Below are 57,671 nucleotides of genomic sequence, written 5' to 3'. Positions count from 1 at the left end.
GGCGATTGAATGTTAGGATTTTGGCTGCACCCGGTGTTTTTTTGCGATAGACAGGATCGCCGACTAAGGGAAAGCCAAGGGACTCTAAATGAACCCGAATCTGATGGGTGCGTCCGGTCTCCAGTCGACACTCCAGCAGCGCAACAGTGGACTCCCCAACCAAACCTTTGGCTAGGCGTCTAAATAAAGTAGCTGCGGGCTTACCTTGGGGGCTGCCAGCTGCCATTTTCAATCGATCCCGTTGATCACGGCCAACCGCTGCCAGGACCTTTCCTTGGCTTGGGGGATCTCCCCAAACGCAAGCAAGATAGCGGCGCCCTACCGTTCGCTCTTGCAGTTGGCGGACTAAAGAGGTTTGTGCCTGTGAGGTGCGGGCCACCACCATTAATCCCGAGGTATCTTTATCTAGGCGATGAACAATTCCTGCCCTAGGAAGCAACTTCAGCTCTGGATAGCGAAATAAGAGTCCATTTAGTAGCGTCCCCGACCAATTTCCAGCCGCCGGATGCACCACGAGGCCCGGTGGCTTATTCACCACAATGATGGCGTCATCCTCATAAACCACCTCTAAGGCAATATCTTCTGGGCTAAAGGCAAATTGCTCAGGCATTTCTTGCGGAAATACCTTAATACTCTCGCCACCATGGAGCAAGTAACGGGCTTTGGTGACTTTTCCATCAACCATCACACCCCCCGCCTCAACCCAAGCCTTAAGGCGATTGCGCGAATAATCCGGCAAAGACTGTGCCAGCACCTTATCCAAGCGCTCACCAGCCATCTCTAAAGGGATATCTAGGGAGATGAAATCCTCATCATCGATATAATCAATGGGATTCGAATCAGGAGTTTGCGGCAATGCCACGCTTAGAGAGCCTTTCAGTTATGTCCGACGTAATATCAGACGCCAGTTTAAGGCTTGCTGGGAATTCTTCCCCACAAAAAAAGAGCTCACATGTATACAGCGCTCCTTTCGCCCTGATTTTTGCCCTGATCCTTGCATTAATGTTGTTAGGTGGATGCGCAGGTAGTGATGGCAGCAAAGATGACACCGACATTTGGTCTGAGGCAAAACTCTATTCGGAGGCCACTGACAAACTCAACGATGCCGACTTTGCTAAATGCGGAAAATACTTTGAGAAATTAGAGGCACGCTTTCCATTTGGTCCTTACTCACAACAAGCCCAAATTAATGCAGCCTATTGCTATTGGAAAGCACAAGAGCAAACTCAGGCACTCGTTGCGATTGATCGCTTTATTAAATTACACCAAGGCAGCCCAAACTTAGATTACGCATACTATTTAAAAGGTCTTATTACTTTTAACGATGATCTGGGATGGTTGGGCAAATTTACTGGACAGGATCTAAGTGAGCGTGACCCTAAAGCCGCTAAGGAAGCGTTTGAATCCTTCAAAGTAGTTGTTGAGCGTTTCCCAAATAGTAAATACGCTCCCGATGCTTTGGACCGGATGCGTTACATCGTTAACTCCCTTGCAGAGGCGGACGTTTTGGTAGCGCGTTTTTACTATCAACGTGGCGCCTACCTAGCTGCAGCCAACCGGGCTCAGCTAGTGATACGAGATTATGACCGCGCACCTGCCGTTGAAGAAGCGCTTTACATTCTGACGAAGTCGTATGAAAAGCTTGGCATGATTCAGTTGAGCAACGATTCTGCCCGTGTCTTTAAACTTAATTTCCCGGATAGCCAGATGATGGAGACTGGTCAACGCGTTAAAAAAGAGCGTAGATGGTGGCAGTTCTGGAATAAATAATTTTTAATACACTTATTTCAAATTATTTCTTGATGCATAAAAAAATCCTCCGCACTGGAGGATTTTTTATTAGACAGAATTGCTTGATTTGGTTATTTGTTTATTTGTTTATTGGCTTTTATTTAATCTCAACCGGCACTCTAGGTGCGACAGCGCAAAGCAACTCATATCCAATCGTATCGCTCATTCGTGCAACCTCATCGACGGGAACTTTATCGCCCCAGAGTTGTACTAGGCTTCCGATCTTGGCATTAGGCGCCTGACGTAAATCAATCGCCAGCATATCCATTGAAACTCGACCTACTAGAGAGCAAATGACGCCATCACTACCGGTGGATACCCAAACTGGAGTGCCATCTTTTGCATGACGTGGATATCCGTCAGCATAGCCACAAGCAACAATACCAATACGCATTGCATCAGGCGCCTCATAACGACCGCCGTAGCCAATGCGATCCCCTTTTTGTAGTTCCTGAATATCAATAATTTCACTGTGAAGGTGCATGACTGCTTGTAGATTGGCATGCTCTATATCGGCGTACAGTCCTGTTGGCGAGGCGCCATAGAGCATGATTCCGGGTCGCACCCAGTCACCCAAAGCATTGCGATGCCACAAAATAGCGGCAGAGTTCGCTAAGGAGGTTGAGCCTGCTAGGCCCGCAATCGTTTCATTAAATAGCTCTTGTTGAGCGCCAACCGAAGGCAATCGATCGACTTGATCGGCATTCGCAAAATGGGTCATGTGATGCATGTGGTATCCAGCAGCATGCAAGCGATGAAATGCGGTTCGGTAGGCTTTAGGTTTGAAACCCAAACGATTCATGCCGGTATTCATCTTTAGAAAAACATTAAAAGGTTTATGGTCTTTATGTTTGAAACGTTCAAGCCACTCGACTTGAGCATCGCAATGGACCACCAAGTCACACGCCAACTCTTGTGCGCGGCTCAACTCGTTTTCATGGAAAAACCCCTCCAAAAGCAGGATTCGCCCTTCCCAGCCGTGATCGCGTAGCCAGGCTGCGTCCTGTATGTCCAATAAGGCAAAGCCATCGGTAGAGGCCAAACCCTTCAGAGCAGCATCAAAGCAATGACCATAAGCACGGGCTTTAATGACAGACCAAATCTTGGACTCTGGCGCCAATTCACGAACTCGGTTTAAATTATGCTGAAAGGCAGCAGAATGAATAGACGCCAAAATTGGTCTATTAATCAGGCTGTTAGCAGATTCACCCATATTCACCCCTCCTTTCATGTTTTAATTGTATTAATGACTAGATTGTACGAATGAACCGTAGCTTTTACATCATTATGGCGGCGCAATTTTTTTCGTCGCTTGCTGATAATGCTCTCCTGATAGCAGCTATTGCCCTCTTGGCCCAGCTTCACGCGCCGGCCTGGATGACGCCTTTGCTCAAATTGTTCTTTGTATTGTCCTATGTTCTCTTGGCAGCCTTTGTTGGAGCGTTTGCAGACTCCCGCCCCAAGGGTAATGTCATGTTCATTACCAATACCATTAAGTTTGTAGGGTGTGTGGCCATGTTATTTGGCAGTCACCCATTAATGTCTTATGCCATTGTTGGTCTTGGCGCTGCAGCTTACTCACCAGCGAAGTACGGCATTCTGACCGAATTACTACCCCCTGAAAAATTAGTTGCCGCCAATGGTTGGATTGAGGGTCTCACGGTTGGGTCCATCATTCTGGGAACCGTTTTAGGTGGCGTCCTCATTAGCAGCACCGTATCTCAAAGTCTTTTGGCTTGGGATATACCTACATTTGAGACTGGTATTGATACCCCAGCTGAATCAGCCATCTTAATCATCATGATGATTTATGTAGTTGCGGCTCTGATTAACCTCAAGATTCCAGATACTGGCGCTCGCTACGTTTCTCAAAAAACCAATCCAATAGAGTTGGTTAAAGACTTTGCTATTTGCTTTAAGACCCTTTGGGATGATCGCCTTGGTCAAATCTCTTTAGCGGTCACCACCTTATTCTGGGGTGCCGGCGCTACCCTGCAATTTATTGTGATTAAGTGGGCGCAAGTTGCGCTGCACATGAATTTATCTCAGGGTGCAATTCTGCAAGCGATATCCGCCGTTGGAGTAGCCGGCGGTGCAGTTTATGCCGCCTGGAGAATTCCGTTGCGTAAGTCTTTAAACGTTCTGCCGTATGGCATCGCCATGGGTCTGGTTGTCTGTGTCATGGCTGTCTACAACTCAGATCTACTACCGAATACAAGTATTTTTTCTATCGGTAAACTGCAGGTTACTCTGAACTTATTGCCTGCTTATATATTGCTGATTTTGGTAGGCTGGTTGGCCGGTTACTTTGTAGTACCTATGAATGCCTTGTTGCAACATCGAGGTCACGTTCTGATGTCGGCAGGCCACTCTATCGCCGTTCAGAACTTTAACGAAAACATTTCAGTGTTGATGATGTTGATGATCTACTCACTACTGATCTGGTTAGATGTGCCCGTTCAAATTGTCATCATTGGTTTTGGTGTGGCTGTAAGTCTCATCATGTGGCTTGTCATTAAGCGGCACGCCAGAAATCAAGCGGAATATGACTCTATGCATTTGATTGGCGAACATAAGCACTAAGCTTACTCACCACTAAGTCATGACTTAGTTATGACTTCACCTTCAGCTATTTTGCAGTACCGACCTAGCAAGCAGTAAATCTTGCCATAGCAATGACTTCTCTTTTGCACTGGTGAGGGCTTGGTTTAACTCAAATGAAGCAATCACCGGAATCTCTTCTTCGTTACCAGTATTTAAGGCCAGCACAGTCTCGCGGAGCTGAGGTAATGGATCTCTCTCTCCGGTAATTTTCTGGGCAACCGTACCGCCAAAGGCTAACGCCACTACTGGTGTGTCTGGGCTTGATAACTGAGATAGCTTGTCAGTGGAGCTCTTCCAGATCCATTCATTCTTAGCCAATCCCAAAACACGAATGATGCTCTGAAACAGAACTTTTGCCTCACCCTGAGGTTCGTTACCGAAAAACCACCAAACGCCATAGGAAGCTCGCTGCGTTGATTCATTCTCTGCTACGGAGTCTTGGGTGTTATTAGCAACTGAAGATGCTACAAAAGGCTGCACAGCATCGCGGGAGGTCCACTCCGTGATGCCCATTTCCTTTAAAAAGACTGAATGATTATTGGTCATGACTCTAGCTTAATCGATTTGGCCATCACCAGTGCATCCTCACGAGAACAGGTCTCTGGGCTTGCTGGATAGTAATTCTTGCGAACGCCAATCTGTTCGTACCCAAGTTTTTGATAAAGCGCTAATGCTGCGGTATTGGTGGGCCGCACTTCCAATATGATGCGCGGCATTTTCTGTTGAACAGCAACCCCTTCGATGGCAGCCATCATTCTTTGCCCAAGACCAAGCTTGCGCAAATGAGGTGAAACCGTAATGTTCAGAAGATGTAATTCATCTACAGCGGGAAATAAAATGCAATACGCCCATAGAACAGCTGGATCTAAATAAGACCCCTTCACAACTTGATCCACTTGTGGGCGGATGCAATAGGCCCAATGCCCGGCAGCTAAAGAATCTGAAAAGTTTCCCTTGGTCCAAGGATGAATATGTGAGACTGATTCAATTCTCAACACCTCATCAAGGTCTGCAGCTTGCATTGCCAAGAATGAGAGTTCAGCCTCACCGCCGACCGACGAATGATTTGACATTACTTAAACGCCTCTTCACGTTCAGCGGTAGTCAAGGCCACCTTATTACGCACATACAAAGGCTCAAGCTGTCGAACATCTTGCTGCTTTCCTTCTGCAAGCATTTGTTTAGCGCAGGCCAAAATACCCAAGGAGGAAATCGCAATCTCTGAATCTAGAGCGCCTTTAAATTGAGGCAAGCGCTTACTGTAGGCATTAATAGCGCTTCCAGCCAGGAACTCAATGCCCTGAAGGTCAATATCTTCCGGCTTTGTAAGGCGAATATCGCCAATGCGCTTTGGCAATTGGTTGGATTGATATTCATATTTAGCCCAATAAACCTCCTCCATGCGCGCATCAATTGCAATGATGAATGCTTTTGGATTTATATCTTTAAATGCATGAGTAGTAATTAATTGAGCTGATATTGCATCAAGGCTAGTTACGGCGATCACTGGTAGATTGTTTGATATTGCCAATCCTTGAACTGCTGCCACCCCCAATCTCACACCCGTAAATGCACCAGGGCCGATACCGACTGCGATAGCATCCAAATCTTTTAATTCAATATTTGCTTTACGCAAAAGCGCTTCAATCCAAGGCAATAGGAGTTGGCTAGCGCCAGCCGAGACGGCCTCATGCCTATGCTCTGCAACTTGTTCGCCTAAAGATAAAGCCACCGAACACCAGGCTGCGGAGGTGTCGATGGCTAATAAATTTGCCAATTTAAGCCTTACTTGGTTATTTACTTACTGAGTTAGTAACATGCCTAAATTATGAACTTAAACCCGCAATCACCTCTGGAGGGGCCTGAACCAGCTCAATGAGGACCCCTTCACCACTGATCGGAAACTCGTCATTTCCTTTAGGGTGAACAAAAGTGATGTCATAACCAGCAGCACCCTTACGAATGCCGCCCGGAGCAAAGCGCAGACCGTTTGCAGAGAGCCATTCAACCGCCTTAGGCAGGTCATCAACCCATAAACCAATGTGATTTAAGGGTGTCTGATGGACTGCTGGCTTCTTTTCAATATCAAATGGCTGCATAAGGTCAACTTCAATCTCATGCGCACCAGAACCAATTGCGCAGATATCCTCATCCACGTTTTCACGTTCTGAGACAAAAGTGCTTTTGTATTCAAAGCCCAGCATATCAACCCACAACTTCTTAAGCCGATCTTTGCTTTCGCCGCCAATAGCGATTTGCTGAATGCCTAAAATTTTGAATGGTTTAGCGCTCATAATTATCAATCCTTTGGTTCAGCAGGGCTACTCGAAGCGAATAATCAATTGATCAACCGCCAAGCTATCACCCTCTTTAGCGCAGATCTCGGCAACCACACCATCTTGCATTGCAGATAACGTGTTTTCCATTTTCATCGCCTCAATCGAAGCCAATTTTTGACCAGCAGTCACCGCTTCACCCACTTTGACGGCAATCTTAGTTAATAGACCAGGCATTGGAGACATGACTAATTTAGAAGTATCTGGCGGCAACTTCACCGGCATCCGGCGCTGAAGCTCTGCACCCAATGGGCTCAGCACCATACACTCATAATGAACACCATCTAGGATTAAGCCGTATCTCACGCCTCGGCGCTCTACTTGCGCCGTGATCTTATGGGTACCGTTAATGGTGGCGCGCAGACAAATTTGACCTGGTCGCCAATCGCTCACGATGTCGTAACGACTTACACCATCCGCTTCATCAATGTAGACAGAGTAAATGCCATCCTTGAGTTCTACACGAATAGGTACTTCATATGGGTCATCCATCGAGCCAGTTTTTTTACCGGTAACCACTACAAACTTCTTGCCAATAATCATTTCGTGGCCAGCTAATTGACCATCAATCATTTGAATGTGTTGCAGATAGCGATAGCGCATAAATGCGGCTAATGCTGCCAAACGCTTAGGATCAGCCGGTTGCACAGAATCCTTTTTAAAGCCCTCTGGATACTCTTCAGCAATGAAGCCAGTTGTAAAGTCTCCATTTACAAAACGTGGATGCTGCAATAAGGCCGCTTGAAATGGGATATTTGAATGAATTCCGCGAATCACGAAATCATTCAAGGCTGCACGCATCTTTTCAATGGCTTCCGTACGATCTTTGCCATGCACAATCAGTTTGGCAATCATCGAGTCGTAGTACATTGGGATCTCACCACCCTCATACACGCCGGTATCAACACGCACTCCATTTAGTGATTCAGGTGGGCGGTATTTAACTAGGCGACCGGTTGAAGGCAGGAAGTTACGGAATGGATCATCCGCATTAATACGGCACTCCATAGACCATCCATCCAACTTCACATCTTCTTGCTTAAATGACAGTTTCTCACCGGCAGCAACACGAATCATCTGCTCTACCAAGTCCAGACCAGTAATGCTCTCGGTTACTGGGTGCTCAACTTGTAAGCGGGTATTCATCTCAAGGAAATAGAAAGACTTATCCTTGCCAACAACAAACTCAACCGTACCAGCAGATTGATAGTTCACAGCTTTAGCTAATGCAACAGCTTGCTCACCCATCGCCTTACGAGTTGCGGGATCAATAAATGGTGATGGCGCTTCTTCGATTACTTTTTGATGACGACGCTGAATTGAGCAATCACGTTCATTGAGGTAAACCACGTTGCCGTGAGAGTCGCCCAAAACCTGGATCTCAATATGGCGCGGGCCTTCAACAAACTTCTCAATAAAGATACGATCATCACCAAAGCTATTCATCGCCTCAGTTTTGCAAGCAGCAAAACCTTCGGCAGCTTCTTTGTCATTAAAAGCAACGCGCAAACCTTTACCGCCACCGCCTGCTGAAGCTTTGATCATGACTGGATAGCCAATACCCTGGGCAATCTTGACTGCCTCTTCAGTAGTATCAATTGCCTCGTTGTAGCCAGGAATAGTATTGACCTTAGCTTCAAGGGCAAGCTTCTTAGAGGCAATCTTGTCACCCATAGCGGCGATAGATTGGTGCTTAGGGCCAATAAAGACAATGCCTTCTTCTTCGCAACGCTTAGCAAACTGCTCGTTCTCAGATAAGAAACCATATCCTGGATGAACCGCTTCTGCACCAGTATCTTTACAGGCTTGAATGATCTTTTCCATTAGCAAATAGGATTCACGCGACGGTGCCGGCCCAATGCAAACAGCCTCATCAGCAAGTTGCACGTGACGTGCCTCTTTATCCGCCTCAGAGTAAACAGCCACAGTCTTGATGCCCATCTTCTTGGCAGTAGACATTACACGGCAAGCAATCTCACCGCGGTTAGCAATCAAAATTTTCTTAAACATTTTCGTAGTCATGATTTGTTTGCGCCTTTACAGAGGAATATTGCCGTGTTTACGCGCAGGATTCTTTAAGTCTTTATCTTTGAGCATTGCCAATGAACGGGCAATTCGCTTCCGGGTTTCATGCGGAAGAATGACATCATCAATATAGCCACGACGACCCGCTACAAATGGGTTCGCAAACTTAGCCTTGTATTCGGCTTCACGTGCAGCAATCTTTGCTGGATCTGATTTCTCTTCACGGAAGATAATTTCTACGGCGCCCTTAGGACCCATTACTGCAATTTCAGCCGAAGGCCATGCAAAGTTCACATCGCCGCGCAAATGCTTGGAGGCCATCACGTCATAGGCGCCACCATAAGCTTTACGAGTAATCAATGTCACTTTAGGCACAGTGCAATCTGCGTATGCGTAAAGTAACTTAGCGCCATGCTTAATGATGCCGCCGTATTCTTGAGCAGTACCTGGCATAAATCCAGGAACATCAACCAAAGTCACTACAGGAATATTGAAGGCGTCACAAAAGCGCACGAAGCGCGCAGCTTTGATAGATGCCTTGATATCTAAACAGCCCGCCAAGATCAAGGGCTGATTGGCAACAATACCAATGGAGCGGCCTTCAATGCGTGCGAAGCCAATTACAATGTTTTTTGCATAGTCAGGCTGTAATTCAAAGAACTCGCCATCATCCACAATCTTTTCAATCAACTCTTTCATATCGTAAGGTTGATTTGGATTGGATGGCACTAATGTATCTAATGAGAAATCTGGCTCTTCAGTACGGTTGGCGCCTTTAATCAAAGGTGGCTTCTCGCGGTTGGAGAGTGGTAAGTAGTTGAAGAAACGACGCAGCATCATGATGGCATCAACATCGTTATCAAATGCTAAGTCACAAACACCTGATACCGTTGAATGCGTTACCGCACCACCTAACTCTTCGGCCGTCACATCTTCATGGGTCACAGTCTTCACGACTTCAGGACCGGTCACGAACATGTATGAGCTATCTTTCACCATGAAAATGAAATCAGTTAAGGCTGGTGAGTAAACCGCACCACCGGCGGAAGGCCCCATGATCAAGGAGATTTGGGGGATCACGCCAGAGGCAGTCACGTTGCGCTGGAAAATTTCTGCATAGCCACCAAGAGAGGCAACGCCTTCTTGAATACGTGCACCACCAGAGTCATTTAAGCCAATCACAGGAGCGCCTACTTTGAGCGCTTGATCCATGATTTTGCAAATCTTCTCAGCATGCGCTTCAGATAAGGATCCACCCAAAACAGTGAAGTCTTGTGAGAACACAAATACTAAGCGGCCATTAATCATTCCATAACCAGTAACAACGCCATCACCAGGAACTGTTTGGTCACCCATACCAAAGTCATGGCAACGGTGCTCAACAAACATATCCCATTCTTCGAAGGTGCCAGCATCTAGCAAGAGCTCAATACGCTCGCGGGCTGTTAGCTTGCCCTTTGCATGCTGCGCTTGAATACGCTTTTGTCCGCCACCCAATCGGGCAAGCTCACGCTTGGCTTCCAGTTGCTGAATGATGTCCTTCATTTCCTACTCCTTAGAAAAATTCATGCCCCATGGCTTCCAGTAGTCGTCTTGCGGCAACTGAAGCGGCCATAGTTCCTTGGTTTACTTGTGCTACTAAGTTTGGTAGAAGCGCTTGTACGGCTTCATTGCTACGAAAGGCGTTTTTTAATCCCGCATCGATGCGATCCCACATCCATGAGCCCGCTTGATCTTTACGGCGAGCATCGAACTTCCCATTGGCTTTTTGAAGCTTTGCAAAGTGAGAAACCTTATCCCACATCTCCGGAACGCCCTTGCCCTCTAAAGCACTCAATGTCATGACTTGTGGGTGCCATAGTTCTTTGATGTGCGAGGCATGATCAGGGTTACCCTGAAAACCCAATAGACGCAATGAACTCGTAATGAATAATTGAGCTCGCATAGCGGCATCGGGATCTATATCGGCTTTATTAATCACAATTAAATCGGCTATTTCCATTACGCCTTTTTTAATTGCCTGCAGATCATCGCCCGCATTTGGCAGTTGTAATAACAGGAACATATCTGTCATGCCAGCAACAGCGATTTCACTCTGACCTACGCCGACCGTCTCAACAATAATGATGTCAAAGCCAGCAGCCTCTGCAACCAACATGGCTTCACGCGTCTTCTCTGCTACGCCGCCGAGCGTACAAGATGATGGACTAGGACGAATAAAGGCATTCTCCAGCACAGATAAGCGCTCCATGCGAGTCTTGTCACCCAAAATGGAACCACCAGATATGCTTGAAGAGGGATCAATTGCCAATACAGCAACTCGATGACCCTTCTCAATTAAGTACAGACCAAGGGTTTCAATCAAAGTAGACTTGCCGACGCCAGGGACCCCAGAAATACCTAGACGAAATGATTTTCCCGTCTTGGGAAGCAAGGAATTAAGCACGTCATCTGCACGATGACGGTGGTCAAGTCGAGTTGATTCGAGCAAAGTAATAATCTTTGCCAGTGCGCGACGCTGTTTAAGCGACGGCGCACCAGTGAGATCATTCACTAGAGCTTGATCAGCAGCTTGGAGCATGCCTATGTTCCGAATTAAGCAGGTTTAACAGACTTACGGATTTGCTCAAGCACATCCTTAGCCGAAGCTGGGATTGGGGTGCCTGGACCGTAAATTCCTTTTACACCAGCCTCATAGAGGAACTCGTAGTCTTGTCTTGGAATCACACCACCAACGAAGACGATGATGTCATCTGAGCCCTGCTTCTTTAATTCAGCAATGATGGCTGGTACCAAGGTTTTGTGTCCGGCGGCCAAAGTAGATACGCCCAATGCATGTACGTCATTCTCAATGGCTTGACGGGCACACTCTTCAGGGGTTTGGAACAAAGGTCCAATATCCACATCAAAACCTAAGTCGGCATAGGCTGTGGCGACCACTTTTGCACCACGGTCATGTCCATCTTGGCCTAACTTAGCAATCATTACGCGTGGGCGACGACCAAAGTCTTTTGCAAAGTCGGCAATTTCTGTTTGGAGTTTTGCCCAGCCTTCGGCTGAGTCATAGGCAGCTGCATACACACCGGTCACCTTTTGAGTATCGGCGCGATGGCGCCCGTAAACTTTTTCTAATGCATCGGAAACTTCACCAACAGTTGCACGCAAACGAATTGCGTTTACTGACAACTCCAAGAGATTTCCAGAGTTATCTTCTGCAGCCTTAGTTAAAGCCTCCAATGCGGCTTCTACTTTTTTGGAATCGCGCTTCGCTTTAATGTCCTTAAGACGCGCAACCTGTCCTTCGCGAACCTTATCGTTATCGATCATCAAGACATCAACGAGATCTTCTTTGCCGAGCTTGTATTTATTAACGCCCACAATCACGTCAGAGCCCGAGTCAATCTTGGCTTGCTTCTCAGCGGCTGCAGCTTCAATCTTAAGCTTGGCCCAACCACTTTCAACCGCCTTAGTCATACCACCCATCGCCTCAACTTCTTGAATGATTTCCCAAGCTTTATCGGCCATCTCTTGAGTCAGGTTCTCCATCATGTAAGAACCGGCCCATGGATCGATCACACTAGGGATATGGGTTTCCTCTTGGAGGATCAATTGTGTATTGCGGGCAATGCGGCTGGAGAACTCAGATGGCAGTGCAATCGCCTCATCCAAAGAATTGGTGTGCAATGACTGTGTGCCACCAAATACCGCAGCCATTGCCTCAACTGTGGTTCTCACAACGTTGTTATAGGGATCTTGCTCTGTTAAAGACCAGCCGGATGTTTGGCAGTGTGTGCGCAACATCAACGACTTCGGATTTTTTGGCTCAAAAGACTTCATAATGCGCCACCACAACAAACGGGCAGCGCGCAACTTAGCCACTTCCAGGTAGAAGTTCATGCCAATTGCAAAGAAAAAAGATAAGCGACCCGCGAAACCATCGACATCCAAGCCTTTAGCAAGCGCTGTTCTAACGTATTCTCTGCCATCAGCTAAAGTGAAGGCCAATTCCAATACTTGATTGGCACCAGCTTCTTGCATGTGATAACCCGAGATGGAAATCGAGTTGAACTTTGGCATGTGCTTGGCGGTGTACTCAATAATGTCACCAATGATGCGCATGGATGGCTCTGGCGGGTAAATATAAGTATTACGCACCATGAACTCTTTCAGAATGTCATTCTGAATTGTTCCGGATAATTGCTCTTGCTTTACGCCCTGCTCCTCACCAGCAACGATATAGCCAGCTAGCACGGGCAATACCGCACCGTTCATCGTCATTGAAACAGATACCTTGTCCAATGGAATGCCATCAAACAAGATCTTCATGTCTTCTACAGAATCAATGGCAACCCCAGCTTTACCAACGTCACCGGTAACACGTGGATGGTCGGAGTCGTAACCACGATGTGTGGCTAAGTCAAAAGCAACGGATACGCCTTGTCCACCCGCATCAAGTGCCTTGCGATAAAAGGCATTCGATTCTTCGGCAGTAGAAAAGCCTGCGTATTGACGAATAGTCCAGGGTCGTACCGAGTACATTGTTGCTTGCGGTCCCCGAACAAAAGGCTCAAATCCCGGTAATGTATTTGTGTAGTTCAAACCCTCAACATCTTCTGATGTGTACAGCGCCTTTAAATGAATTCCATCTGGTGTTTTCCATCCTAAGGAATCAACATCACCATTAGGCGCTGATTTCTGGGCTGATTTTTTCCAAGCCTCGAGATTAGACTCTGGAAATGATGGCCATGAATTGGTTTCTTTAGAACTCACAAAAACTCCCGGTTAATTTTTGCTGCATTGCATTGAAATATCCTTACATTCTGCTTGACTATTTGTTATTTGTCTAGCTATCATGTATTCATAATTATGAATACAAAACTGAATAACAGACCCCTGTATGAAGACGTTGCTGATCGTCTGCGCGAGCAGATATTTAGCAAGCAATTAGCGCCTGGAAGCTGGCTAGATGAGCAATCATTAGCTGAGCAGTTTGGCATTAGCCGAACCCCTATGCGAGAAGCCATCAAGGTTTTAGCATCTGAAGGCCTTGTCACCATGAAGATGCGCCGTGGCGCCTACGTCACCGAGGTAGCCAGGAAGGATTTAGAGCAGATCTTCACAATTCTTTCCCTTTTAGAAGGTCAGGCAGCAAAAGAAACAGCTGTTAAAGCTACTGAAGCCGAACTAAACATGTTGGATCACCTCCACCATAGGCTAGAAAAGGCCGCTGCCGATCGAGATATCGAGCAGTTTTTTGAAGTAAATGGCAAATTTCATGAATTAATACAAGAAATTGCAGGAAATCGCTGGATGAACGGTGTGATCGCAGACTTGCGCAAAGTGCTCAAACTACATCGCAGAGAGTCCTTAACAAGCACCGGAAGATTGCAAAACTCTCTAGTTGAGCATCGAGAAATACTGAGAGCGCTCTTGAAACGGGATGAGCAGGCATCCGAATTGGCTATGCGAAAACATCTAGCCCAAGGGCTTGAAGCGCTTCGCTAAATAATAAAATATCTATAAAAAATAAAGGCTTAGAAGATTATTCTAAGCCTTTTGTGTAAGCAGCTAAGTTAGATTTACTTTTTAACGACTAAGTTACCTGGTAGTGAAGCAACGTAGGCTGCAATATCTTGCAAATCAGCGTCTGTAAAGTTTTGAACCTGTGAACCCATGATAGCGTTGTTGCGTCCAAACTGAGGATTGCCGTTGCCTACTTTATAAGCCTTGAGTGCGTAGTAAACGTAATCAGCATATTGACCGGCCAACTTTGGATAAACAGGCAAGATTGGAGCATTGAGCGCTGCACCGTGACAAGAAGCGCAATTAGCCTTCTCTACCAATGCCTGCCCTTTATCAACGCTAGCAGCATTAGCTACGCTTACTAAACCGATGCTTGAGAGCAAAACTGCTGTAATTAGTGCGAATTTCATAAAAGTATCTCTATGTATCTTTATCAATGAATCACTTCAATGGGTTGTTAGGTGAGCTGGCAGTTTGGGCAGCATAGTATTCGCCAATATCAGCCATATCTTGGTCAGACAAGCTGGCGGCAATAGAGCGCATCGTTGGATGCTTTCTTTCGCCCTTTTTGTAGGCCGCCAATGCGCTAGCAATGTAAGCGCCATTTTGACCGCCCAACATAGGCACCTTGTAAACCAAGGGGTAATCAGCACGGTAATCAGGGATTGAGTGGCAACCAACACAAAGCCAAACCTTGGCATTACCAGCAGCAGCATTACCTTTTACTTCATCAGCCTGAGCAACAGAACCAGCAAAAGCTAAAGTTGCGGCTACGGCCAAATGAGGAAGAATTGAGAGTTTTTTCATAGAAATCATTATTAATGAGTTTGATTTAGATCAATTGGCAAGAGTATAGCGGACAGACGCCCTTCCCGCCATTCCAGAGCCCAAAATCAGCAGAAATACTGAAAAATTTAGCCCATTTACCTATACTGGAACGCTTAACCATGCACTTTTAGGCTAGATGATGAGCAAACCCAGTACCTCACCCCAAAACCGCTTTGACGGGAGTCAAAGTTATGTCGCCACGGACGATCTCAAACTGGCCGTTAATGCCGCCATTGCATTACAGCGCCCTCTCTTAATTAAGGGCGAACCAGGAACTGGCAAGACCATGCTTGCCGAAGAGGTAGCGGCAGCGCTCAATATGCCGCTACTGCAGTGGCACATCAAATCCACTACAAAAGCCCAGCAAGGTCTCTATGAGTATGACGCCGTCAGCCGCTTGCGCGACTCACAATTGGGCGATGAAAAAGTAAAAGATATTCGCAACTACATTGTCAAAGGGGTTCTTTGGCAAGCTTTTGAAGCAGATGAGCCAACGGTATTGCTGATTGATGAGATCGATAAAGCCGATATTGAGTTTCCGAATGACTTATTGCGCGAAATTGATCGCATGGAATTTTATGTCTATGAAACTCGCGAACTCATTAAGGCAAAACATCGCCCACTGGTCATCATTACCTCAAATAATGAAAAGGAATTGCCGGATGCTTTCTTGCGTCGCTGCTTCTTTCATTACATTACTTTCCCAGATGCTAAAACCATGCAAAGCATTGTGGATGTGCACCACCCCAATATCAAACGGGATCTATTAGATGCTGCCCTCAAGGCCTTCTATCAAATACGCTCTTTACCTGGGCTAAAAAAGAAGCCCTCCACCTCCGAGTTAATTGACTGGCTCAAGCTTTTACTGGCCGAAGACATTCCACCAGAAGCACTTCATAGCAGCGATGAAAAGATCGTCGTTCCTCCACTACATGGCGCTTTACTCAAAAATGAACAAGATATTCATTTGTTTGAAAGACTTGTCATGATGAATCGTAACCATCGCTAATACATAGCAAGTAAAAGTTTTTATGTTGATTCAATTCTTCCTTAATCTGAAAGAGGCTAAAGTGCCTGTTTCGATGCGAGAGTTTTTAACTCTTTTGGAGGCGTTGAAGTCAGGCGTCATTAGCCCATCCATCGATGAGTTTTATCAACTCTCGCGCATGACTTTAGTGAAAGATGAGCAACACTTTGATCGCTTTGATCAAGTCTTTGGGGCTTACTTCAATGGGGTCGAGCAAATTATTGCCCTTTCACCAGACATTCCACTTGACTGGCTTGAGAAAAAACTTCAACGGGTTCTGACTGATGAAGAGAAAGCGGCGCTCAAAAAGCTGGGTGGACCAGACGCCTTAAAGAAACGCCTTGAGGAACTATTAAAAGAGCAAAAGGAATGGCATGGCGGCGGTAATAAGTGGATTGGCGCTGGCGGTTCCTCACCTTTCGGCCATAGCGGCTATCACCCAGAAGGCATCCGTATTGGCGGTGAAAGTGCTGGCAATAGAACTGCCATCAAGGTATGGGAAGCTCGTGAATTTAAAGACTATGACAGCGATTTAGCCTTAGGTACTCGTAATATCAAAGTGGCATTACGTCGTCTGCGTCGCTTTGCTCGTGAAGGATCTACCCTAGAGCTCGATTTGGACAAAACCATCCATTCAACTGCAGCTAATGCCGGCATGTTGGATATTCAAATGCGCCCTGAGCGCCATAATCAAGTCAAAGTGTTGCTACTTATGGATGTCGGTGGTTCGATGGATGATCATATTCAGCGTATTGCTGAACTGTTCTCTGCTGCGAAGGCTGAATTTAAGCATCTTGAGCATTACTATTTTCATAACTGCGTTTATGAAAATCTATGGCAAAGCAATCGCCGCAGGCGTGATCAAGCCACACCAACGCAAGACATTATTAATAAATATGGCCCCGACTATAAGTTGATCTTCGTTGGTGATGCGACCATGTCTCCCTATGAAATTCTGAGTCCCAATGGTTCGGTTGAATACAACAACAAGGAGGCGGGTGCTGTTTGGATTAATCGACTCATTGATCACTTTCCGCACTTTGCTTGGCTCAATCCAGAACCTGAATCTATTTGGCAATATCGTCAATCGATCGATATTATGCAAAATCTCATGAGAGATCGCATGTACCCTGTTACCTTAAATGGACTCGAAAGTGCTATGCGCCAACTTTCCAAGTAAGATTCTCATATCTTTTTTTGACTTCATTTCTTAATAAAATCTAACTACATATCCAACATGACTACAAACATTAGCGAACGCCTCAAGACCCTTGGAATTGATTTGCCACCCCCAGGACCGCCTGCTGCAGCCTATGTCATGGCCGCTACAACCGGCAATACTGTTTTTCTCTCCGGTCATATTGCCAAACGCGATGGCAAACCTTGGGTTGGAAAGCTAGGTAAGGATATGGATACTGAAACTGGCAAAGCAGCTGCTCGCTCGATTGCAATTGATTTGCTCTCTACACTACAAAATCATTTGGGCTCTTTAGACAAAGTTAAACGCATCGTTAAGGTAATGGGTCTAGTGAACTCCACTGACAACTACACAGAGCAGCACCTGGTAGTGAATGGCTGCTCAGAATTACTCTTTGAAGTATTCGGTGATGCTGGTAAACATGCGCGTAGTGCTTTTGGTGTTGCGCAGATTCCGCTTGGCGCTTGCGTTGAAATTGAATTAATCGCTGAGATTTAATTCATCATCATTGGGTTAAATAAGATCAAGTCCTAGTTTTTGGATGTCGGCTTCTGTGTCGACATCCATGAGGTAGGCTTGATTATTGGTATCAAATAATTGGATTACCTCTGGGTGTTGATCCATATAAGGCCTACAGACCATTGCGGGGATTGCTAAGATGCTCTTAATCACCCCTCTAGAAAATAAGACCGGATTGCCGCGTTGACCGTCGACCATCGGCAGGATGATTTCTTGATTTGCGCCTCTTTCAGTAAATTGCTCTAGCAATGTCCTGATCTCGAGATTAGCAATATTGGGTTGATCACATAAAGCAATTAGTAACACGTCATAGTCAGACTTAAGCGACTCCAAGCCAAGTCGAACAGAAGATGATTGACCTAAGTCTGGATTGGGATTTTTTACAGTAGTGATTGGACTGCGAGTGCCCTGCTTAATGGAGTTGATCTCCGATTCTATTTTGTCGGAGTAAAAGCCAGTGACAACCAAGGTCTCAATAGGCTTAAAACTCTGCACTGAATTGATAAAACGTTTTAATAAGCTGCCCCCATCCTTTTTCAACAAAGCTTTAGGGTAGCCGCCCAAGCGACTGCCCTCGCCAGCAGCCAATATCATGATGGCTAGTTGCAAATTGGAGCTTTTGGTAGATGCGCTAGAAATAGTCATTAGAGTGATAATAAATAGTTATTAATAAAAGTATTCACAAAAGCACGTAAAAGAAGAAAACGCATGAACAGCACCGATTTAAGTGTCCTCAAATCCGCCGTTGAATGGCTCCAATCAGGTCAATCCGTTGCTATTGCGACCGTTGTCCAGACGTGGGGCTCAGCACCACGTCCAGTAGGTTCATGGCTTGCGATTCGGGCTGACGGACAAGTTGCCGGTTCTGTTTCCGGAGGCTGCGTTGAGGATGACCTTATCCGTCGCGTGCAAACTGAAATCCTCACCCGTAATACCCCTGAAATGGTAGTTTATGGTGTGACGCAACAAGAGGCGGCACGCTTTGGTCTACCTTGCGGCGGCACCTTGCGACTACTAGTTGAGCCTAGACCTGAATTAGCAGTATTAGAAAAGTTACTCGCGAATATCTCATCCCATCAAATTACCCGCCGCTCTGTGAACTTGCTTACCGGTAAGTCCACTCTCAGCCCAGGCGACCGTAGCGATGAATTTTCCTGCACCGATGAAGCAATGCAAACTACTTACGGTCCACGTTGGCGCATGGTCATCATTGGCGCAGGACAACTCTCCTTGTATACAGCAGATTTTGCGCTTGCCTCTGACTTTGAAGTGATTGTGATTGATCCGCGTGAAGAATACGCAGAAGGCCTGAATCGTTCTGATATTACTTTCTCAAAGGGTATGCCAGATGATGTCTTGCTGGAGATCGGTGTTGATTCACATACAGCCGTTGTTGCCCTGACGCATGACCCCAAGCTAGATGATATGGCTCTGATGGAGGCTCTAAAGTCTCCAGCCTTTTATGTAGGCGCCCTGGGGAGCCGCAAGAACACTCAGAAACGCAAAGAGCGCTTACTAGAATTTGATGTCTCTCAAGAGCAAGTAGAGAAGTTACATGGCCCTGTTGGGCTTTACATTGGCGCCCTCACCCCACCAGAGATCGCTGTTTCGATTCTGGCGGAAGTGATTGCCGTTAAATATGGCGTGAGTATTCCAAAAAAGAAATAGGGCAGTTAATGCGCAATTAATTTGTTGTTAATTTGCTGTTAACTTGCCATCTTTCAAGCGTGGTTCAACAAAGTGACCCTTGCGTGCACGGTTACGCGCAAATGATTTTAAGGTTTTCGCATCCAAACTGAGTTCAGTTGGCTTGCCAGCACGGCCAGCACCTGAATATGTAGCGCCGTCTGGTCCAACCGCGATAGCTGACGCCAAGTGCTCTTTATCATCCAAGCCCATCAGAATGACGCCCTTACCACCCGTTGGCAAACGCTTTAACTCATCCAATGGGAAGACCAGTAACTTCGAGGCTTCAGATAAGCAAGCAACTTGCTTCATGCCGACCTTCACCTTGGCAGCGCCCAAAGGTGCATCACCAGGAACTTTGGCATCCATGCTCAAGAATGATTTACCTGCCTTGTTGCGCGTAGTCATGTCGGCTACATTGGCTAAGAAACCAAAGCCTGCTTTAGTCGAGAGCAATACCAAATCATCGGGCTGGCCAGCGTAGTAAGCAACCATTTGTGAGCCAGCAGCCAAGTTCACAAAACTCGTCAAGGGCGAGCCGTCACCGCGTGCGCCAGGTAGTTCGCTGACGGGCACGGTGTACACACGTCCATCACTTCCAAAGCCTTGAATAACGTCTACAGTCCTCACTTCAAAGGTGGCATACAAAGCATCGCCTGCCTTGAAAGCAAACTGAGTTGCGTCGTGCTCATGCCCTTGGCGTACACGTACCCAGCCTTTTTGCGAAACAATCACTGTAACCGGCTCATCAATCACCTTGGTCTCAGCTACAGCGCGTTTGTCTTCTTGTATGAGGGTGCGACGATCATCTCCAAAATCCTTCATATCGGATTCGATTTCTTTAATGATGCGCTTACGCAAGACGGCATCACTCTGCAATAAACCATCCAAGTCATCACGCTCTGCTTTGAGCTCTTTAAGCTCTTGCTCAATCTTGATGCCTTCCAGGCGAGCCAACTGACGCAAACGAATATCCAGAATGTCTTCCGCTTGGCGATCGCTGAGCTTGAACTCTTTGATCAGATCAGCCTTTGGCTCATCACTATTGCGAATGATCTTAATGACCTTATCAATATTGAGAAGAACGGTTAAGCGCCCTTCCAAAATATGCATACGGTCCTTCACTTTGCCCAAGCGATGCTGAGTTCTACGCGTGACGGTAGCAACCCTAAATGCAACCCACTCAGACAGAATTTCTTTTAAGCCTTTTTGACGCGGACGACCATCATTACCAATCATCACCAAGTTCATTGGCGCATTGGATTCCAATGAGGTATGCGCTAACAGAAGATTAACGAACTCATTAACGTCAATATTCTTGCTCTTGGGCTCAAATACCAAACGCACCGCAGCATCCTTGCTGGATTCATCGCGAACACCATCAAGCACATTCAGAATGGTTGATTTGAGGTTATTTTGCTCAGGGGTTAAGGTCTTCTTGCCAACCTTCACCTTAGGATTGGTGATTTCTTCAATCTCTTGCAAGACACGTTGTGAAGAGGTTGCTGGTGGCAATTCATTGACAACAATCTGCCATTGACCACGGGCCAACTCTTCAACAGACCAACGCGCACGCACTTTAATACTGCCGCGCCCTGCTTCGTATATCTGCGCAATTTCTGCAGCAGAAGAAATAATTTGGCCACCGCCTGGATAGTCTGGACCAGGCATGATCTCTAACAATTCTGAAGTACTCATCTTCGGAGACTTCATTAAAGCAATGGCAGCAGTAGCGACTTCACGTAGATTGTGTGAAGGAATCTCAGTTGCCATACCAACAGCGATGCCTGATGCGCCATTGAGCAATACGAATGGCAAGCGAGCCGGTAATAATTTAGGCTCTTGGAATGAGCCGTCGTAGTTCGGAGCAAAATCTACCGTACCCTCGTCAATCTCACTCATCAGCAAACTAGCGATCTTGGTGAGGCGCGCCTCGGTATAACGCATTGCCGCTGCACCATCACCATCGCGTGAGCCGAAGTTACCTTGACCATCAATTAATGGATAACGCAGTGAAAAGCTTTGCGCTAAACGAACCAATGCATCGTATGCAGATTGGTCGCCATGGGGATGGAACTTACCAAGTACGTCACCCACAACACGGGCGCTCTTTACTGGCTTAGCATCAGCACGCAAGCCCATTTCACTCATGGAGAACAAGATACGGCGCTGCACAGGCTTCTGACCATCGGATACATCAGGTAGTGCACGGCCTTTTACAACGCTAATCGCGTAATCCAAATAGGCGCGCTCTGCATATACCGCAAGGGTTAAGCTATCTTTACCGTCTTCATTCAGATCAATGGTTTTGGGATCATGATTACCCGCTCCACCACCAGAGGCAGTTGCTACAACTGGAGCCTCATCAACCTCTACCACTTCTATCTCTTCAGCGGGAATAGAAAACAAATCCGCTTGTTCGGCTGGATCATTTTTTCCGGGGGTCTTTTTAGTTGCCATTAGATGTCTGCCTCCACTTCATTGCCGCGCTCTTCCAACCAGTCACGACGTGCACCCGATTCCGATTTACCCATCAACATATCCATTGTTTTAAATGTTTCGTCTTCAGTCCAAGTGCCTAGTGTTACTGGCAGTAAACGGCGAGTATCCGGATTTAAGGTGGTATCCCAAAGCTGTTCTGCACTCATTTCTCCCAAACCCTTAAAGCGGGAGATTTGCCATGCTGTTTCTTTAACACCATCTTTGCGCAACTTATCTTCAATCGCTTGAAGCTCATTAGCATCCAAGGCATAAATCTTTTGCGCCGGCTTCTTCCCGCGCGCTGGGGCATCCACCCTAAAGAGCGGCGGTCTTGAAATATGGACATGACCCAACTCAATCAGCTTCGGAAAGTGCTTATAGAACAAGGTTAGTAATAAGACCTGAATATGCGCACCATCGACGTCCGCATCAGACAGAATGCAAACCTTGCCGTAGCGCAGATTAGATAGATCTGGATTGTCATTGGCTCCGTGAGGATCTACGCCAATCGCTACCGCAATGTCATGCACTTCATTATTGGCAAACAAGCGATCACGCTCAGCTTCCCAAGTATTTAAAACCTTGCCACGCAATGGCAGGATGGCTTGATATTCCTTATTGCGACCCATCTTGGCTGATCCGCCCGCGGAATCGCCCTCGACTAGGAAGATTTCATTCATACCAATGTCTTGACTCTCACAATCAGTGAGCTTTCCAGGGAGAACCGCCACCCCAGAGGACTTCTTCTTCTCGACCTTTTGGCCAGCACGAGTTCTGGCTTGCGCCTGTTTAATTACCAGATCGGCCAACTTGCGACCGTAGTCAACATGCTGATTGAGCCAGAGCTCTAGGGCGGATTTCACATATCCAGAAACTAAACGCACGGCATCACGAGAATTGAGACGCTCTTTTATCTGACCTTGGAACTGTGGATCTAAAACCTTTGCAGACAAGATGAATGAGGCTCTTGCAAAAACGTCCTCAGGCATGAGCTTCACACCTTTGGGTTGCAATGCATGCATTTCAATAAAACCTTTGACAGCATTAAATAGTCCTTCACGCAGACCGCTTTCATGGGTTCCACCAGCGGGAGTTGGAATCAAGTTCACGTAACTCTCACGCACTGGTGCACCATCTTCAGTCCAACAAACTACCCAAGCTGCGCCCTCACCTTCAGCAAAGGAATCATCATCTCCAGTGCCAGTAGCGTATTGCTCACCTTCGAACGGTGGAATTACCTCTGCGCCATGACCAGCTTGGGCAATGGCTTCATTTAAATAGCCGCGTAAGCCTTGTGCATACTGCCAAGTCTGGGTATCGCCTGATTTTTCTTGAATCAGCGTAACCTTCACGCCAGGCAATAACACTGCTTTGGAGCGCAAGAGGCGAATGAGCTCAGGCATTGGTATTACTGAGCTATCAAAATACTTACCGTCTGGCCAAGCACGCACGCGAGTACCGTGCGACTTGTCTTCTTTCGAAGAAGCAATCGTCTTAAGCTTTTCAATCACCTTGCCATCGGCAAATGTCAATGTCGACATTTGGCCATCACGCCAAACGGTGACTTCTAATCTCTTAGATAAGGCATTGGTTACAGAAACACCAACACCATGCAAACCACCGGAGAATGCATACGCACCGCCAGTCCCTTTTTCAAACTTACCGCCAGCATGAAGCTGGGTAAACACAATCTCAACCACCGGTAGTTTCTCAGTAGGATGCATGCCCACTGGAATGCCACGACCATCATCTTCTACGCTCACGCTGCCATCGGTATGCATGGTGACAAGGATTTGCTTACCAAACCCGCCTAAAGCTTCATCGGATGCGTTATCGAGCACCTCTTGAATGATATGGAGTGGGTTGTCAGTACGGGTGTACATTCCAGGCCGTTGACGGACTGGTTCCAGTCCTTTTAGGACCTGAATCGACGATTCGCTGTATTCGGAAGTTTTACGGGTAGCCATGCGCGCAAATTGTAGTCATGTCTGAGATCTAAGCCGAAATTTTCGGGAATGCCCCTGTCATCCATGCCAAAATCGAGGGATGGGAGCCTTAAGTCATATTCGCGTTTTAGACCTTAGCCGAGTCTTGGCTGGTCCTTGGTGCGCTCAAAATCTAGCGGATTTGGGTGCGGATGTCATCAAAGTCGAAAGACCGGGGGTTGGAGACGATACCCGCCATTGGGGGCCCCCTTTTGCCAAAGACCCAAATGGCAAGGAAACCGATGAATCTGCCTATTTTATTTGCATCAACCGCAATAAGCGCTCTATTACGGTTGATATTGCCAAGCCCGAAGGTCAGGAACTCATTCGCAAACTCGCTGCAGAGTCTGATGTCGTGATTGAGAACTACAAAGTAGGAGACCTAGCAAAGTACGGGCTGGATTATGAGAGCCTGAAGAAGGTCAAAGAGAATTTGATTTACTGCTCAATTACGGGCTTTGGACAAACCGGTCCTTACGCCCATCGCCCAGGCTACGATTTTATTATTCAGGGTATGGGCGGCTTCATGAGTGTGACTGGTGAGGCGCATGACTTCGAAGGCGCTAGCCCACAAAAATCTGGCGTTGCAATAGCAGACATCTTTACAGGCATGTATGCCAGCTCTGCAATCCTGGCAGCTATCGTTCATCGCGACCACACTGGTGAAGGTCAATACATTGATATGTCACTACTCGATACGCAAGTGGCCGTCATGGCCAATGTGTCGAGCGCATATCTCACTTCTGGTGAAGTACCAAAACGTTGGGGCAATGCTTCCCCAATTATTGTTCCCTACCAAACCTTCCCAACCTCTGATGGCTGGATGATCGTGGGCGCCGGTAATGATGGTCAATACCGACATTTTGTGACTGCAGGTGGCGAACCCCAGCTAGCGGACGACTCTCGCTTTGCCACCAACCCACAGCGCGTTGAACACCGTAAGCAGCTTATTCCGCTTTTAGAGCAAATGACACGCAAGAAGACCAAGGGGGAATGGATTGCTTTGCTTGAGAAAGCCAACGTTCCCTGCGGACCGATCAATGACTTCAAAGAAGTCTTTGAGAATGAGCAGGTTATCCATCGCGGCGTACAGATCGATGTTCCGCATCCGACTGTTGGCACTATGAAATTGGTTGCTAGTCCGATGCATCTATCGAAAACGCCCACCGAAGTTCGCATGGCGCCACCAACTCTTGGACAGCATACCCAAGAGATCTTGCATGAGCGCCTCAAACTTGATGACCAAGCAATAGAAGAGCTACGCACCAAGGGAATCATCTAAGCCATGACTACCCAGAGCACCAAAACAGGACTTTCGATGAAGCAGGTCCTCATCTATGGCGGTCTCATGGTTACCTTATCCATGGGTATTCGTCATGGCTTTGGACTCTTTAATTTACCCATTACCTCAGCAAATGGCTGGGGTCGCGAAACATTTGCGCTGACGATTGCCCTTCAAAATCTGATCTGGGGGGCAGTGCAGCCCGTCACTGGTGCGCTGGCTGATCGTTATGGCGCATTCAAAATTATGGTCGCCGGTGGGATTTTGTATGCCCTAGGTTTAGCCGGCATGGCAATCTCTACTGACGTGATGAACTTCACTCTGGCTGGTGGTTTACTCATTGGCTTGGCACAAACCGCAACGACCTATAGCGTGGTCTACGGAATCTTGGGCCGCAATGTATCAGCAGAAAAACGGGTTTGGGCAATGGGCATTACTGCTGCGGCTGGTTCGTTTGGACAGTTCCTTATGATTCCAGCGGAGCAAGGCCTGCTCAGCATGTTTGGCACACAAGATGCTCTACTCATGTTGGCCTTGATGGCTAGCTTGATGATTCCAACTGCATTTATGTTGCGTGAACAGAATTTCACCCACAACCATAATTTAGGCGATCAAACGATCAAACAGGCTTTAAAAGAAGCAATCGGCAATCCAAGCTTTCGTTACCTAACCTTGGGTTATTTCGTTTGCGGCTTTCAGGTGGTATTTATTGCAGTGCATTTGGCGCCCTACCTTAAAGATCTCTCCTCTAGCTATCCAGCCGTTGGGGCGCCTGTAGTCGCCACTTCTGCTCTAGCCTTGATTGGTCTCTTTAATATCTTTGGCACCTATAGCTCAGGCATCTTAGGGCAACACTTTCCTAAGCGCCATTTGCTATCCGCAATCTACATTGGGCGATCCATTGCCATTACAGCATTCTTATTACTGCCACCAACACCGATGAGCACCTACATCTTTGCTGCCATCATGGGATTCTTATGGCTCTCTACTATTCCACTAACTAATGGGATCGTTGCGCAAATTTTTGGTGTGAAGTATTTGACGATGCTTTCAGGTCTGATCTTTTTCTCGCATCAACTTGGCAGCTTCTGCGGAGCTTTCTTAGGTGGTTATTTATTTGATCAAACAGGCTCTTATTTAATTGTTTGGGAAATTGCGATTGGATTGGGTGTCTTTGCATGTCTAGTCAATCTTCCTGTAAAAGAGCGTGCTATTCATAGAGTGGCGAATGCTTAAGAAAAAACAATCCATGTGGAGCATCATTTCCTATGGATTTGCTTTGTTTATTTTGCTGATTGTTTTTTCAATGTACTTTGCACCCGATATGATGATGGCTGTTACCAATCAAGTATGGGCACTCTGCGGGTGGTAACTTTTGACTAGTAATTGATTAAAATTTTTCATAACATATTTTTAGATTTACATCCGACTCGCCGTAGCACAATGGATAGTGCACATGCCTCCTAAGCGTGGGATACAGGTTCGATTCCTGTCGGCGGGACCAAAAATATCTTCAGACTTATCCACAGGGCTTGTGGATAAATCCACAAAAATTTTCGTAAGTCACAGATTTGTATAGACTGACCTAGGTTGCCTAATTTGTGTGCAGTGTGTATTGCCCTGTTTTGCGTGCCTGCTTCTAAATATTTAATCTAGTTCCTATAAGATTTTGTGCTATGCATATGGGCCAATAAGGACGCAGAACGCCAAGTTCCCTTACACTTAGGCCATGATCAGCCTTTCAACCAGCACGCTAGCAGCCCTTGAGGAAATGCTCCAAAATACGGCGCGTTCTGCTCCGGCGGATTACTTACCAATCTATTTATCACGCGGTGCAACTGACGAACAACTCATTGGCCATCTCAATCCGGAGTTCATTCCTTACCTGCAGGAATCGCTTCAAAAAGAATCTATCCCGTTTATTGTCATGGGCCATGACAAGCTCTCCATTCATCTGACCAAACCTAGAGATTTATCGAACAGCCTCTATCAATTGGCTAATCGTATGCGCTTGGGTGGTTTTATTCCTGGCTGGCGTAACGAAGACTTTGCTTGGCTTGATCAAAATGGTCATAAGCACTTTCGCATGGAGCGCGCTGCTTTTCGTACCTTTGGCTTTCGCAGCATGGCAACTCATATCAACGGCTATACCCAAGGCAATACCATTTGGTTAGGTAGGCGCAGCGAAACCAAACCTACTGATCCAGGTAAGTTAGACAACTTGGCAGCTGGTGGCATTACTGCTGATGAAACACCGTGGGTCAGTGCACGACGTGAACTTTGGGAGGAAGCGGGCGTTCCCGAACAGATTTCCGATCAGATCGAACCTATAGGTCGCATTCATATGCGACGACCATCCATTGGTCGGGGCTTTCATGATGAGCAGCTTTACGTTTATGACCTTGAGCTCGCAGATAACTTTGTCCCCACCAATCATGACGGTGAAGTTAGTGGTTTTATAGAAATCTCACTCCCGGAGGCAGCCGCCAGAATTCTGGCTGACGAGTTCACCTCTGATGCTGCTTTTGTGACGGCAGACTTCATATTGCGCCGCAACAAATAGTCTTTTGGGTCTCATGAGTCCTGTTTGAGCCTGCTTGACTAGCGTCATGCCGTAATCCGCCGATTCGTGGTTAAATTCTCTTTAAGGATGAAACAGGGGTGCCCTTCAAAGCGGATTTAGCTTGAAGGTGCTGAGAAAGACCCTAGAACCCGATCCAGGTAATGCTGGCGTGGGGAGTTACATCAGACCGACACCCGGTTTCGTCCATCTAAAACAGCTAGGAGATGGACATGAGTACAGGCAAAACTTCAAATAAAAACGCTAAGCACGAGATTCCAAGTTTAAAAAGCTTGGAGCGCGACTTTGGGCAAAAATTTGCCTATCCAGCCTCAACAAAAACATACCTCCAAGGCTCAAGACCGGATATCAAAGCGCCGATCCGCATGATCGAGCAACTACCTACTCGCGTAGGTGAAGAGATGTTGGCAAATCCGCCAGTACCTGTCTATGACACTTCAGGACCATACAGCGATCCAGATGTGGTGATCAATTTAGAAAAAGGCTTACCAAGATTGCGTGATGCTTGGATTGCAGAGCGCAATGACACCGTTCAACTTGCCGGCCCTACTTCTGAATATGGTGTTGCGCGCTCACTAGATGAGGCTACACAAAATTTACGCTTTGCACACATTAGTGCGCCGCGCGTAGCCAAATCTGGTCATAACGTGAGTCAGATGTATTACGCCCGTCAGGGAATCATTACCCCTGAAATGGAATATATCGCGCTGCGCGAATCTATGGGCCTTGAGCAATTGCGTAAAGATCCTGCATACAAGCAACTCCTCAAGCAGCACCCAGGCAAAAGCTATGGCGCAAACTTACCTGAGATCATCACCGGTGAATTTGTACGCTCAGAGATTGCTGCAGGCCGCGCGATCATCCCAGCCAACATCAATCACCCTGAATTAGAGCCAATGATTATTGGTCGTAACTTCCGCGTGAAGATTAACGGCAACTTGGGCAACTCTGCGGTTACCTCATCGATCAATGAAGAAGTAGAAAAGATGGTTTGGTCGATTCGATGGGGTGCAGATACCATCATGGATCTCTCCACTGGCAAGCATATTCACGAGACGCGTGAATGGATTATTCGTAATTCACCAGTACCAATTGGCACTGTTCCGATTTATCAAGCATTAGATAAAACCGGCGGCATTGCAGAGGATCTCACCTGGGAAATGTTCCGCGATACCTTGATTGAGCAAGCCGAGCAAGGCGTGGACTACTTCACTATTCACGCAGGTGTATTGCTGCGCTATGTGCCACTGACTGCTGACCGTATTACTGGCATTGTTTCTCGTGGTGGCTCGATCATGGCTAAATGGTGCCTTGCTCATCACAAAGAAAACTTCCTCTATACGAAGTTTGATGAGATCTGCGAGATCATGAAAGCCTATGACGTGTCATTTAGCCTAGGAGATGGCTTGCGTCCTGGTTGTATTGCTGACTCCAATGATGCTGCTCAGTTCGGCGAACTCCATACCCTCGGTGAATTGACTGCTAAAGCATGGAAACATGATGTGCAAGTCATGATCGAAGGTCCTGGTCACGTGCCAATGCAGCGTATTGAAGAAAATATGACCGAAGAGCTCAAGCACTGCTTAGAAGCCCCCTTCTATACACTTGGACCATTGATTACCGACATCGCCCCTGGGTACGATCACATCACCAGCGGTATTGGTGCAGCACAAATTGGTTGGTACGGCACGGCAATGCTTTGCTACGTCACACCAAAAGAGCATTTAGGCTTGCCAGATAAAGAGGATGTTCGTGAAGGCATCATTACTTATAAGATTGCCGCTCATGGCGCCGATTTAGCAAAAGGTTTACCGGGTGCACAAGTGCGAGATAACGCATTATCTAAAGCCCGCTTTGAATTCCGCTGGGAAGATCAATTTAATCTTGGCTTGGATCCAGAGCGTGCACGTGAGTATCACGATGCAACCTTGCCAGCTGAAGGTGCCAAGATTGCTCACTTCTGCTCCATGTGCGGTCCGAAGTTCTGCTCAATGAAGATCACCCAGGAGGTACGTGACTACGCTGCAACCTTAGATGCTGATGGCAACCCTAAGGCGAAGGTCATTCCGATTACTGAAGTCAATGATGCCTCCAAGGGTATGGAAGAAATGTCCGCAGAGTTCCGTAAGCGCGGCAGTGAAATTTATCAGTAAGCAGACTGGAGCGATTGGGTAACCCATGACTAGCGTGAGCTTCTCCAATAGCAAATATGCAATTGTTGGCGGCGGCCTGATGGGTCGCCTGCTAGCGCTTGCACTTGCTAAAGGCGGCGCTCAAGTGGATCTGTTTGATAAAGGCGGCCCGGATGGCGCCCATGCTGCTGCACGTATTGCGGCGGCAATGTTGGCACCATTGGCAGAGTCTGCCATCACCGAAGATTCTGTTGTACGCATGGGTTTGTATAGCCTGCCACGCTGGAAGCAACTTATTTCAGAGTTATCTAACTCGGTTTATTTTCAGCAAGATGGCACGCTCATTCTCTGGCATCGACAAGATGCTAGTGATGCGGATCGGTTTGCTGCACATCTGGAAAAAAACTGTCGCTCTAATTCTGAGCTCAGTGCGCCGCAAAAGTTAAGTGCTGAAGCATTGCGTGAGCTTGAGCCAGGTGTTGCTGACCGATTTAATCAAGGCTTATATCTACCCAATGAAGGGCAGCTAGATAATCGCCAACTATTAAATGCACTCGAGAGTGAGTTAAAGCTTCTGAAGGTCAATTGCCACTGGCATACAGAAGTTGACCCTCAAGAATTAAGAACGCAATCCTGCTATCAAACAGTAATTGATTGTCGTGGCACTGGTGCAAAAGAGTCTTGGTCAGCTGGCGATAAACCTAATACCCTGCGTGGTGTACGTGGAGAAGTGATTCGGCTATACGCTCCAGAGGTCAAGCTGCGTCGTCCTACTCGCTTGATACATCCGCGCTATCCAATCTACATTGCCCCCAAAGAAAATGATGTCTATGTAGTGGGCGCCACTGAAATTGAATCTGATGATCTCTCAGACATGAGTGTGCGCTCTGCTATGGAGCTACTGAGTGCAGTCTATACAGTACATAGTGGCTTTGCGGAAGCCCGTATTTTGGAAATGGCAACCCAATGTCGTCCCACATTAAAAAATAATCTTCCGGAAATACGTTCTAGCAAAGATAAAGGCCTGGTTGATTTGATCATGATCAATGGCTTATATCGTCATGGTTTTATGATTTCACCAGCAGTGCTCGATTGCACCTTAGAGCTTTTAGAGTTCGGTGGCAGTAATACTGCATTGGAATTAGGTTTGAGCGTTACTCATAACAACATACAGGTAGAGACTGTATGCGCGTGATTGTGAACCAAGTTGCCTATGACCTACCAAGCCAAAGTTTGGTGAGTGATGCGTTAGCCTTGATTAATGCCAAGCCACCCTATGCCGTTGCCGTGAATCTACATTTTGTACCCAAGACTAAACACGCAGAGTTTGTCTTAAATGAAAATGATCAAATTGAAGTGATTACCCCGGTTACCGGCGGTTGATCAAGAATGAGTTAATTGATATGAACGCCCCCCTACCTAGCAACCTGAATAGCGCTGATACTCTTGTTCTGTATGGCGAGAGCTTTGCCAGCCGTTTGCTATTAGGGACCTCACGCTATCCGTCCCCTCAGGTTTTAGAGAATGCTGTTCTTGCATCGAATCCTGCCATGATTACCGTGAGTTTGCGGCGCCAAGGCACTTCGACTACTGAAGCGCATAGCGGCTTTTGGGATTTACTCAAGAAGATGGCCGTTCCAGTTTTACCTAATACGGCTGGATGTCATAGTCCACAAGAAGCAATAACAACAGCCCAAATGGCGCGTGAAGTTTTTGAGACGGATTGGATCAAGCTAGAACTCATTGGCGACGACTACACCTTGCAGCCTGATGTTCTGCGTTTAGTGCAAACTGCAGAAACGCTGATTAAAGATGGCTTTAAGGTCTTGCCGTATTGCACTGAAGATCTCATTTTGTGCCAACGGTTGGTTGATGTGGGCTGCCAGGCAGTCATGCCATGGGCTGCACCGATTGGTACTGGCCAGGGGCCTTTAAATCCTTATGCCATGAAACTCTTGCGTGACCGCCTGAAAGTTCCGCTTTTAGTCGATGCGGGCTTGGGTCTTCCTTCACATGCTTGCACCGTCATGGAATGGGGATTTGATGGCGTACTTCTCAATACCGCAGTAGCATTAGCCGATGATCCTGTAGTGATGGCCAAAGCCTTTGCCATGGCGGTTGATTCGGGTCGTGCAGCCTATTTATCGGGCGCTATGAAGCCACAAGAGTCAGCGCAGGCAAGCACACCTTTAGTGGGCACTCCGTTTTGGCACCAATCCTAGTTACCTAGTTACACCAAGTTAAGTACACTGAACTTATGAGCCTCATTCGCGACCTAGCAGACCAAATCGTGGCAGCCCATCGCAATGATGATCTATGCATTCCGATCCCGACATTTAGCCTTAACTCCCCGCCTCCGCTAATTGATAACGAGGTAGCCGTCGATCATTACGAATTAGCGGGTGCATTAGCTAGCGTGGAAATGGGATTCATTGAGTCGGATGCCAGAATCCTTGGAAAAGCATGGTCGCGAATGACCTTGCAAGATGGCGGCTTTAATCCCCTGAAATGGCCTAGCAGGCCAGAGCATTTTGATTTGCTGCCTTGGAGTCGCAATATGAATCCCAATGCGTTTAAGGAATGTCCTAAGCGCCTAGGCCTATATGGCGTCATGCCAGATGCTGATTGGATAAAACGCATGGTCGATGCAGAAATCCCTACCGTGCAATTGCGTTTTAAATCGGATGAAAAGGCCAAGATCCGAAAACAGATAAAAGAATCTGTTGCTGCTGCAAAAGACAGCAAGACACTGCTGTTTATTAATGATTATTGGCAAGAGGCGATTGATGCGGGTGCTTATGGCGTGCATCTTGGACAAGAGGATTTAGTCACTGCCAACCTTGATGAAATTCGTGATGCAGGATTGCGCCTCGGTATTAGCACTCATGGATATGCAGAGCTTGCATATGCAGATCGTTTTTGCCCAAGCTATATTGCGATGGGCGCAGTTTTTCCAACAAATTTAAAGAAGATGCCGACAGCACCCCAAGGCCTTGGTCGTTTATATCAATATAGCAAGCTCATGAGCAACTACTCTCTAGTTGCCATCGGCGGCATTGATCAAGACAGCATTCATGCCGTGGCTAAAAGCGGGGTTGGCTCTGTTGCTGTGGTGAGGGCTATTACGCAAGCCAAAGATCCAAAGGTAGCAGTAAAGCACCTGCAAGAATTAATGCAGGCTTAAGGCTATTGCTTTAAATCTTTATTCATACTTTTCTTTTTCATCTAGCAGTGCGGTTGGATAGAAGTCGTGCATATGCCATAAGGGCCCAGGACCTTCACCGATAGATAGAAAGCGCCCCGCTTCCAAGCCTGCCTCAACATAAGATATAGCCTTAGCAACTGCATGAGCGAGATCATGACTATCAGCAAGATAAGTAGCGATAGCAGATGCTAATGAACACCCAGTACCGTGAGTATTGGCAGTATTAACGCGGTAGTGCTTGAACTCTTTTGATTGAACAACTTCGAGACCATCTTCAATGGTGCGCCACATTAAATAATCGGTAATTTGCGTATGCGTACTATCCAAATGCCCACCTTTAATCAGGACTGCTTGCGGCCCCATATCGAGCAATTCTTCTGCGGCTAATTTGAAGTCATCGGGGCCATTAATCTCGCGGCCGAGCAATAAAGATGCCTCTTCTAAATTTGGTGTGATGAGTGATGCAATCGGAAACAATTCAGTAATGATCGCTTGAGCGGTATCGTCACCACCCAAGCTTGCTCCCGAAGTAGCACGCAAAACAGGGTCTAGGACAATTCGCTTCACACCAAGTCTGCGCAAAGACTTGGCAACTGTTCGGACTATTTCTGGGCTTGCCAGCATCCCGATTTTGACAATATCAGCCCCGATATCCAATAAAACAGCATCAATCTGGGCCTCAACAACATCAAGATCTATATCCTGAATACGTGTGACTCCCAAGGTATTTTGAGCGGTAATAGCTGTAATAACCGACATACCATAGCCGCCCAAGGCAGTGATTACCTTAAGATCAGCCTGAAGCCCCGCTCCGCCGCCGCTATCAGACCCAGCTATGGTCAGTACTTTGGGGATCCGTACAGAAGTGGGAAGAAGTGATTTCATCTTGCTATAATATCGGCTTATTCCTCGATAGCTCAGTCGGTAGAGCGCCGGACTGTTAATCCGTAGGTCCCTGGTTCGAGCCCAGGTCGAGGAGCCAAATAAGTAAAGCCCCTAAAGTGATTTAGGGGCTTTTTCTTTAGAAAACCCAGCTAAGTCAATTTCTTAGATCAAGCCCTTCTTGCTTAAATTGGCTAGACGGTTATGGAGAGTCTTGATTGTCAGGAGATTGTATTTATCACCCTCCTTCCAAGCGCTACCTTTCCATTCAATACCTTCAGGCGTGACATTGGCAAAAGGCTCTTGACCCTCTTTAGCGTAGCCCTCCAAGATAGCGATAAGTGCTGCGCGATCATCGGATCCGCCTGCATCTTTAACGGCATCCAAAATGGGTTTGGTGATGGTATCGCTATAAGTTACTTTGGCATCTAGATGCTTTGGCGCTACAGGCTCTTCAAAGATGTATTCATGGGGCCACTCAAAGACATTTCTTGCGGAATTTTTTACGGACGCCGGACTCACTGCGCCACTCTCTGAATTCTTTGGATCAGTTGGTAGGCTTAGGCCCAAAATCCAAGTTTCGAATTCTGCAATACGGCTATAGCGTTTTTCTTCGCTGTCGCGCTTCTGCTCCTCTTGAGAGAGCAGTAAAGTAACCCATGCCCAAGCTATATCTTTAGGTATTGCAAAATCCTGAGCCAAGATGCCGGCGGCTTTTTTTAAGATGGGCTTGGATGTAAGTTTTGTCATTGCATTCTTTCGTTGATGCCTTCAATTTAAGGTGAAAAGTCAAAGGGAAGGCTCCCCGTTCATTTTTACAATGCTCTTCACAGACTCATTAGGATACTCTTCATTGGCCAGCAATTTATTTAGTGATTACTTCATATCATCTAAAGTAACTGCCAACTCTTTATTCCACCACTTCGCCTGCCCAGTAGTGCTATGACCAGAGGTCTCGGGTGAGGCCGGAATGAGATACAGCTTGGCATTCTTCATTCTTGGTAGTTCTTTCTGCATAAAACCCAACTCGGGTGGATTTCTTTCGTCATCAGCCGAGTTAATTGCCAGCACTCTTGCTTTAATTTTTTCAAGGTGAGGCGTTGGGTTGTAATCTCGCGATGACTCCCACTGATAGAGATTGTCATTCGCATCAGCAACAAAAGAAGCGCTCAATCGTTGATTCAATAGTTGATCAGCCGCATCGCTGCTTGGTGCCAACTTATAGAGCCCTTGATTGCCTCCGCTAAAGCCGATATTGAAATACACACTAGCAAATTGGAGGCTCTTTGGTTGTTTGGTGTAATTACCACCCTGCCACTCTGGATCGTTTTTGATGGAGTCAATAATCATCCTACGCATCATCCAATTGCGACCTGACATCTGCGTGGGTGAAGATGCCATCGGCACGAGTAAATCCATGTAATCAGGATATTGAATTCCCCATAACCACGTCTGCATACCACCCATAGAATTTCCTAGAACTAAACGTAGATGGTTAATCCCTAGGCCTTCGGATACCAATCTATATTGCGCGTCAACCATATCCTCATAGTTGTAGTGGGGGAACTTGGTTTTAAGACCATCCGATGGCTTGCTTGATTTACCCACTCCAATTGCATCAGGAATGATGATGAAATATTTACTTGCATCCAGAATCTGGCCTGGGCCAAATAATTCACCGCCAAAGTTCTTTGAAAGCATACCTTTTGCAGTGCCAGCAGTGCCATGCAGGATCACGACTGGAATGCCGCTTGGGTCGCCGATCGTAATGTAACCAATCTTCATCTCGGGCATCACTTCACCAGTATGAAAGCGAAAATTCTTAGCTATCCAGACGCCCTCTTTAGGTTGTGGGCCTGTCTGTCCAAAACTTACTCCAATCAATAAAAATGAGAGCGCAGCACAGAAAATAATTTTAGTAAATTGGTTGAATAGAAATTGCATACCGCTCCCTTGGGAATAATTTTGGAACTACTTTTTGTACTTTTCTGACAAGTTATCGAAAAAAGGTTTTTGCACGAATCGCTGACGCTCCTCAAAGGATGCAACTAAATTGAGATCCTCATGCAACTCTCCGTGAGTCTTTAAATGCGAGAGTGCATTGGTCATGCCACGCATTGCACCTTGAAGTGCTGCATTGGCATACAACACAATGCCAAAACCCATTTGCGCAAATTCTTGTTGGGGTAAGCATGGTGTTTTTCCACCAATCACCACATTCACTATCTGCGGACATGTAAGCTCTGATGCAATTCGTTTGAGCTCACTGACATTAACAGGCGCTTCGACGAACGTAATGTCAGCACCATGTTCGGCATATAGCGCTGCTCGAGCCAGAGCATCATCCAAGCCATGTATCGCTCGGGCATCCGTTCGGGCAATGATTAAAAAATCTTTACTATCTCGCGCATCAACCGCCGCCTGAATTTTGGAAACCATTTCCATTGGCTCAATTACAGATTTATCAGAAAAATGGCCGCATTTTTTAGGCATAACCTGATCTTCAATCTGAATGGCATTAGCTCCGGCGCGCTCTAACTGACGTACCGTCTGTCTCACATTAAGTGCATTACCAAAACCCGTATCAGCGTCGACAATAATAGGCAATGGCATTGCATCGCGCATTGCAGAGGTATGCCCTACTAGGTCACTTAATCCCACAAAACCTAAATCAGGAACGCCGTAAAAGGTATTGGTTAAGCCGGCGCCACTGAGGTAAATCGCCTCAAAACCAAGTTCATAAATAATCCTTGCAGCTAAAGCATTTGCTGCTCCAGCAACCAGCAAACCCTTTCTTGTTTCAACTTTCTGGCGCAAGAGAGAGCCAAGCTCGTAATCTAATTTCATTGATCATCCTTCATATTGGCAGCTTTCACTATTGAACCTAAACGAGCGCGCTCAGCATCCACGAATTCAATGAACGAGGCACGAGTCCCGCCAACAGGCTCTATTCCCTGACCCTTTAAACGATCTGCAACCTGTGGAGACTTCATAGCGACATCAACAGCTGCCGCTAGCTTATCCATGATTTCAGGGGATACGCCAACAGGGGCATGTATGCCTGCCCAATGCGCAATTTGCAAATCTGGGAATCCCTGCTCGACAGCTGTAGATAACTCGGGATATGCCGAAATACGTTTTGTCCAAGTAGTCGCTAATGGCCTAAATTTTCCCCCTGGTTTGATGTGAGGCAAAGCCACAATGCTAGCCTCAGAGGTGCCAGCTACTTGACCGCCCATCACGGCAGAAGCACCTTCAGAGCCACTCTTGTAAGGAACTGGGATTAACTTGGCACCATATTTTGTATTGAGTAGTTCTGCCACAAAGTGTGGAGTACTTCCAGTGCCAGCAGTAGCAAAGTGAAGACCCTGCCCTTCTTTTGAAGCATCAACAAAATTTCGTAAATTTTTATAGCTAGATTCAGAAGAAACAACAATCACTGATGGGGCTAAACCAATCATGACTACTGGCACCAAATCACCATCTTTATAGTTGGTCGTCTTCTTGATCATATTGTTAGACACAACGCCTGCTGCACTAATTAAAAATGTATATCCGTCTGGCGCGCTTTTGCTGACAAACACTGTACCCAGCGTTCCACCGGCACCCGGTTTATTTTCAACCACAATGGCTTGCCCTATCACTTTTGATGCGCCTTCAGCTGCAGCTCTCGCCATCAAATCATTGGCGCCCCCAGCAGAGAAAGGGACGATAAATTTAATAGGCTTTTGTGGCCAAGCTTGTGCATTCGCTAATGAGCTAAATAAGACACCCGCCAGCGTCACACCAGCAAGAGCCGACTTTAAAAATACCTTCATGAGATTTGTCTCCATTTTTTTAGTTATTGCGCATTATGAATCCTTTTCCGAGACGGGGAAACAGCTAGAAACCAACCCTCATATCACTTTTAGCTACAAAAGCTCAAATATGACCTCCCCATCAGGGATCACCCCAACCAAGGGTCTGCACCCATTGCCCAGTTATGCTTAAATCATGAATATATGTTTTGAATTTAAGAAATTAGTCTGTGTCTTAAAACCCAAGCAAAGTATTAAAAGAATCATCTAAAGAATGATCTCAATTAACTGGAGACAAGAATGAACAAACGCGGTTCCGCAAACATTACGTCACGAGTTTTTCGACTATGTTTGCTTTCCCTAGTCTTAATGGCGGGTCCTGCCGAAATGGTATTGGCCCAATCCGATTATCCGAATAAGCCCATTAAATTTATCGTCCCTTTTCCAGCCGGTGGAGCAACTGACAATATTGCTCGGCCCTTGCAAAATGAATTGCTCAATACTCAAAAATGGAATGTCATTATTGATAACAAGCCGGGTGCCGGCGGAAATATTGGCGCAGAAATAGTTTCTAAATCACCACCAGATGGTTACACATGGCTAATGGCCTCGGTAGGAACTCACGGCATCAACCTTCCTCTATATACACAAGGTGGCGGCAAACTTCCTTTTGACCCAATTAAAGACTTTACGCCAATCACATTGGTCGCAGAACTACCCAATGTCCTCGTTCTGAATCCGGCGTTTGCAGCTAAAAACAAAATTAATACTGTAAAAGACCTTATCGCTTATGCCAAAGCCAATCCAGGCAAAGTGAATATGGCCTCAAGCGGTAATGGCACTTCGATTCACATGGCGGGAGAGTTGTTTAAATCCATGACTAAAACCTATATGGTGCATTTGCCATACAAGGGAAGCCCACCTGCGGTAACTGATCTAATGGCAGGTAATGTGGACATCATGTTTGATAACTTACCTTCCTCAATTAACTTTATCCGTGCAGGACGCCTCAAGGCATTGGCTGTAACTAGTGCCAAACGTTCACCAGCATTTCCAGATTTACCAACAATTGCTGAGGCCGCTAATTTGCCTGGATATGAAGCAACATCTTGGTTTGGAGTAGTTGGTCCAGCAAATATGCCAGCCGAGATCTTGAATAAGGATAGCGCAGCCTTGATGGCAGCCATTGCCAGTCCATCTGTACAAGAAAAGTATTTAGCAATGGGCGCTCAACCTGCAGGCAATACCCCAGAACAATTCTCCACATTCATTAAGGCTGAAATTGTGAAATGGAGCAAAGTAGTAAAAGATTCTGGTGCTAAGGTGGATTAACTCATGACCGTTCATGCGGGACCGCTATTTTTTGGTCTGCTGTAGTCATCAAAAAGAGGGGATCTCCCCTCTTTTTTATTTCCCTAATTCAGAGAGTAGCTTGCTTGGTGAAATAACTTCTTGATCCAGAACCAGCTCAATCAAGGCCCCGCGATTGCCTTCCAATGCTTTGGCAAAGATAGGTGCGAACTCTTCTGTTTTGGTAACTCTATAGCCTGAAATACCAAAGCTGTCTGCAAATTTGACGAAATCAGGATTGGTTAACTCGGTCGCAATGACTCGAGACTTAAACTCACGCTCCTGATGCATGCGAATAGTGCCCAGCATACTGTTGTTGACCAATAGGATGATTGGAAATGCGTTGTATCGTGCCGCTGTTGCCAACTCCTGACAGTTCATCATGAAATCACCATCACCACATACAGCAATCACCACCCTTTGTGGCTCAGCAATTTTTGCAGCGATTGCAGCTGGCAAGCCGTAACCCATTGATCCATTTGCTGGCGCTAGTTGAGTCTTAAATGCGCCGTAAGGATAAAAGCGGTGTACCCAAGTAGCGAAATTACCAGCACCATTTGTGACGATGGCATTACGTGGAATAACATCCTTTAATGCGCTCATGATGTGTGCTAACTGCATGTCTCCTGGAACCCTCACCGGAGTCGAGAAAGCAAGATACTGTGCATGAGCGTCATTCATTGCCTGACGATCGTATTGCTTGCCCATCTTGATTTCACTCAGGGCTTTGCAAAAGTTTTCAGGACTACAGTTCAAGGCAAATTCAGGTCGGTATACGCGACCCAACTCTTCTGGCCCTGAGAGAACATGAATTAATGTGGTCTTGGCCTGCGGTGATGACAGCAGGCTATAACCTGCTGTTGTCATTTCCCCTAAGCGCTCCCCAATGACCAAAAGACAATCGGCTTCTTGAACCCGCTTAGCCAAGGCTGGATTAGCGCCAATGCCTAAATCACCTGCAAAACAAGGATCCAAGTTATCAATGACATCCTGAGAGCGAAAACTGGTTGCAACAGGCACGTCTTCACGGTTAGCCCAGGCTCTTAAGCTTTCACATGCAGCTTGATTCCAATTCCCCCCACCAGCAAGCACAAGCGGCTTGCTAGCTTGAGCAAACACCTCAAGCGCTTTAGAGAATGCTGCTTGGTCTAAGCCAGGTTGAACAATATGCGCAGGTGCTACCGGCTTCTCTTGTCCGTGCATATATAGAACATCTTCTGGAAGCGCTAGAACCACTGGACCTTTTCTACCTGCCTGCGCAACATGAAATGCGTGAGAAACAAACTCATCAATACGGTCCACTCGATCAATACTGCCGACCCACTTTGCGCATTCAGAAAACATACGTCGGTAGTCAACTTCTTGAAACGCTTCGCGCTCAACCATATCGGTACCTACTTGGCCGACCAACAACACCATGGGAGTTGAATCTTGATAAGCCGTATGCAGCCCAATCATGGCATTTGATGCGCCTGGACCACGAGTTACCATGACAACCCCGGGCTTACCGGTCAGCTTTGCGTATGCCTCAGCCATATAGGCAGCGCCACCCTCTTGGCGACAGGTAATGAAGCGACACTGGGGATGATCCACCAAACCATTCAGTAGCGGTAAAAAGCTCTCACCAGGGACACCAAAAGCCAGATCGACACCCTGCCTTACTAGCGCGTTGGCCAGAATCTGCCCACCATTCAATGAATCGCCCTGTGTCCCCATGATTTCTGTACTTTCTGAATAATCAATTAGTGCATGTAATGTTTTGAAAATTATCACATTATTTCTAGGTCTAGGTCATTTTCGTTGAATCTGCACCCCACCAATTCAAATGGGGTGTCTGGCAGATTTTTAAAGACTGCCGATTCCTTTTAAAGGCTGCCATATACTGCCAATATTACGATTCATATAATTACTAAAAGTGAGCGAGAGACAGTAATGAAACTAATTAGCTTTAGCAATCACAATGGTCAGTCTAGTATTGGCGCACTCTGCAAAAACAATCCATCCGAGTTTGTAGATTTATGCGCTACTGATGCAACACTTCCGCATAACCTGCTTGCGCTCATACAGTCGCCAAAACTATTGGATCGAGCGGCAGCCGCCCTCTCTAATCCAAAGGCTGCCGTCAAAAAGTTGAGTGACATTTCTTTTAATGCGCCAATCGATAGACCAGGGAAAATTATCTGCATGGGATTGAACTATGCAGATCATGCAAAAGAAGGCGGCAATGCCAGACCAGAGTACCCAAGCTTCTTTATGCGCGGACCAAGCTCCCTCACATCACATGGAAGTCCACTCATTCGACCAAAGGTATCTGACAAACTGGATTACGAAGCAGAACTAGCTTTTGTTGTTGGCAAAACCATTCGCAATGCCACACTTGAAAATGCATTGGACTGTGTAGCTGGCTATAGTGTATTTAATGATGGCAGCATTCGAGACTATCAACGCAAAACGACACAATGGACTATTGGCAAAAACTTTGACAAGACAGGTGCATTTGGACCTTGGTTAGTTACACCAGATGAACTACCCCCGGGATGTGATGGATTAAATATTCAATCACGCCTCAATGGTCAGGTCATGCAGAATGCCAATACCAAGGACTTTCTATGGGGTGTAGCAGAGACAATCGTATTGATCTCGGAGTGTATGACTTTAGAGCCTGGTGATCTTGTCATTACAGGCACCCCCGCAGGGGTGGGCTATGCGAGAACGCCGCCTGTCTTCATGAAGCCTGGCGATATCTGCGAAATCGAGATTGAATCGATTGGAGTTCTCAGTAACTCAATAGCGGACGAATAGCCCCTTCCTACTGAAAATAGCGGGATTAGGGCTTCTTGGCCAGATATTACTTAGGAATGCGCAATACCCTCTGAGGCACTAAAATAGGTCCATGACTAAGATTCCTGAACTTCTCGCTCCAGCCGGCAGCCTTTCTATGCTGCGCACTGCTTTTGATTTTGGCGCTGATGCCATTTATGCAGGTCAGCCACGCTATTCACTACGGGTACGTAATAACGACTTTGGCAAGATTGAAGTTCTAAAGAACGGAATTGATACCGCCCATGAAATGGGTAAGAAATTTTATTTGGTGTCTAACTTATTACCGCATGGTGGTAAGACACGCACTTACATCAAGGATATGGATCCTGTAATTGCATTAAAGCCTGATGCTTTAATCATGTCTGATCCTGGTCTCATCATGATGGCACGTGAAGCTTGGCCCGATATGCCAATTCATTTATCAGTACAGGCAAATACCGTTAATGGAGCTTCAGCAAAGTTCTGGCGTTCTGTTGGTATCAGCCGCGTGATTTTGTCTCGTGAACTCTCCTTTGATGAAATTGAAGAAGTGCGTCAAGATTGTCCAGAAATGGAGCTTGAGGTTTTTGTTCATGGCGCTCTCTGTATTGCCTATTCGGGGCGCTGCTTGTTATCTGGTTATATGTCACACCGAGATTCAAACCAAGGTGCCTGTACTAACGCCTGCCGTTGGGATTACAAGGTCAAGCCCGGTCAACAAAATACTAGCGGTGATGTAGTCCTCCTCCAGGAGGCGCGTCGCCCTGATGACTTAATGCCCATGGAAGAAGATGAACATGGCACGTACATCATGAACTCCAAAGATCTTCGTGCCGTTGAGCATATAGAGCGCTTAACCAAGATGGGCGTAGACTCATTCAAGATCGAAGGTCGCACCAAATCACCTTATTACGTTTCACGCACTGTCCAGTCCTACAGAGCGGCAATCAATGATGCTGTTGCTGGAAGACCATTTAATACAGCCTTGCTAGGTCAATTAGAAGGCTTGGCCAACCGGGGTTATACCGATGGCTTCTATGAGCGTCACCACGATAAAGAATATCAACTGTATATGCGTGGTCACTCTTTATCTGGTCGCAGCTTATATGTTGGCGAGACATTAGACATTGATACTGCAACTGGTCGAGTCAAAGTCGACGTGAAGAATCGTTTTTCTGTAGGTGACAAAATTGAGATCATCGAGCCGAGCGGAAATACAGATGTTGTTTTGACAGAAATGTGGAATATGAGCGGCGAGTCTATTGACGTTGCGCCAGGTTCAGGACACTTTGTATGGCTGAAGATCCCAATGGCCAGCAAGCATGCCTTTATTGCACGTTACACACAAGAGCCAGCACCAGTTGAGCTTGCCACTTCGAGCTCTTGCTCTACTTGTGGTGACTAACAGCCCCATTCCTCTCATTAAAGATTTTCATGACTAACAGCACCACGAATCCCCCAAATCAACCAGGCCTGAAAATCAAACTTGAAGAGGAAATGAAAAAAGCGCTTGCTTTGACGCTTTACTTTGGCATTTGGTTCTGTGCCATTACCTTTATGGCTGCAACTGCTCTGGAAGAGCGCCCTATTCCTCTAGCCTTATTTGGTTTTGCATTAATCAAAGCGGCTTTATCGGCAAAATTTATGTTAATCGCTCAGGCCGCCTATCCAATCAAGATTGAAAAAGAAAATGGCATTGTTGGCTCTCTATTCATTGAGTCGATTGTTTATATTATTGTCGTCATTGCCCTGAACTATTTTGAGGCTGGGGTCGATGGCTTAATACATGGAAAAGAATTTATCTCCTCAATGACTGCCTTTGGAGGCGGTGATGCATTAAGGATATTAGCAATGTCGATCTTGTATTGGCTCATTGTTTGGCCTTACTTAATTTTTGTGGGGTTCAATAAGGTTGTGGGTAATACTGAAACTCTGGCAGTCTTATTTGGCTCCAAAAAGTAATTGCCTTACTTGCATTGCATGAGAATTTTTTGGTTTTGTTTGTTGGGATTTTTATGCCAACAAGTATCCGCCCAAGAGATTGAAGCCCGTGCATATTCGAATGCACCCATTGGCATTAACTTTATTACCGGCGGTATTGCGCAAGCTAAAAGTGGTTCCTACACACTCACTACCGAGGCAGCAAACCTAACCCGCATCATCGACGTCTTCGGACAGTCTGGCAGGATTAGCCTCTTAGTTCCCTACGCCCAACTTTCAGGTACTGGCGGTATTGGGCCCCAAAATATGAATGCCTCCGCAGAAGGTCTATCCGATCCAGTTGTGAAGATCTCCGCCAATCTGTATGGCGCTCCTGCTCTATCGCTAGAGGAATTTAAGAATTACCAGCAAGACCTCATTATTGGAGCAAGTCTTGCCGCATCCATCCCATGGGGTAAGTACAACAGCGAGCAAATGCTCAATGTCGGCGCCAATCGCTCTCTTGTTCAGCCCGCCATTGGAGCATCTCAAGCAGTCGGACCATGGCGTTTGGAACTGGCAGGCATGGCCACGATCTACACGAGCAATACTAGTTTTCTGGGTAGTAATACGCTGTCACAAAATCCGATCTACTCCTCGGAAGCCCATGCGATCTACTACTTTCAAAATATGGCCTATCTTTCTGCAGACGCGACCTATTTCATGGGCGGTCAGAAATATGTCAACGGAACCGCAATCAGCGGTTCGCAGGAAAATTGGCGATTTGGCAGCACTTTTTCCTACCCCATCAATAAACACAATTCGATCCGCCTCACTGGTAGCAAAGGTGTTTATTCCAACACCAATACTGACTACACAGCACTGGGGGTTTCCTGGCAATACCGCTGGGGTGGCGGACTGTAGGTAAATTGCCTATTCCATCGCTACAATTAAGCCAAAAGAACACTTAAAAAGAGATTCGAGACATATTGATGAGTAATAAACCAAAAGATCCTGCGGAGAGCGGTTTACGCAAAGGCTTAACGAGCTATGGCGATAAGGGCTTTTCTCTATTTCTGCGTAAGGCTTTCATTAAAGGGGCTGGCTATACCAATAGCGCCTTAGATCGTCCAGTGATTGGCATCATTAATACCGGCAGCGCGTACAACCCCTGCCACGGTAATATGCCGCAGCTATTAGAGGCAGTGAAGCGTGGCGTGATGTTAGCGGGTGGTTTGCCTATGGAATTTCCAACGATTTCTATCCATGAGAGTTTTGCTGCACCCACTAGCATGTACTTGCGCAATCTCATGTCGATGGACACAGAGGAAATGGTACGGGCGCAGCCAATGGATGCGGTCGTCATGATTGGTGGTTGCGATAAAACAGTTCCTGCACAGATGATGGGCGCGGCTTCTGCGGGCATTCCAGCTATTCAGCTCATCACCGGATCAATGCTCACCGGCTCACATCGTAGTGAACGTGTTGGCGCCTGCACGGATTGCCGTCGCTATTGGGGCAAGTTCCGCGCCGGTGAAATTGATGAAGTCGAAAAAGATGAAGTGAATGATCAATTAGTAGCTAGCGTAGGCACATGCTCAGTCATGGGTACAGCAAGCACAATGGCTTGTATCTCTGAAGCCTTGGGTATGACAGTCCCTGGTGGCGCAACACCACCAGCTGTTACCGCTGATCGTATTCGCGTCGCCGAGGAAACCGGTACGTGCGCAGTCAAGATGGCTAAAGAAGGTTTAACGATCGACAAAGTACTCACTGCAGACGCATTTGAAAATGCGATGCGTGTATTGCTAGCGATTGGTGGATCAACCAATGGCATTGTTCACCTTGCTGCTATTGCTGGTCGAATGGGCTTGGAAATTGACCTCGATGCACTCGATAAGATGGGTGATGAGACTCCAGTTCTGGTGGATTTAAAGCCATCCGGCGATCATTACATGGAGAACTTCCATGATGCTGGTGGTATGACTACGCTGCTTCGTGAACTAAAACCTCTATTGAAGTTGGATGCGATGACAGTTTCCGGCAGAACGCTTGGCGAAGAAATTGATGCAGCTCCGCCGAGCTTTAAACAGGATGTAGTGCGCCCTTTTGATAAGCCGATTTATCCACGTGGCAGTATTGCGGTCTTGCATGGCAATCTTGCACCTGGTGGCGCGATCATTAAACAGTCTGCAGCCAATGAAAAACTCATGGAGCATGAAGGTCGCGCTGTAGTTTTTGAGGATGCAGCTGATTTAGCGAACCGTATTGATAGCCCAGACTTAGATGTGACTGCTGACGACATTTTGGTGCTCAAGAACATTGGCCCTAAAGGCGCTCCAGGCATGCCTGAGGCTGGCTATATTCCGATTCCTATGAAACTGGCCCGTGCTGGCGTGAAAGACATCGTACGTATCTCTGATGGACGCATGAGCGGGACCGCGTTTGGCACGATTGTTTTACACGTTACCCCTGAATCCGCTATTGGCGGCCCCTTAGCGCAAGTACGTAATGGTGATCGAATTCGCTTGAGCGTGAAGAATCGTGAAATTAGCCTCCTCATTTCAGATGAAGAACTAGCTAAGCGAATGACAGAGAACCCAATAACTGCACCTACCGCTGAGCGTGGGTATAAGAAACTCTTTTTGGATACCGTTACTCAAGCCGATCAAGGTGTAGATTTTGATTTCTTGAGAGCGGCCAAGATGGTTGGCAAGACTCCACAGTCAAAATAGAAACTCAATAGAAATTCATCCCGTGATCAATGCAAATCTTCTGCGAAGGGGTATGAATCTGTGGCCTCCGTTCCTGGGGGCCGGAATCACTGTTGAAAAGATTTCTAAAGATTTTCGTTATGCGAGAGTTCGCCTTAAGCATGGTTTATTGAATCGCAATATCTTAGGCGTTCATTTTGGCGGCAGTCTCTTTGCAATGACCGACCCCTTTTTCATGATGATGGTGTCCCAAAATATTGGCAAGGGTTATATTGTTTGGGATCAAGCAGCTAAGATTGAATTTTTGAAGCCTGGCAAGGGCAAGGTTCATGCCAGTTTTGAAATTACTCAAGAACAATTAGATGAAATCGTCAGCGCAGCCGAACCTGGCGACAAAATTCTTAGGGACTTTGTTGCAGATATTAAGGATCAGGAAGATGATGTTGTGGCACGCATTACCAAGACGCTCTACATCCGCAAGAAGACCAAGAAAAACTGAGAAATTAATGGGCGTATGCAGGCGCATCAATTCTGCGCATTTCGCCCTCTATCCAGGCCTCCACCTCTAGCTGCAACTGCTCCTCCGTCTTTCCTTGAACAGAAATCACCGGTCCAATCGAAAGCGTAATTACTCCTGGGCGTTTTAAGAAGGTCTTTCTAGGCCATATGGCTCCAGAGTTCTGTGCAACCGGCAGGATATCTGTGTGAGTACTTATAGCAAGGCGCACTCCGCCTTTTCTGTAAGGCTTAAATGATCCTCGCGGGGTTCGAGTGCCCTCGGGATAAATAGCTATCCAATTACCAGCCGCCAGTACTACCTTGCCCTGCTCATTGACAGCCTCTCGAGCCTTTTCACGATCGCCACGATTAATGTGAATCATTTTTAGCGAGGCTAATGCCCAGCCAAAAAAGGGCACGTAAAGCAACTCTCTTTTAAATACAAAGCAAAGTTGTCTCGGAAAAAAGGCTGGGTATACAAAAGTTTCCCAGGCAGATTGATGTTTGCCTAGAACAATTAATGGCTTATTGGGATCTCTGGGAATATTTTCCATTCCTTTGATTTCGGAGCGAATTCCGCACAATAGGAATAGTACTTTTTGGATTAAACGGCACCAGGCTACACCGATGTTGTAGCGAGTGCGGATACTAGTAAATGGGATCACCAGAATAATTACGGAAGCGTAAACAGTGACCGATGTAAAGCCAAATAAATAGAACAGCAAGGAACGAAGCCAAAGAATCACGATAATATTTTTACTAATCAGTAGCTAAAAAAGTATTTTAAATGACTAGTCTTTACATCCGGCGATTGCTTATAGGTCCCGCAATTCACGTCTTAGGATTTTCCCAACGTTAGTCTTAGGTAGGTCATTGCGGAAAACAATGTGTTTGGGGCGCTTATAGTTGGTCAGGTTTTCCTTGCAGAAGGCCAAGATAGCCTCTTCTGTAAGCGACTGATCTTGTTTCACAATGAATGCCTTAACAGCCTCACCAGAATCATCGTCCGGGACACCAATAACAGCACATTCCAGGACACCAGGAATCAGGGATAGGACTTCTTCCACTTCGTTTGGATAGACATTAAATCCAGACACCAGAACCATATCTTTTTTACGATCGACGATCTTGGTTAAGCCATCAGAATTCATGATGCCGATATCGCCTGATTTAAAGTACCCATCAGCAGTCATCACATTTTTGGTTTCTTCTGGCCTATTCCAGTAACCAGCCATGACCTGTGGACCCCGAATACAGATTTCGCCAGGCGTTCCAAATGGCACCTCAATGCCATCATCACTCAAAATAACCACTTCTGTGCTGGGTACAGGTAATCCAATATATCCAGTAAAGCTCTCTATCAATGCAGAATTTACACAAGCAACCGGGGAGGTTTCTGAGAGTCCATAGCCTTCAGCAATAGGAGCGCCAGTCATCTCTTGCCAATGATCAGCAACGACTTTTTGCATCGCCATACCACCGCCAATGGTTGCCAAAATATTGGGGAACTTCACAGAAGCGAATTCTGGCTTATGCATCAATGCGTTAAATAAGGTATTCACACCTGGGAAGATATTGATGTCTGGATGCTTCTTTAACAGCTTGATAAAGCCATCAAAGTCACGCGGGTTGGGAACCAAAATTAACATGCCGCCCTTGCGCATCCCCAAGACTGCACAGGCTGTCAATGCAAAGATGTGATACAGCGGCAGTGCGCACAAGAAAACCAATTGCTCAACTTGCTTACGCTTTAATCCAGGCTCTAACCATAACTCTGTTTGGATAACATTAGAGAGAATATTCTTATGCAGCAGAATGGCGCCTTTAGATAGTCCGGTAGTGCCTCCGGTGTACTGAAGAAAGGCAATATCGTTAAGTGAAGTGCTCGGTTTATTCCAACGATGGCGACCACCCTCACTTATGGCGTGAGTAAAGGTAACGTGACCAGGCAAATCCCATGTAGGCACTAATTTCTTTACCTTGCGCACTACCAAGTTCACGATTGCACCTTTAACACCGATCATTTCACCCATAGATGTAACAATGGCTTGCTTCAATGGTACGTTTGCGGCAATTTGTTGATAAACGTGTGCGAAGTTTTCCAATATAACAATGGCTGATGCTCCACTGTCCTTGAGTTGATGCTCGAGTTCACGAGCGGTATAGAGTGGATTAACATTAACCACTACGAAGCCGGCACGCAGAATACCGATCATCGCAATCTGAAATTGCAAAACGTTAGGCAGCATGATTGCCACACGAGAGCCAGGCTCCAATCCTAGGTTTTGCAAATAGGCTGCAAAATGCTTGGAATACTGATCAAGCTCTCGATACGTTAGAAACTTATCAAGATACTCCAGTGCTCGTCTATTGGGATATCGCTCAAACGCTTCCTCAAACATATCCAGCAGAGAGTTGTATCCAGAGATATCAACATCATGAGGCACACCCTCAGGATAGTTTTTTAACCAAGGTTTTGCGGGATTAACCATTGAGCTAGTTCCAGTCTCGATATTGTTTTACTTATAGCTATATTGCTAAATACGTATGACCCATTCTAATCATAGGAGTCATAAATCTAAAGAAAAAGCCCTCTGCGATGAGAGGGCTTTGACTTAAGAATTTACAACAATTAGAAGCGGTAACCGGCGCCAAAAATAACATCCATTCCACTACCGCCAATTTTGGCAGTAATTGGGCCGCTACTTGTAGCTAGGGTTGCTGTCTTAGAACTCAGACTCGCATAATTAACTTCTCCGAGCAAGTAAATAGACTGGGTAACCATTTGCTTGTAACCCAAACCAAGAACATAGCCGGTAAAGTTTTGGGTTTGATACGAAGCAGTTTGGCCATTGAGGCCCATGGTGTTTCCGGTTATGCCAACTTTTGCATAAACCAAGCTATCTTTGTCGATCGCATATCCAGGATTCACAGTTGCAGACCAGATGTTTTTCAGTTGATAGTTAAACCATTTAGTTTGACCAGCAACAGCAAATTCTCCACCCGCTACAGATGAAGCGCCAATTGCATAGCTTGCCGCAATACCCAATGTGTATTTATCATTAATACCAAAGTTATAACCAACACCAATTTTGTTTGTTGCGGTGTTTAAGGTATTGGTTCTTGTGCTAACTGGGGTAGTAGTTCCAGCGGGATAAGGAGGTGTAGGAAGTGCCAATGTAGCGCTGTCTACAGAAGGATTGAATGCAGCGTAGCCTACAGCAGCCTCACCATAAAAACCCTCCCAAGCATTCTTTTTAGCAGATTGTGCATTTGCACTTGTTGCGAATACACCGGCCATAGCTAAAACTAAGGCGCTAATCTTTACTGTTTTCATATGTCTTCCTGTGTTTATTTTTTCTAATGAATGTGAAACAACAGCCTGAATCTTATTTAATTTCTTTGCAATTTGTATCTCGGGTTTTCCCTTTATTTATGTTGCAGTGCAGCAAATAACTAAACCCTACAAACAATAAGCATTACCGAGAGCCTATTTACGGGGGTTTGAGCCTGTAGGATATTGCTGTAATATAAACGAACGATCGTATTATTTTTACAACAATATAGGTAAATATCGATATCCATGCTTGATACAAGGCTTACACAGACGGCTTTATCACCCGATACAAAAAAGGGTACAGCTACTAAGTCGGTCATTTTGCAAGCTGCACTTGAAATAGCCAGCAAGTCTGGACTTGAGGGCATCACGATTGGTCACCTGGCCGAGTCCGTAGGTATGAGTAAGAGTGGCGTCTTCGCCCACTTCGGCTCTCGTGAGGAACTGCAGATTGAAGTGATACGCAAATACTACGAGTACTTCTCGGACATCGTCTTCATCCCCGCCCTAGCCAAATCCAAAGGTCTGCCGCGCTTACGCCAGATGATTGATGCATGGCTCAAGATTAGCGTTGGCGAAAACACTTCTAGCTGTTTCTTTATTGCAGGTGCTGCGGAATTCGATGACCGCCCTGGAATAGTTCGGGATGAGCTAGTACGTAGCGTAGAAGATTGGCGCTCAGCGCTCTTGAGGGCTATTAAAGAATCAATCTCCGCAGGAGATCTTCAGAAATCGGTCATTCCTCAAGAAATGCTTTTTCAGCTCTACAGCATCGTACTGGGGGCGCACCATGACTCAAGATTTTTGCAAAACCCTAAAAGCCTTCAGCTAGCGAACAAACTAATCAAGAATGTTTTTCTAGCTCATCAAGTAAACAAATAGTCATGTTTTTTATTTACTCTTTAATTTAATTCACCACATTGAATCTGGATCTAATATGCCTCAATACAACCCTCCCCTGCGCGATATTCAATTTGTTATTCATGAGATGCTCGAGGCTGGCAAAGAGTTTTCTGCCCTGCCCGCATATCAGGATGTTGATAAAGACACCATGAATCAAATCATTGAAGAGGCAGGCAAATTTGCGAGTGAGATTGCTTTCCCCTTGAATCAGATTGGCGATCAGGAAGGCTGTACACGCCATGCTGATGGTTCGGTTACAACGCCTACCGGCTTTAAGAGCGCCTATGAGCAGTATGTTGCGGGTGGATGGCCAGCCTTATCCTGCGACCCTGAATATGGTGGCCAAGGTTTACCGCAATTACTTAATACCGTTCTGTATGAAACTTTAAATTCTGCCAATCAATCTTGGACGATGTATCCAGGCCTTTCACATGGTGCTTATGAGTGTCTGCATGCCCACGGTACTAAGGAACAGAAAAAGACCTACTTAGAGAAACTGGTTTCCGGACAATGGACGGGCACCATGTGCTTAACTGAGCCGCATTGCGGGACTGATCTTGGCTTGTTGAAAACGAAAGCCGAACCACAAGCTGATGGCACTTACTCCATTACCGGTACTAAGATTTTCATTTCTAGCGGAGATCATGATCTTGCAGAAAATATTGTGCATCTCGTGTTAGCACGTTTGCCTGACTCACCGATTGGCAGCAAAGGAATTTCTTTATTTGCTGTTCCGAAGTTTAAGGTTGGTGTTGATGGCTCTATTGGTAGCGCTAATGCGGTATCTTGCGGTTCGCTTGAGCACAAGATGGGCATTCATGGCAATGCTACTTGTGTAATGAACTTCGATGGCGCTATAGGCACCCTCGTTGGTGAGCCACATAAAGGCTTAAATGCCATGTTTGTCATGATGAATGCTGCTCGCCTTGGAGTAGGCATGCAAAGTCTTGGCTTAACTGAGGTGGCTTATCAAAACTCAGCCGCTTATGCCAAAGAGCGCTTACAGATGCGCAGCTTGACTGGAGCTAAAGCGCCTGAAAAGGCAGCCGATCCGATTATTGTTCATCCCGATGTACGTCGGATGCTACTGACCCAGAGAGCTTATGCAGAAGCTGGTAGAGCCTTCTCTTATTGGGTAGCTCTCATGATTGACAAAGAACTCAACCATCCAGATGAAAAAGTTCGCAAAGAAACTGGTGAGATGGTTGCCCTACTCACACCGATTATTAAGGCTTTCTTAACTGATAACGCATTTACAGCAACCAACGAAGGCATGCAGGTCTTCGGTGGTCATGGCTATATTGCCGAATGGGGTATGGAGCAATATGTTCGCGATGCCCGTATCAATATGATTTATGAAGGCACTAATACGATTCAATCTCTTGATCTATTGGGCCGTAAGGTGCTTGCTGATATGGGCAAGAAGCTCACCAAGTTTGGCAAGATCATTGAAGAATTTATTGAAGAAGAAGGTGTTCGTAAAGAAATGCAGGAGTTTATCGATCCGCTTTCGGATATCGCCGTTAAGGTTGAAAAACTCACCAAAGAAATTGGCATGAAAGCCATGATGAATCATGAAGAAGTGGGTGCTGCTGCAGTCCCCTACTTGCGTGTTGTGGGTCATTTGATTTACTCCTACCTCTTTGCGCGTATGGCAAAGATTGCATTAGCAAACAAATCTAGCAACGATCCTTTTTACCAAGCAAAGCTAGCTACTGCCCGCTTCTACTTTGACAAACTCCTTCCTGAAACAGCGATGCTAATCCGTCAAGCACGTGCGGGTTCGAAATCGTTAATGTCAATGCCTGCGGATTTTTTCTGAAAGACTGAATATGAGTGATAACAAGATCATTAAAAAAGTAGCCATCCTCGGTGCTGGTGTCATGGGCGCTCAGATTGCGGCGCAATGTATTAACGTTGGGCTGCCAGTTATTTTGTTTGACTTGCCAGGCAAATCTGATGATGGCAAACCGGTTAATAAAAATGCGATTGCACTGAAAGCGATTGAGAATCTCAAAAAACTGAAGCCCGCTCCACTAGGTTTGTCTTCAGATGCTAATCTGATTACTCCTGCGAACTATGAGGATGACTTAGGGCTTCTAGCAGGTTGCGACCTCATTATTGAAGCCATTGCAGAGCGTTTAGATTGGAAACATGCTCTCTATGAAAAAGTAGCCCCCCATATACCGGCACATGCGCTATTTGCAACCAATACCTCAGGCCTTCCTATTGGTGAACTTGCAAAAGGTTTTTCTGGTGACCTAAAGAAACGCTTTTGTGGTGTGCACTTTTTTAATCCACCACGCTATATGCACCTACTAGAACTTATCCCAGCGGCGGATACTGATCCTGCCGTATTGGATGCATTAGAAACCTTTATGACCTCCACAATGGGTAAAGGGGTGGTACGAGCCAAAGATACGCCAAACTTTATTGGCAATCGTGTGGGGGTTTTCTCAATCTTGGCAGTCTTTGCTGAAGCGCAAAAGTTTGGTCTAGGTTTTGATGAGGTTGACGCCATTACCGGCAGCAAATTGGGCCGTGCTAAGTCAGCCACTTTTAGAACCAGTGATGTTGTTGGCTTAGACACTATGGCTCACGTCATTAAGACCATGGAAAACTCCTTACAGGGTGATTCTTTCTCGGCTCTCTTTAAAACGCCTGAAGTGTTGAGCCAACTCATTGCAAAAGGTGCGCTAGGTCAAAAGACAAAAGCAGGCTTTTATCGCAAGGATGGTAAGAATGTTCTTGTCTTGGATGCGGCTACTGGTGAATACAAGCCTTCTACAGCAACAATTGAGCCGCTGATTGAGCGCATTCTCAAAAGGCCGATTGCTGATCGTCTCGGCCTCCTCAGAGAGACTGAAGAGCCACAAGCGCAATTCTTATGGGCGATCTATCGCGATATCTTCCACTACTGTGCAATTCATCTTGGAGATATTGCGCAATCTGCCCGAGAAATTGACTTTGCAATGCGCTGGGGTTATGGCTGGAATTTGGGCCCCTTTGAGGACTGGCAAGCTGCCGGTGTTTCACAAGTAGCTAACTGGATCAAAGAAGATATTGATGCTGGTAAAACACTCAGTAAAGAGCCTTTACCTGCTTGGTTGTTTAGTGGTCCAGTTGCTGATAAACAAGCTTTCCACACACCAGAAGGCTCATGGTCCGCTTCTGAGAATAAATACATTCCCCGCTCCTCTTTGCCGGTATATCAAAAGCAGGTGTTTAGAGCACCACTACTAGGCGATGGCTCACCTGATCCTAAAACAGCGGGCACGACTATTTTTGAAAACACAGACTTCCGCGCTTGGGTTGATGCCAATCAACCTGAGGTTTTGATAGCTTCATTCCGCTCGAAGATGAATACTTTTAGCCCTGACGTATTAAGCGGTTTGCAAAAAGCCGTTGAGATCGCAGAAGCTCACTATGCTGGCTTGGTCATCTGGCAACCGACTTCACTCAAACTCGGCACACCTGGTGGCCCCTTCTCAGCCGGCGCCAATTTAGAAGCCGCAATGCCAATGGTCATGAAAGGTGGTCCCGCTGGAGTTGAGCCATTCGTCAAAGAGTTTCAAGACACGATGATGAAGATCAAATACTCTCAAGTTCCTGTGGTTGCTGCAGTCTCTGGCATCGCCTTGGGAGGCGGCTGTGAATTGGTCCTCCAATCAGCGCGTAGGGTTGCTGCTATGGAAAGCTATATCGGCCTAGTAGAGGTTGGTGTTGGTCTGTTGCCCGCTGGTGGTGGACTTAAAGAAGCGGCTATTCGTGCTGCTCAAGGTGTAGCGCTTGCTGGCAACACTAATTATTTAGATTTCACCAAAGCTTCATTTGAAAATGCCGCGATGGCTAAGGTTTCATCATCTGCGCAAGAGGCTATGAAGATGGCTTACCTACAAAAAGGCGACATCATTGTTCCAAACGTATATGAATTGCTTGCTTTGGCACAAGATCAAGTCAAGGCAATGCGCTACTGTGGCTATAGACCTCCCATCCCAACCTTAATACCGGTTGGTGGCCGTTCTGTAGCAGCAACAGTGATGGGTCAGGTAGTGAATATGCGCGATGGTGGATTTATCTCCGAGCATGATGCGCACATTGCTAAGAAAATCATCGAGATTATTACTGGCGGTGATGTCGATGCGGGAACGCTAGTTACCGAAGAATGGCTCCTCAAGCTTGAACGCCAGGCGTTTGTGGAACTCATTGGTCATCCTAAGTCCATGGAACGGATTATGGGCATCCTCCAAACTGGCAAGCCTGTTAGAAACTAATTTACCGAGATATCACTATGAAAAATATTCAAGACGCCTATATCGTTGCAGCCACTCGCAGTGCTGTTGGTAGGTCTGGACGGGGCGCATTAAAAAATACTCGGCCAGATGATTTGCTTGGCAATGCTCTGCAACACATCCTGACGCAAGTCCCTACCCTAGATCCCAAAGCTATTGAAGACGCCATTATTGGGTGCGCTATGCCAGAAGGCCAACAAGGCTTGAATGTGGCTCGTATTGGACTTCTTTTAGGAGGTCTTCCCGATACTGTTGGCGGCATTACCGTCAACCGCTTCTGTTCATCCGGCTTAAATGCCATTGTGATGGCGGCTGATCGCATTCGGGTTGGTGAAGCAGATGTGATGATTGCCGGTGGCGTGGAATCAATGAGTATGGTGCCGATGGGTGGCAATTCTCCATCAATGTCACCTGAAATCTTTATGGGTGATGAGAATATTGGGATTGCTTACGGCATGGGCTTGACTGCTGAGAAGGTGGCGCAGCAATGGAAGATCAGTCGTGAAGATCAAGATGCTTTTGCTTTTCACTCTCACCAAAAAGCCATGGCAGCTCAAGCAGCCGGTGAATTTAACTCTGAAATCTTCCCGGTTAAAGTAGCCCATCGCTCGATGAACCTAGATAAGGGTCAAGTAGATGTCCAGTGGCGCGAATTTTTGAAAGACGAAGGCCCACGTGTTGACACCTCACTAGAAGGTTTGGCGAAACTCAAATCTCCGTTCGCTGCTAGAGGCAGCGTTACGGCTGGCAATAGCTCACAAACTTCCGACGGTGTCGGCGCACTGATCTTGGCAAGTGAAAAGGCAATTAAGACCTTTGGCCTCACTCCTTTGGCACGCTTTGTTAGCTTTGCGGTGAAAGGTGTTCCTCCAGAGATTATGGGTATTGGTCCTAAAGAAGCGATTCCGGCTGCATTGAAATTGGCTGGCCTCAATTTGCAGGATTTGGATTGGATTGAACTGAACGAGGCATTTGCAGCCCAGTCTTTAGCCGTCATTCGGGATCTTGGTTTAGACCAAAGCAAAGTTAACCCCTTAGGTAGCGCTATTGCCCTTGGACATCCCCTAGGCGCAACTGGTGCAATACGTGCTGCAACGGCGATTCATGCGCTACAGAGACGCAATCTCAAGCATGCAATGGTGACCATGTGCGTGGGTACCGGCATGGGCGCTGCTGGAATATTCGAGCGTTGCTAATCAACATGAATCAACAACAATCAATATTAGGAGACAACAGAATGATCAAGAAGCAATTAGTTCTATCGGCCTGCCTTTTTGGTCTGGTAGCTGGAAATACATATGCTCAAGCCACCGACCCAGCAATTGGGGTCTGGAAAACGATTGATGACAAGACCAATGAGCCCTCTTCTTTAATCAAGATTGAAGAAGTGAACGGCAAGCTTGAGGGAACCATCATTAAAACTTTCCCCAAGCCTAATGAAAAGCCTTTGGTGTATTGCACACTGTGTAAAGATGATCGTAAAGATAAACCCATTCTTGGAATGAGGATCATGACTGATCTAAAACGAGATAAACCAGGGGCCTGGTCAGACGGCAGAATTTTGGATCCTGAAGAAGGCGAAATCTATCGCGTCAAAGTCACGACTGAAGATGGTAAAAAGATGGATGTCCGTGGCTATATTGGCGTTCCATTGCTAGGTCGTACCCAGGTTTGGTACAAAGCTGAGCAGTAAGTCAATTCACTATTGAAAATAAATATGAGCAATCAACCTCTTCCAGAAGTTTTACGCAAACATTTGGCGGAGGGTAATTTACCCGTCATTGCTGCACCCCTTTTTATTGTTAGCAATCCCAAATTGCTCATTGCCCAGTGCAAAGCAGGTGTGATTGGCTCTATGCCTGCCCTAAACGCTAGGCCGGCTGAACAGCTTGAGGAATGGTTAATTGAAATTACTACTGCATTAGAGGCGTATAACCGAGAGCATCCGGAAAAGCCTGCTGCGCCTTTTGCCA

Annotated in this window: 53 protein-coding genes, 2 tRNA genes and 1 riboswitch (2 of these 56 cut by a window edge); of the genes, 31 read left to right on the top strand and 24 right to left on the bottom strand. The window is 46.4% G+C overall.

Features of this window, described 5'->3' with window-relative positions; all coding sequences use genetic code 11:
• On the bottom strand, window positions 1–862 hold the 5' portion of the coding sequence (locus tag AOC21_RS04755; RefSeq protein WP_215392613.1) for an RluA family pseudouridine synthase. It extends 179 nt beyond the left edge of the window; 862 of the gene's 1,041 nt are visible here — the first part of the coding sequence; it begins with the start codon at window positions 860–862; its stop codon lies off the left edge, out of view.
• A gap of 20 nt (window positions 863–882) precedes the next feature.
• Between AOC21_RS04755 and AOC21_RS04750 the strand changes: the two genes are divergently transcribed.
• The gene (locus AOC21_RS04750; protein WP_215392612.1) at window positions 883–1,770 is read left to right on the top strand and encodes an outer membrane protein assembly factor BamD; all 888 of its coding nucleotides are present in this window, start codon (window positions 883–885) and stop codon (window positions 1,768–1,770) included.
• 118 nt (window positions 1,771–1,888) lie between these two features.
• Here AOC21_RS04750 and alr read toward each other — a convergent pair whose 3' ends face one another.
• Window positions 1,889–2,980 (bottom strand): alanine racemase, encoded by a 1,092-nt coding sequence (gene alr, locus AOC21_RS04745; protein WP_215392761.1) that lies wholly within the window; start codon window positions 2,978–2,980, stop codon window positions 1,889–1,891.
• 74 nt (window positions 2,981–3,054) lie between these two features.
• Between alr and lplT the strand changes: the two genes are divergently transcribed.
• Window positions 3,055–4,374 carry a lysophospholipid transporter LplT gene (gene lplT, locus AOC21_RS04740; RefSeq protein ID WP_215392611.1) on the top strand — a complete coding sequence of 440 codons (1,320 nt, stop codon included), beginning with the start codon at window positions 3,055–3,057 and terminating at the stop codon, window positions 4,372–4,374.
• A 42-nt stretch (window positions 4,375–4,416) separates the two neighbouring features.
• On the opposite strand, the gene AOC21_RS04735 is transcribed toward lplT, so the two are convergent.
• From AOC21_RS04735 to scpA, 8 genes are read right to left on the bottom strand one after another with little or no spacing between them, the layout of a single operon-like run.
• Entirely contained in the window at window positions 4,417–4,941 is a 525-nt protein-coding gene (locus AOC21_RS04735; protein ID WP_215392610.1) for a DNA polymerase III subunit psi, read from the bottom strand.
• On the bottom strand, window positions 4,938–5,468 hold the full coding sequence (gene rimI, locus AOC21_RS04730; RefSeq protein ID WP_215392609.1) for a ribosomal protein S18-alanine N-acetyltransferase: 531 nt from the start codon (window positions 5,466–5,468) through the stop codon (window positions 4,938–4,940). The genes AOC21_RS04735 and rimI overlap by 4 nt, the downstream gene beginning before the upstream one ends.
• Window positions 5,468–6,172: a tRNA (adenosine(37)-N6)-threonylcarbamoyltransferase complex dimerization subunit type 1 TsaB gene (tsaB, locus tag AOC21_RS04725; RefSeq protein ID WP_215392608.1), complete on the bottom strand. Its 705-nt coding sequence runs from the start codon at window positions 6,170–6,172 to the stop codon at window positions 5,468–5,470. The genes rimI and tsaB overlap by 1 nt, the downstream gene beginning before the upstream one ends.
• Window positions 6,173–6,221: 49 nt before the next feature.
• A complete protein-coding gene (locus AOC21_RS04720) occupies window positions 6,222–6,689 on the bottom strand; it encodes a VOC family protein (protein ID WP_215392607.1) in 468 nt (155 codons plus the stop codon).
• 27 nt (window positions 6,690–6,716) lie between these two features.
• Window positions 6,717–8,753, bottom strand: a complete 2,037-nt coding sequence (accC, locus tag AOC21_RS04715; protein ID WP_251371580.1) for an acetyl-CoA carboxylase biotin carboxylase subunit — start codon at window positions 8,751–8,753, stop codon at window positions 6,717–6,719.
• Window positions 8,754–8,768: 15 nt separating this feature from the next.
• Window positions 8,769–10,301, bottom strand: a complete 1,533-nt coding sequence (locus tag AOC21_RS04710) for an acyl-CoA carboxylase subunit beta (RefSeq protein WP_215392606.1) — start codon at window positions 10,299–10,301, stop codon at window positions 8,769–8,771.
• A gap of 10 nt (window positions 10,302–10,311) precedes the next feature.
• Window positions 10,312–11,337, bottom strand: a complete 1,026-nt coding sequence (gene meaB, locus AOC21_RS04705) for a methylmalonyl Co-A mutase-associated GTPase MeaB (RefSeq protein ID WP_215392605.1) — start codon at window positions 11,335–11,337, stop codon at window positions 10,312–10,314.
• A 14-nt stretch (window positions 11,338–11,351) separates the two neighbouring features.
• A complete protein-coding gene (scpA, locus tag AOC21_RS04700) occupies window positions 11,352–13,526 on the bottom strand; it encodes a methylmalonyl-CoA mutase (RefSeq protein ID WP_215392604.1) in 2,175 nt (724 codons plus the stop codon).
• 96 nt (window positions 13,527–13,622) lie between these two features.
• On the opposite strand from scpA, the gene AOC21_RS04695 reads away from it, so the two are divergent.
• Window positions 13,623–14,261, top strand: a complete 639-nt coding sequence (locus AOC21_RS04695) for a GntR family transcriptional regulator (protein WP_215392603.1) — start codon at window positions 13,623–13,625, stop codon at window positions 14,259–14,261.
• A 74-nt stretch (window positions 14,262–14,335) separates the two neighbouring features.
• Here the strand turns inward: AOC21_RS04695 and AOC21_RS04690 are convergent, their stop codons facing one another.
• Together AOC21_RS04690 and AOC21_RS04685 are read right to left on the bottom strand one after the other, a co-directional pair.
• Entirely contained in the window at window positions 14,336–14,689 is a 354-nt protein-coding gene (locus tag AOC21_RS04690; RefSeq protein WP_215392602.1) for a cytochrome c, read from the bottom strand.
• 31 nt (window positions 14,690–14,720) lie between these two features.
• Complete coding sequence (locus AOC21_RS04685) at window positions 14,721–15,086, bottom strand: cytochrome c (protein ID WP_215392601.1); 366 nt, start codon at window positions 15,084–15,086, stop codon at window positions 14,721–14,723.
• Window positions 15,087–15,246: 160 nt separating this feature from the next.
• Between AOC21_RS04685 and AOC21_RS04680 the strand changes: the two genes are divergently transcribed.
• From AOC21_RS04680 to AOC21_RS04670, 3 genes are read left to right on the top strand one after another with little or no spacing between them, the layout of a single operon-like run.
• Window positions 15,247–16,116 carry a MoxR family ATPase gene (locus AOC21_RS04680; RefSeq protein ID WP_215392600.1) on the top strand — a complete coding sequence of 290 codons (870 nt, stop codon included), beginning with the start codon at window positions 15,247–15,249 and terminating at the stop codon, window positions 16,114–16,116.
• Window positions 16,117–16,138: 22 nt separating this feature from the next.
• Entirely contained in the window at window positions 16,139–17,314 is a 1,176-nt protein-coding gene (locus AOC21_RS04675; protein ID WP_215392599.1) for a VWA domain-containing protein, read from the top strand.
• A gap of 57 nt (window positions 17,315–17,371) precedes the next feature.
• A complete protein-coding gene (locus tag AOC21_RS04670) occupies window positions 17,372–17,830 on the top strand; it encodes a RidA family protein (protein ID WP_215392598.1) in 459 nt (152 codons plus the stop codon).
• A gap of 15 nt (window positions 17,831–17,845) precedes the next feature.
• Here the strand turns inward: AOC21_RS04670 and AOC21_RS04665 are convergent, their stop codons facing one another.
• Window positions 17,846–18,496, bottom strand: a complete 651-nt coding sequence (locus tag AOC21_RS04665) for an NTP transferase domain-containing protein (RefSeq protein WP_215392597.1) — start codon at window positions 18,494–18,496, stop codon at window positions 17,846–17,848.
• Between the two features lie 63 nt (window positions 18,497–18,559).
• Here AOC21_RS04665 and AOC21_RS04660 point away from each other — a divergent pair, with 63 nt between their 5' ends.
• Window positions 18,560–19,519: an XdhC family protein gene (locus AOC21_RS04660; RefSeq protein ID WP_215392596.1), complete on the top strand. Its 960-nt coding sequence runs from the start codon at window positions 18,560–18,562 to the stop codon at window positions 19,517–19,519.
• A 27-nt stretch (window positions 19,520–19,546) separates the two neighbouring features.
• Here AOC21_RS04660 and parC read toward each other — a convergent pair whose 3' ends face one another.
• Both parC and AOC21_RS04650 read right to left on the bottom strand, forming a co-directional pair.
• Window positions 19,547–21,922 (bottom strand): DNA topoisomerase IV subunit A, encoded by a 2,376-nt coding sequence (gene parC, locus AOC21_RS04655; RefSeq protein ID WP_251371604.1) that lies wholly within the window; start codon window positions 21,920–21,922, stop codon window positions 19,547–19,549.
• Window positions 21,923–21,996: 74 nt separating this feature from the next.
• Window positions 21,997–23,985: a DNA topoisomerase IV subunit B gene (locus tag AOC21_RS04650; protein WP_215392595.1), complete on the bottom strand. Its 1,989-nt coding sequence runs from the start codon at window positions 23,983–23,985 to the stop codon at window positions 21,997–21,999.
• A gap of 79 nt (window positions 23,986–24,064) precedes the next feature.
• On the opposite strand from AOC21_RS04650, the gene AOC21_RS04645 reads away from it, so the two are divergent.
• From AOC21_RS04645 to thiE, 10 genes are all read left to right on the top strand, one after another.
• The gene (locus tag AOC21_RS04645; protein WP_215392594.1) at window positions 24,065–25,285 is read left to right on the top strand and encodes a CaiB/BaiF CoA-transferase family protein; all 1,221 of its coding nucleotides are present in this window, start codon (window positions 24,065–24,067) and stop codon (window positions 25,283–25,285) included.
• A 3-nt stretch (window positions 25,286–25,288) separates the two neighbouring features.
• Window positions 25,289–26,521 carry an MFS transporter gene (locus AOC21_RS04640; RefSeq protein ID WP_215392593.1) on the top strand — a complete coding sequence of 411 codons (1,233 nt, stop codon included), beginning with the start codon at window positions 25,289–25,291 and terminating at the stop codon, window positions 26,519–26,521.
• Window positions 26,514–26,657 carry a hypothetical protein gene (locus tag AOC21_RS04635; RefSeq protein ID WP_215392592.1) on the top strand — a complete coding sequence of 48 codons (144 nt, stop codon included), beginning with the start codon at window positions 26,514–26,516 and terminating at the stop codon, window positions 26,655–26,657. The genes AOC21_RS04640 and AOC21_RS04635 overlap by 8 nt, the downstream gene beginning before the upstream one ends.
• A gap of 57 nt (window positions 26,658–26,714) precedes the next feature.
• Window positions 26,715–26,789, top strand: a tRNA-Arg gene (locus tag AOC21_RS04630).
• Window positions 26,790–27,014: 225 nt separating this feature from the next.
• Window positions 27,015–27,848, top strand: coding sequence for a DUF4743 domain-containing protein (locus tag AOC21_RS04625; RefSeq protein ID WP_215392591.1), 834 nt, complete (start codon window positions 27,015–27,017; stop codon window positions 27,846–27,848).
• Window positions 27,849–27,932: 84 nt separating this feature from the next.
• A riboswitch (TPP riboswitch) is annotated at window positions 27,933–28,041 on the top strand.
• Between the two features lie 37 nt (window positions 28,042–28,078).
• Window positions 28,079–30,019, top strand: coding sequence for a phosphomethylpyrimidine synthase ThiC (gene thiC, locus AOC21_RS04620; protein ID WP_251371579.1), 1,941 nt, complete (start codon window positions 28,079–28,081; stop codon window positions 30,017–30,019).
• 25 nt (window positions 30,020–30,044) lie between these two features.
• A complete protein-coding gene (locus AOC21_RS04615) occupies window positions 30,045–31,193 on the top strand; it encodes an FAD-dependent oxidoreductase (protein ID WP_215392590.1) in 1,149 nt (382 codons plus the stop codon).
• Window positions 31,184–31,381 carry a sulfur carrier protein ThiS gene (thiS, locus tag AOC21_RS04610; RefSeq protein WP_215392589.1) on the top strand — a complete coding sequence of 66 codons (198 nt, stop codon included), beginning with the start codon at window positions 31,184–31,186 and terminating at the stop codon, window positions 31,379–31,381. Before AOC21_RS04615 ends, thiS begins: the two co-directional genes overlap by 10 nt.
• A gap of 20 nt (window positions 31,382–31,401) precedes the next feature.
• Window positions 31,402–32,220 (top strand): thiazole synthase, encoded by an 819-nt coding sequence (locus tag AOC21_RS04605; protein ID WP_215392588.1) that lies wholly within the window; start codon window positions 31,402–31,404, stop codon window positions 32,218–32,220.
• 35 nt (window positions 32,221–32,255) lie between these two features.
• On the top strand, window positions 32,256–33,182 hold the full coding sequence (thiE, locus tag AOC21_RS04600; protein ID WP_215392587.1) for a thiamine phosphate synthase: 927 nt from the start codon (window positions 32,256–32,258) through the stop codon (window positions 33,180–33,182).
• Window positions 33,183–33,200: 18 nt separating this feature from the next.
• Here thiE and thiD read toward each other — a convergent pair whose 3' ends face one another.
• Window positions 33,201–34,088, bottom strand: coding sequence for a bifunctional hydroxymethylpyrimidine kinase/phosphomethylpyrimidine kinase (gene thiD, locus AOC21_RS04595; RefSeq protein ID WP_215392586.1), 888 nt, complete (start codon window positions 34,086–34,088; stop codon window positions 33,201–33,203).
• A 21-nt stretch (window positions 34,089–34,109) separates the two neighbouring features.
• On the opposite strand from thiD, the gene AOC21_RS04590 reads away from it, so the two are divergent.
• A tRNA-Asn gene (locus tag AOC21_RS04590) sits at window positions 34,110–34,185 on the top strand.
• A gap of 65 nt (window positions 34,186–34,250) precedes the next feature.
• Here the strand turns inward: AOC21_RS04590 and AOC21_RS04585 are convergent.
• The 4 genes from AOC21_RS04585 to AOC21_RS04570 all read right to left on the bottom strand — a co-directional run bounded on the left by AOC21_RS04585 (window position 34,251) and on the right by AOC21_RS04570 (window position 37,903).
• Window positions 34,251–34,835, bottom strand: coding sequence for a hypothetical protein (locus tag AOC21_RS04585; RefSeq protein WP_215392585.1), 585 nt, complete (start codon window positions 34,833–34,835; stop codon window positions 34,251–34,253).
• Window positions 34,836–34,961: 126 nt separating this feature from the next.
• Window positions 34,962–36,029 (bottom strand): alpha/beta fold hydrolase, encoded by a 1,068-nt coding sequence (locus AOC21_RS04580; protein WP_215392584.1) that lies wholly within the window; start codon window positions 36,027–36,029, stop codon window positions 34,962–34,964.
• A gap of 27 nt (window positions 36,030–36,056) precedes the next feature.
• Window positions 36,057–36,932 carry an oxaloacetate decarboxylase gene (locus AOC21_RS04575; RefSeq protein WP_215392583.1) on the bottom strand — a complete coding sequence of 292 codons (876 nt, stop codon included), beginning with the start codon at window positions 36,930–36,932 and terminating at the stop codon, window positions 36,057–36,059.
• Entirely contained in the window at window positions 36,929–37,903 is a 975-nt protein-coding gene (locus AOC21_RS04570) for a tripartite tricarboxylate transporter substrate binding protein (protein ID WP_215392582.1), read from the bottom strand. Before AOC21_RS04570 ends, AOC21_RS04575 begins: the two co-directional genes overlap by 4 nt.
• A 279-nt stretch (window positions 37,904–38,182) precedes the next feature.
• On the opposite strand from AOC21_RS04570, the gene AOC21_RS04565 reads away from it, so the two are divergent.
• A complete protein-coding gene (locus AOC21_RS04565) occupies window positions 38,183–39,214 on the top strand; it encodes a Bug family tripartite tricarboxylate transporter substrate binding protein (RefSeq protein ID WP_371817802.1) in 1,032 nt (343 codons plus the stop codon).
• A 75-nt stretch (window positions 39,215–39,289) separates the two neighbouring features.
• On the opposite strand, the gene AOC21_RS04560 is transcribed toward AOC21_RS04565, so the two are convergent.
• A complete protein-coding gene (locus AOC21_RS04560; RefSeq protein WP_215392581.1) occupies window positions 39,290–40,948 on the bottom strand; it encodes a thiamine pyrophosphate-binding protein in 1,659 nt (552 codons plus the stop codon).
• Between the two features lie 216 nt (window positions 40,949–41,164).
• On the opposite strand from AOC21_RS04560, the gene AOC21_RS04555 reads away from it, so the two are divergent.
• The 6 genes from AOC21_RS04555 (at window position 41,165) to AOC21_RS04530 (ending at window position 47,167) form a co-directional block, all read left to right on the top strand.
• Window positions 41,165–42,034: a fumarylacetoacetate hydrolase family protein gene (locus tag AOC21_RS04555; RefSeq protein ID WP_215392580.1), complete on the top strand. Its 870-nt coding sequence runs from the start codon at window positions 41,165–41,167 to the stop codon at window positions 42,032–42,034.
• 91 nt (window positions 42,035–42,125) lie between these two features.
• On the top strand, window positions 42,126–43,439 hold the full coding sequence (locus AOC21_RS04550) for a U32 family peptidase (RefSeq protein WP_215392579.1): 1,314 nt from the start codon (window positions 42,126–42,128) through the stop codon (window positions 43,437–43,439).
• A gap of 29 nt (window positions 43,440–43,468) precedes the next feature.
• Window positions 43,469–43,996 carry a hypothetical protein gene (locus AOC21_RS04545; RefSeq protein ID WP_215392578.1) on the top strand — a complete coding sequence of 176 codons (528 nt, stop codon included), beginning with the start codon at window positions 43,469–43,471 and terminating at the stop codon, window positions 43,994–43,996.
• Window positions 43,997–44,014: 18 nt separating this feature from the next.
• Complete coding sequence (locus AOC21_RS04540; RefSeq protein WP_215392577.1) at window positions 44,015–44,878, top strand: transporter; 864 nt, start codon at window positions 44,015–44,017, stop codon at window positions 44,876–44,878.
• Window positions 44,879–44,946: 68 nt separating this feature from the next.
• A complete protein-coding gene (locus AOC21_RS04535; RefSeq protein WP_215392576.1) occupies window positions 44,947–46,689 on the top strand; it encodes an IlvD/Edd family dehydratase in 1,743 nt (580 codons plus the stop codon).
• A gap of 52 nt (window positions 46,690–46,741) precedes the next feature.
• The gene (locus tag AOC21_RS04530) at window positions 46,742–47,167 is read left to right on the top strand and encodes a DUF4442 domain-containing protein (RefSeq protein WP_215392575.1); all 426 of its coding nucleotides are present in this window, start codon (window positions 46,742–46,744) and stop codon (window positions 47,165–47,167) included.
• Window positions 47,168–47,171: 4 nt separating this feature from the next.
• On the opposite strand, the gene AOC21_RS04525 is transcribed toward AOC21_RS04530, so the two are convergent.
• The 3 genes from AOC21_RS04525 to AOC21_RS04515 form a co-directional block, all read right to left on the bottom strand.
• Complete coding sequence (locus AOC21_RS04525; protein WP_215392756.1) at window positions 47,172–47,909, bottom strand: 1-acyl-sn-glycerol-3-phosphate acyltransferase; 738 nt, start codon at window positions 47,907–47,909, stop codon at window positions 47,172–47,174.
• 72 nt (window positions 47,910–47,981) lie between these two features.
• A complete protein-coding gene (locus AOC21_RS04520; RefSeq protein ID WP_215392574.1) occupies window positions 47,982–49,658 on the bottom strand; it encodes a long-chain-fatty-acid--CoA ligase in 1,677 nt (558 codons plus the stop codon).
• Between the two features lie 140 nt (window positions 49,659–49,798).
• Entirely contained in the window at window positions 49,799–50,503 is a 705-nt protein-coding gene (locus AOC21_RS04515; RefSeq protein ID WP_215392573.1) for an outer membrane protein, read from the bottom strand.
• A 246-nt stretch (window positions 50,504–50,749) separates the two neighbouring features.
• Between AOC21_RS04515 and AOC21_RS04510 the strand changes: the two genes are divergently transcribed.
• The 6 genes in view from AOC21_RS04510 to AOC21_RS04485 are tightly spaced (at most 55 nt apart) and all read left to right on the top strand, a layout consistent with a single transcriptional unit that may run on beyond the window.
• Entirely contained in the window at window positions 50,750–51,385 is a 636-nt protein-coding gene (locus AOC21_RS04510) for a TetR/AcrR family transcriptional regulator (protein WP_215392572.1), read from the top strand.
• Between the two features lie 55 nt (window positions 51,386–51,440).
• A complete protein-coding gene (locus AOC21_RS04505; RefSeq protein ID WP_215392571.1) occupies window positions 51,441–53,228 on the top strand; it encodes an acyl-CoA dehydrogenase C-terminal domain-containing protein in 1,788 nt (595 codons plus the stop codon).
• 10 nt (window positions 53,229–53,238) lie between these two features.
• Window positions 53,239–55,680, top strand: a complete 2,442-nt coding sequence (locus AOC21_RS04500) for a 3-hydroxyacyl-CoA dehydrogenase/enoyl-CoA hydratase family protein (RefSeq protein WP_215392570.1) — start codon at window positions 53,239–53,241, stop codon at window positions 55,678–55,680.
• Window positions 55,681–55,697: 17 nt separating this feature from the next.
• On the top strand, window positions 55,698–56,894 hold the full coding sequence (locus tag AOC21_RS04495) for an acetyl-CoA C-acyltransferase (RefSeq protein ID WP_215392569.1): 1,197 nt from the start codon (window positions 55,698–55,700) through the stop codon (window positions 56,892–56,894).
• Window positions 56,895–56,935: 41 nt separating this feature from the next.
• Entirely contained in the window at window positions 56,936–57,391 is a 456-nt protein-coding gene (locus AOC21_RS04490) for a DUF2147 domain-containing protein (RefSeq protein WP_215392568.1), read from the top strand.
• A 24-nt stretch (window positions 57,392–57,415) separates the two neighbouring features.
• Window positions 57,416–57,671 carry the start of a nitronate monooxygenase family protein gene (locus AOC21_RS04485; protein WP_215392567.1) on the top strand. 725 nt of this gene lie beyond the right edge of the window, so only the first 256 of its 981 coding nucleotides appear in the window; its start codon is at window positions 57,416–57,418; its stop codon lies beyond the right edge, outside the window.

This window comes from Polynucleobacter sp. VK25, from assembly GCF_018687355.1.
Classification (GTDB): domain Bacteria; phylum Pseudomonadota; class Gammaproteobacteria; order Burkholderiales; family Burkholderiaceae; genus Polynucleobacter.
The sequence above is the reverse complement of the archived record's forward strand: the minus strand, read 5'-3'. Positions and strand labels throughout refer to the sequence as shown.

What these genes read in the sequence shown, in the direction of transcription:
- AOC21_RS04750 (WP_215392612.1), top strand. Translation starts at nt 883, where the DNA reads ATGTCCGACGTAATATCAGACGCCAGTTTAAGGCTTGCTGGGAATTCT.
- lplT (WP_215392611.1), top strand. Translation starts at nt 3,055, where the DNA reads ATGAACCGTAGCTTTTACATCATTATGGCGGCGCAATTTTTTTCGTCG.
- AOC21_RS04735 (WP_215392610.1), bottom strand. Translation starts at nt 4,941, where the DNA reads ATGACCAATAATCATTCAGTCTTTTTAAAGGAAATGGGCATCACGGAG.
- rimI (WP_215392609.1), bottom strand. Translation starts at nt 5,468, where the DNA reads ATGTCAAATCATTCGTCGGTCGGCGGTGAGGCTGAACTCTCATTCTTG.
- AOC21_RS04720 (WP_215392607.1), bottom strand. Translation starts at nt 6,689, where the DNA reads ATGAGCGCTAAACCATTCAAAATTTTAGGCATTCAGCAAATCGCTATT.
- accC (WP_251371580.1), bottom strand. Translation starts at nt 8,753, where the DNA reads ATGACTACGAAAATGTTTAAGAAAATTTTGATTGCTAACCGCGGTGAG.
- AOC21_RS04710 (WP_215392606.1), bottom strand. Translation starts at nt 10,301, where the DNA reads ATGAAGGACATCATTCAGCAACTGGAAGCCAAGCGTGAGCTTGCCCGA.
- meaB (WP_215392605.1), bottom strand. Translation starts at nt 11,337, where the DNA reads ATGCTCCAAGCTGCTGATCAAGCTCTAGTGAATGATCTCACTGGTGCG.
- AOC21_RS04695 (WP_215392603.1), top strand. Translation starts at nt 13,623, where the DNA reads ATGAATACAAAACTGAATAACAGACCCCTGTATGAAGACGTTGCTGAT.
- AOC21_RS04690 (WP_215392602.1), bottom strand. Translation starts at nt 14,689, where the DNA reads ATGAAATTCGCACTAATTACAGCAGTTTTGCTCTCAAGCATCGGTTTA.
- AOC21_RS04685 (WP_215392601.1), bottom strand. Translation starts at nt 15,086, where the DNA reads ATGAAAAAACTCTCAATTCTTCCTCATTTGGCCGTAGCCGCAACTTTA.
- AOC21_RS04680 (WP_215392600.1), top strand. Translation starts at nt 15,247, where the DNA reads ATGAGCAAACCCAGTACCTCACCCCAAAACCGCTTTGACGGGAGTCAA.
- AOC21_RS04675 (WP_215392599.1), top strand. Translation starts at nt 16,139, where the DNA reads ATGTTGATTCAATTCTTCCTTAATCTGAAAGAGGCTAAAGTGCCTGTT.
- AOC21_RS04670 (WP_215392598.1), top strand. Translation starts at nt 17,372, where the DNA reads ATGACTACAAACATTAGCGAACGCCTCAAGACCCTTGGAATTGATTTG.
- AOC21_RS04665 (WP_215392597.1), bottom strand. Translation starts at nt 18,496, where the DNA reads ATGACTATTTCTAGCGCATCTACCAAAAGCTCCAATTTGCAACTAGCC.
- AOC21_RS04660 (WP_215392596.1), top strand. Translation starts at nt 18,560, where the DNA reads ATGAACAGCACCGATTTAAGTGTCCTCAAATCCGCCGTTGAATGGCTC.
- AOC21_RS04650 (WP_215392595.1), bottom strand. Translation starts at nt 23,985, where the DNA reads ATGGCTACCCGTAAAACTTCCGAATACAGCGAATCGTCGATTCAGGTC.
- AOC21_RS04645 (WP_215392594.1), top strand. Translation starts at nt 24,065, where the DNA reads ATGGGAGCCTTAAGTCATATTCGCGTTTTAGACCTTAGCCGAGTCTTG.
- AOC21_RS04640 (WP_215392593.1), top strand. Translation starts at nt 25,289, where the DNA reads ATGACTACCCAGAGCACCAAAACAGGACTTTCGATGAAGCAGGTCCTC.
- AOC21_RS04635 (WP_215392592.1), top strand. Translation starts at nt 26,514, where the DNA reads ATGCTTAAGAAAAAACAATCCATGTGGAGCATCATTTCCTATGGATTT.
- AOC21_RS04625 (WP_215392591.1), top strand. Translation starts at nt 27,015, where the DNA reads ATGATCAGCCTTTCAACCAGCACGCTAGCAGCCCTTGAGGAAATGCTC.
- thiC (WP_251371579.1), top strand. Translation starts at nt 28,079, where the DNA reads ATGAGTACAGGCAAAACTTCAAATAAAAACGCTAAGCACGAGATTCCA.
- AOC21_RS04615 (WP_215392590.1), top strand. Translation starts at nt 30,045, where the DNA reads ATGACTAGCGTGAGCTTCTCCAATAGCAAATATGCAATTGTTGGCGGC.
- thiS (WP_215392589.1), top strand. Translation starts at nt 31,184, where the DNA reads ATGCGCGTGATTGTGAACCAAGTTGCCTATGACCTACCAAGCCAAAGT.
- AOC21_RS04605 (WP_215392588.1), top strand. Translation starts at nt 31,402, where the DNA reads ATGAACGCCCCCCTACCTAGCAACCTGAATAGCGCTGATACTCTTGTT.
- thiE (WP_215392587.1), top strand. Translation starts at nt 32,256, where the DNA reads ATGAGCCTCATTCGCGACCTAGCAGACCAAATCGTGGCAGCCCATCGC.
- thiD (WP_215392586.1), bottom strand. Translation starts at nt 34,088, where the DNA reads ATGAAATCACTTCTTCCCACTTCTGTACGGATCCCCAAAGTACTGACC.
- AOC21_RS04585 (WP_215392585.1), bottom strand. Translation starts at nt 34,835, where the DNA reads ATGACAAAACTTACATCCAAGCCCATCTTAAAAAAAGCCGCCGGCATC.
- AOC21_RS04580 (WP_215392584.1), bottom strand. Translation starts at nt 36,029, where the DNA reads ATGCAATTTCTATTCAACCAATTTACTAAAATTATTTTCTGTGCTGCG.
- AOC21_RS04575 (WP_215392583.1), bottom strand. Translation starts at nt 36,932, where the DNA reads ATGAAATTAGATTACGAGCTTGGCTCTCTCTTGCGCCAGAAAGTTGAA.
- AOC21_RS04570 (WP_215392582.1), bottom strand. Translation starts at nt 37,903, where the DNA reads ATGAAGGTATTTTTAAAGTCGGCTCTTGCTGGTGTGACGCTGGCGGGT.
- AOC21_RS04565 (WP_371817802.1), top strand. Translation starts at nt 38,183, where the DNA reads ATGAACAAACGCGGTTCCGCAAACATTACGTCACGAGTTTTTCGACTA.
- AOC21_RS04560 (WP_215392581.1), bottom strand. Translation starts at nt 40,948, where the DNA reads ATGGGGACACAGGGCGATTCATTGAATGGTGGGCAGATTCTGGCCAAC.
- AOC21_RS04555 (WP_215392580.1), top strand. Translation starts at nt 41,165, where the DNA reads ATGAAACTAATTAGCTTTAGCAATCACAATGGTCAGTCTAGTATTGGC.
- AOC21_RS04550 (WP_215392579.1), top strand. Translation starts at nt 42,126, where the DNA reads ATGACTAAGATTCCTGAACTTCTCGCTCCAGCCGGCAGCCTTTCTATG.
- AOC21_RS04545 (WP_215392578.1), top strand. Translation starts at nt 43,469, where the DNA reads ATGACTAACAGCACCACGAATCCCCCAAATCAACCAGGCCTGAAAATC.
- AOC21_RS04540 (WP_215392577.1), top strand. Translation starts at nt 44,015, where the DNA reads ATGAGAATTTTTTGGTTTTGTTTGTTGGGATTTTTATGCCAACAAGTA.
- AOC21_RS04535 (WP_215392576.1), top strand. Translation starts at nt 44,947, where the DNA reads ATGAGTAATAAACCAAAAGATCCTGCGGAGAGCGGTTTACGCAAAGGC.
- AOC21_RS04530 (WP_215392575.1), top strand. Translation starts at nt 46,742, where the DNA reads ATGAATCTGTGGCCTCCGTTCCTGGGGGCCGGAATCACTGTTGAAAAG.
- AOC21_RS04520 (WP_215392574.1), bottom strand. Translation starts at nt 49,658, where the DNA reads ATGGTTAATCCCGCAAAACCTTGGTTAAAAAACTATCCTGAGGGTGTG.
- AOC21_RS04515 (WP_215392573.1), bottom strand. Translation starts at nt 50,503, where the DNA reads ATGAAAACAGTAAAGATTAGCGCCTTAGTTTTAGCTATGGCCGGTGTA.
- AOC21_RS04510 (WP_215392572.1), top strand. Translation starts at nt 50,750, where the DNA reads ATGCTTGATACAAGGCTTACACAGACGGCTTTATCACCCGATACAAAA.
- AOC21_RS04505 (WP_215392571.1), top strand. Translation starts at nt 51,441, where the DNA reads ATGCCTCAATACAACCCTCCCCTGCGCGATATTCAATTTGTTATTCAT.
- AOC21_RS04500 (WP_215392570.1), top strand. Translation starts at nt 53,239, where the DNA reads ATGAGTGATAACAAGATCATTAAAAAAGTAGCCATCCTCGGTGCTGGT.
- AOC21_RS04495 (WP_215392569.1), top strand. Translation starts at nt 55,698, where the DNA reads ATGAAAAATATTCAAGACGCCTATATCGTTGCAGCCACTCGCAGTGCT.
- AOC21_RS04490 (WP_215392568.1), top strand. Translation starts at nt 56,936, where the DNA reads ATGATCAAGAAGCAATTAGTTCTATCGGCCTGCCTTTTTGGTCTGGTA.